The following is a 56,916-nucleotide window of genomic DNA, read 5'->3' as shown; positions in this document are numbered from 1 at the left end:
GCCCAACGCATGGGCGAAGTCGATCGCACGAGCGCCGACGAATAGCGCCGGAATCACCCAATTCCAAAGCGTCATGACCACCCAGCCGAGCACGCCGATAGCGACCACCACAAGCAGCGCCTTACCCGCACATCTGATTCGAAAATTCATCCGTCGACTCCTCTAGATACCCAGTTCGTCATAAATGGCCTGCAGCCGGGCGCGCAGATGCAAGACCGCGTAGCGTTTGCGCGCAAGCAACGTGTTGAGCGTGACGCCGCTTTCCGCCACCATGTCCTTGAAGGACCGGCCCTCCAGTTCGTGCGCGATAAATACCTCACGCTGATTCGCCGGCAACTCGTCGAGCGCATCCTGCAAGGCCTTGAGCAAGAGAGCGCGCGCGTAGAGGGCTTCGGGGCCCGCATCGTGCGCCGGCAGGTCGAGGTCGAGGCGATACTCGCTGTCGGCGTCGTCTCCGCTCGCGGACAGATCTGCCAGCGGCTGCTCTTTCTTCTTGCGAAACCGGTCGACGATGCGATTGCGCGCGGCACGGAACAGCCACGCGCTCGCCTGTTCGATCGGCGCGGGAAGCCGGTAGGCCTGCACGAATTCGTGGAATACATCCTGCAGAATGTCCTCGGCGTCGTCCGGGTCGCGTATCCGGCGCCGGATAAAATTGACGAGCCTCGTGCGCTCACGCACCACGGTCGCGGTGATGTCGGTGTCTCGTTCGGTCATCGTTTGCGAAGTGGGTGGCGGTTCCATGCGCCTGAAGACGTTTCAGGCGCGCGAATATTGTGGCGGGCGCGAAAAATCTTTCCGCGAGCCACTGTGCAACAGGGCTCGCGCCGATCATCCGGACGGCGTATGGTTCTGGTAAGGGTCGGCGTGTGGTCCGGCCCGACGGGAGACGTCCATGAAGATACCTACCGTACGTGCCGGCGCGCACATCGAGGGCGTGCACTGGATCGCCGAGTACGCCGAAGACGTACATGAGATTCGCGTCTTTCGCGAAGGCCAGGAAGTGGATGTGCACAACGCGCCGTCCACCCTGTTCGGCGACGAGGAAAATGCGGGCTCCAAGAGCACCGCGGATCATCGCGCGGTCGAAGCCGCCGTACTGGCTTATCTGAAACGATTTGTGATCGAGCACGACGCGGAGGAGTAGTTCTTCGTTCTCCGCTCACCGCCGCGCGCTGCGGCGGCTCACCGTGGATCGCCGCGCGGCGACGGCGTGCGTTGTGCTCCAGATGCCTGCGACGCCACGCGCCGCAGGCATCGACACCTTACTCGGCGGGCCGCAGCTTCTTGACCTCGGCATCCGACGGCTGAACGCTCGCGCCATCGATATACCGGTACGAGGTCATCACGCCCTTGCCGTCCTTCAAACCCGTCACGCCGACATACGCGCCCATGGTCGACTGATTGTCCTGCGCGCGATAGGTGATCGGCCCGAACGGTGTGTCCACGCCGAGACCCTTGAACGCGGCGGCGAGCTTATCCGGATCGACCGACCCCGCCTTCTTGATGCCCGCGGCAATCGACATCAACGCCGAATACCCCACCACCGAGCCGAGCCGCGGATAGTCGTGATACTTGGCCTGATACGCATCGACGAACTTCTTGTTGGCCGCCGTATCGATCGAATACCACGGGTAGCCCGTCACGATCCAGCCGGTCGGCGCTTCAGCGCCCAGCGGGTCGAGATAGTCCGGCTCGCCCGTGAGCAGCGACACCACGCTGCGATCCTTGAAGAGCCCGCGCGTATTGCCCTCACGCACGAACTTGCCGAGGTCGGCGCCGAACAGCACGTTGAAGATCGCGTCCGGCTTCGCGTCGGCGATCGCCTGCGTCACCGCGCCCGCATCGACGTTGCCGAGCGGCGTGGCCTGTTCGGCGACGAACTGCACGTCGGGCTGCGCCGCCTGCAGCAGCTTCTTGAAGGTCGCTACCGCCGATTGCCCGTACTCGTAGTTCGGATACACGAGTGCCCAGCGCTTCTTCTTCAGCTTGGCCGCTTCGGGCACCAGCATCGCCACCTGCATATACGTGGAAGGCCGCAGGCGGTACGTGTATTTGTTGCCATCGGCCCAGACGATCTTATCGGTCAGCGGCTCGGCGGCGAGGAAGAAAATCTTCTTCTGCTTCGCGAAGTCAGTCAGCGCGAGGCCGGTGTTCGAGAGAAAGCCGCCGAACAGCAGTTGCACCTGCTCGCGCGCGATCAGCTCCTGCGCGACGCGAATCGTGTCGCCCGGATTGCCGTTGTCGTCGCGCGACACCACTTCGAGCTGTTTGCCGAGCACGCCGCCCGCGGCGTTCACCTGGTCGAGCGCGAGATTCCAGCCGTTCTTGTAAGGCCCGAGAAAGGCGGGCTGCGCCTTGTAGCTGTTGATCTCGCCGATCTTGATGGTTTGCTGTGCGCTCGCGCTCAAGGCGGCGAGCGAGAGCACCGTCGGCACCATGAGGCGAGAGATCCATCCTGCGCGCGTGGTCATGCGTTTCTCCGTTATCAAAAGGATTGCGGGAATGCGGTCGTTGTTATCGGGTGTTTCGAACGAGGTTCGCGATTCAGTCGGCTCACGGCGGCGTCGCGCGAATCCTGGCGACCCTCGCCGCGACATCCTGCCAGGCCGGCTTGCCACCGGCGAATTGCTGACGCAGGTACGACACGAGTTCGGCGATCTGGGCGTCGTTGAAACTGTCGCGGTAAGCCGGCATCGTACCGAGTTCGGGCCGCGCAGGCGAGCCGATACCGTCGAGAACTACGCGAATCAGGTTATCGGGCGTCGCGCTGTGCAGATTCGTATTAAGCGCCAGCGACGGATGCGCGCCGAACAGTTGCGGCCCGCTGCCCGTGTGATGACAGGCGGCGCACGCACCGTCGAAAAGCCGCGCGCCGAGGCCCGCAGGCGCGCCGGAAATCGCGCTAGCCTGTTCGTACTGACGCGCCACCGCTGCGGGATCGACGTTCGGTTCCAACGGATTGAGCGACGCGAGATACGTGGCCATCGCGCGAATATCGCTGTCGGGCAGCGCCGCCAGATCGCCGACCACCGGCGCCATCGGCCCGGCCGCGACGCCGTGCAGCGGCGCGTGGCCGCTGCGCAAGTAGCTGAAGAGTTCGCCTTCGCTCCAGGGCACGGGCGCGTTCGAAAGCGTCGACAACGCGGGCGCTTCCCAACCGTCCGCCATGCCGCCGCCCATGAACGCCGCGCCGGTTTTCTCGGCGCCGAACGCGTTGCGCGGCGTGTGGCATGCGCTGCAATGGCCGAGTCCGTTCACCAGATACGCGCCACGATTCCATTGCGCGGTTTGCGTCGTGCTGGGGGTGAACGTTGTGCGGCCGAGAAACAAAGCGTTCCAGGCGGACATCAGCGGACGCACGCTGAACGGATACGCGAGCTTCGTTTCCGGCGGACGTGAGCGCACCGGCGTTTGCGCCATCAAGTAGGCATACAGCGCTTTGAGATCGTCGTCCGACGTGTTCTGGAACGACGTGTACGGAAAGGCCGGATAGAGGCGATGGCCATCGCGGCTGATGCCTTGCCGCATCGCCCGGACGAAGGCTTCGAGCGACCAGTTGCCGATGCCGGTCTGACCGTCCGGCGTGATGTTGGTGCTGTAGACGGTGCCGAACGGCGTATCGAGCGGTTTGCCGCCGGCGTTCGGCACGCCGTTATGCGCGGTATGGCAAACCGCGCAATTGCCGAGCGATGCCAGCAGTTTGCCGCGCGCCACGAGATCCGGCGCGAACGCGCTCGCTAGCGGCGGCGTGATCGGCGCGATAGCGTGCGGCGCGAGCGACAATGCACCGAGCCAACCCGCTGCTCCCGCCGCCAACGCGCCTAAAAACCCAAACCGCCAGCGCTTCTTCCTACGCGCCGCCTTGTCTTCGGCTTGGGCATCGGCGAGCGCGGCACGGATCGTTTCCGGCGTGAACGGCGGCCGCCGAAATCGCACGCCCGTGGCATCGAAAAGCGCATTGGCAATTGCCGCCGCGCCGGGCAGCGACGCGGATTCGCCCGCGCCCATCGGCGGCTCGCCGTGGCGCGGCATCATCACCACGTCGATCACCGGTACTTCGCGGAAGGTCAGGATCGGATACGCGCCCCACTCCTGGCTCGTCACCGCGTTCTCGCCGAACGTCACGCGCTCTTTCAGCGCGCGGCTGGTCGTCTGGATCACGTTGCCGTGGATCTGATGACGCACGCCGTCGGGATTCACCATCGTGCCGGTGTCCTGGCCGACCACCACGCGCGTCACCGCGAGTTCGCCGCTCTTGCGATTCACTTCGACGTCGGCCACCCACGCGGACCATGCCGCGCCGAAGCCGGGGAATTTGCTGTGCACGTAGCGGGCGTAAGCGATGCCGCGCCCGCGTGCGATGTCGCCTTCCTCATCTTTACGCTCGGCGTTGCGCTCGGCGTTGCGTGCTTCCCAGCCGGCCTTTTCCGCGACCGCCTTCACCAGTTCGATCGCTCGCGGATCGGTCAGATGCTTCAGGCGAAACTCGACCGGATCGACGCCCGCTTCCACCGCGAGTTCGTCGATGAAGGATTCGTGGGCGAACGTATTCGGCAACGCGGATACGCCACGCAACCAAGACGCCCGCACGATAGGCGGCGTGTCGTCGCAAACGATGCGCATGCTGCGGTAATCGTACGGCGGCACCGCCGTGCGGTCGCCCATTTCGAACACTTGCGGCTGTGCGGAGATCGTGCCCGTCAGCAGCAGCGCCAGCGTCGGCGCATCGTTGGACGGATAGCGCGTCGCAAAGTCGTACGCGGCCAGTTCGCCTTCGGCATTCAGCGCGCCACGCACGTCCATTAATTGCGCGGCGCCTTTCGGTTCCCACGCGTGCTCGTCTTCGCGCGAGAGTTGCACGCGCACCGGACTGCCGGTGGCACGCGAGAGCAGCGCGGCGTCGGCGGCGACATCGTCCGCGCAATTGCGGCCGTAGCAGCCTGCCGCTTCCATCCGCACGATTTCGATGTGGGCTTCGTCCATGCTCATCAACAGAGCAAGATCGGCGCGCAGCGAATGCGGATTCTGTGTGCCGGACCAGACCTTCAACGCGCCCTCGCGATAATCGGCCACCGCGCATGACGGTCCGATCGACGCATGCATCTGAAACGGCCACACGTAAGTGCGTTCCAGCGTGCGAGCTGAGTCTTGCGCCAGCGCTGCATCGACATCGCCGTCGATCACCAGATCGCGCCGCTTGGCGGGATTCGCGCGCAGGGCCGCTTCCACTTCTTCGCTGGTTTCGAGCGACGGCAAACCTTCGACCGCTTTCCATTGCACGCGAAGCCGCTTCACCGCCTGCAGCGCGACTTCCTCGCGCTCCGCCACGACGCCGACGAAATCGCGAATCACCACTACCTTGACGATGCCGGGCAATTCGCTAATGGAGTCTTCGTCCACCCGCAGCAGACTGTTGCCCATGAAGTCGCCCTGCGCGACTCCAGCGTACGGCGGCCGCACCACGCGGCCATGCAGCATGCCCGGCACACGCACGTCATGCACGAAACTCAATTCGCCGGTGGCTTTCGCGGGAATATCAACGCGCGGCGTGCTCTTGCCGACGATCTTGTACGTGTCCGGCGACTTCAACGGTGCATCCGTGGCGAGCTGCAATTCGATGCATTTTCCGCTAATCAACTCGCCGTAGCCAATGCCTTTCGCAGCCGCGCTGCCCTCACGTTGATAAACGACGCCATCACGCACATCGAGTTGCTCGACGCCAACATTGAAGCGCGCCGCCGCTTCCTTTAGCATAAATTGCCGCGCCTGCGCCGCAGCGTGCCTCAATGGCACCGCCGAAATCTGAATCGTCGCGCTGGCAATCGTCGGCCCCTGATTCGGCACTTCGCGTGTGTGACCGAGCACGATCGACACGCGCGTCAACGGCACATCCAGTTCTTCCGCGACGATCTGCGCGAGCGCCGTGCCGATGCCCGTGCCCAAATCGACGTGACCGTTGAACGCGACCACGCTGCCGTCGTCACGCACGACGAGAAACATGTCCGCCTCAGTCGGCACGAAAGACGACCGCGAGCCCGGCTGACCGATCGCCGGCTTCACCGGCGCTTGCGGCGCACGCGTGACGATCAGCACGCTCTGCGCATCGTAGAGCTGTTGCCGGGACGGCGGTGCCGCACGTCGATCGACGCTGAAATCCGGCCCAGTCATGCGCGCACTCCTTCGTGCACCGCTGCCCGCGCCGCGTCCTGCGCAGCAAGCAATTCAGCCGCGCGCTGCACCGCGCGCACGATCTCGACATGCGTGCCGCAGCGGCACAGATTGCGCGACAGCTCGCGCCGGATCGTCTCGACGCTCGGATGCGGATCGCGATCGAGCAGCGCCTTGGCCGTCATGATCATGCCGTTCAGGCAATAGCCGCATTGCGCGGCCTGTTCTTCGACGAATGCCTGCTGCACCGGATGCAGCGCGGCGCGCGTGCCCAGCCCTTCCAGCGTGGTGATTTCGCGGCCCAATGCGACCTTCGCGGTGGTGACGCACGCGCGCGTCGGCATGCCGTCGAGCAACACCGTGCACGCGCCGCATTCGCCGAGTCCGCAGCCGAACTTCGGACCGTTCAGCGCGAGGTCGTTACGCAGCAGATAGAGCAGCGGCGTGTCGGCCGCGGCGCTGACGAGATGCGTCGCGCCGTTCACGTTCAGCAGAAGAGGCGCGGGGCGGTTCATGATCGTGCTGGAATGGCTACGCGACACGTACTCACAGCACCACCGGCACTTCGGTAGCCGGCGGCGTATTGCGGCTGCGCCGGCAGCGGATCAGACCGTCGATCATCACCATGCCCACGCCCGGAATATCGCCGAGCTGCACGCTTTCGAGCAGCGTATCGGCGGCCGTATGTTGCGCGCGGTCCATGAACACCAGGTCGGCGGGACGGCCCACTTCGATCAGCCCTTGACGCAGATTGCGTTGACGCGCGGTGTTGCCGGTCGCGAAGCAGAAGGCGATTTCCGCGGGCACGTCGGCGAGACTCGAAATCAGCGCGATCATGCGCAAGATGCCGAGCGGCTGCACGCCGGAACCGGCGGGACTATCGGTGCCGAGAATGATCCGATGCGGGCACTTCAGTTCGATCGCATGACGCGCGGTCAGCAAAGCGATCCGTTCGTTGCCGTTGTGGACGATCTCCAGCGCGCGGCTCGATTGCTCGCACAGATCGCAAACATGCCGGTAAGAGAGCGACGTATGCCCGCCGTTGATGTGGCCGATCACGTCAGCATCGGCTGCCAGCACCACGTCGCGATCGATCAGGCCCGAGCCGGGAATCGACGGACCGCCCGTGTGAATCGTGCTCTGAATGCCGTACTTGCGCGCCCACGCGACCATCTGCGCGGCTTCCTCGCCGCCCTTCACGCTGCCGAGGCCGACTTCGCCGAGCAACTTCACGCCCGCTTCCGAAAGCTCCTTGAAGTCCTCTTCGACCATCCCCTTCTCGATCACCGGCGCGCCCGCCATGACCTTCACGCCGCCGCCGACACCAGCGCCGCGCATGCCTTCAAACGAACGTTGCGCGGTAATCGCAAGCGCCTTCACGCCGAGCACGTCTTTCGGGCGGCCGGGCAAATGCACTTCGCCGGCGGAAATCATCGTGGTGACGCCGCCGTTCAGATTCGATTCGATCCAGCCCATCTGATTCTGCCGCGGCGTCCAGTCGCCGAACACGGGATGCACATGCGAGTCGATCAAGCCGGGCGCGACCGTCGTGCCTTTGCAATCGATCGTCGTGCGCGCGCCTTCGAGATCGCAGTCCTTTTCCCGGCCGACCGCGACGATCACGCCGTCGTCGATCACGACCGTGTCCGCGTCGAGAATCGGCTGATCGATGTCGCCCGATAACAGCAGCCCGATGTTCGTTACCGCGACCTTGCCCGACAAGCCTGTCAACGTGTCTGCTGCCATCTGCCTCTCCTTTCGCAACGACTGCCCGGCGCTCACGACGTGCCACAACGTGCACTCGCGCGCCGATGGAAGGAATCACACGCTCAGATAAGCGCGCCTCACTGTTTCGTTCTGTGCGAGTTCGCCGATCGTGCCGCTAAAACGGATCTGCCCTTTTTCGAGCACATACGCGCGGTCGCTGACCAGCTCGGCGAAGTGCAGGTTCTGTTCGGACAACAGAATCGACAGCCCTTCGCGCTTGAGTTCGAGAATCATGTTCGCCATCTGTTCGACGATCACGGGCGCCACGCCTTCGGACGGTTCGTCGAGCAGCACCAGATACGGATTGCCCATCAGCGTGCGCGACACGGTGAGCATCTGCTGTTCGCCGCCGCTCATTTGCCCGCCCGGCCGCTGCGGCATTTCGCCGAGATTGGGAAAGAGGCGGAACAGTTTTTCCGGCGTCCATTGCGGTGCGCCGTCGCGCGGCGGCTGCCGGCCGGTGGCGAGGTTTTCCATCACGGTCAGATCGGCGAACACGCGCCGATCCTCGGGCACGAAGCCCATGCCCATGCGCGCGATCTTGTACGGCGGCAGCGCCGTGATGTTCTGCCCGCGAAACTTCACTTCGCCCTGACGGCGCGGCAGCAGACCCATTACCGCTTTCATCGTGGTGGATTTGCCCGCGCCGTTGCGACCCATCAGCGCGACGACTTCGCCGCGCCCAACTTCGAGGCCGACGTCGAACAGAATATGCGCGCGGCCGTAGAACGCGTTGAGGCCGGAAACTTTCAGCATCGGCTCGCTCGTCATTGCAGCGCTCCTTGTCCCTGATGGCCACCCGCCGCCTCATGCAATGGCGCACGCGGCTGGAAGGTCTTGCCGGTGCCGAAATAGACTTCCTGGACGCGTGGGTCGTTGCGGATCGTGTCGGCGTCGCCCTCGGCGATCAGCTTGCCGCGCGCGAGCACGATCAGGCGATCGGCGTAGGCGAATACGACGTCCATGCTGTGCTCGGTAAACAGCACGCCGATCTTGTGTTCGGTGACGAGGCGTTTGGTCAGCGCCATCAATTCATTGCGCTCCTTCGGCGCCATGCCGGCGGTGGGTTCGTCCATCAGCAGCAGCTTCGGGCGGTTGGCGAGCGCGATCGCGAGTTCGACACGCTTCACGTCGCCATAAGCGAGCACGCCGCACGCACGATTCGCGTCCGCGGCCATGCCCACCTGGTCGAGCAGCGCGAGGGCTTCGTCGGCGTAGCGCGCGCCGGCGGGTTTCCATAGACCGAAGGTTTTGCGTTCGCGCGAGACCAGCGCCATTTGCACGTTCTCGATGACGGTCATTGAATTAAAGGTCGCGGCGATCTGGAACGTGCGGCCCACGCCGAGTCGCCAGATATCGCGTGGACGCATGCCGACCAGTTCTTGACCGTTGAGACGGATCGATCCGGACGAAGGCGGCAACTGTCCGTTGACCATGTTGAAACAGGTCGACTTGCCCGCGCCGTTCGGTCCGAGCAACGCGAGCAATTGGCCGGCTTCGAGATCGAACGAGACATCGTCGACCGCCTTGAGGCCGCCGAACGATTTGGAGAGGCCAGAGACGCGCAGTAAGCTCATAGCCCCTCCTTGATTGCGGCGCGTTGGGAAGGTGAGACGGCGCTCTTGTCCGCGGGATCGGCACTATCGTCGCCGAAACGCTCGCGAATGAAGCCGACGATTCCCTGCGGAAACGCAATCACCAGCAGCAGGATCGCGAAGCCCAGCAGCGCCTGCCAATAGTCGGTCTGGCGCGCGACCGTGTCTTGCAACCACGTGAACACAGCCGCGCCCACGATCGGCCCGGCGAGCGTCTGCAAGCCGCCGAGCAGCACCATCACGAGGCCGTCCACGGAACGACTCACGCTGATTACTTCCGGCGAAATCGTGCCCTTGGAGAAGGCATACAACGATCCGGCAAGCCCGCAGAACAGCGATGCAATCACGAACGCGGCCCATTGCACGCGCTTCACGTCGATGCCGATCGCCTCGGCGCGCAGCACCGAATCGCGCGACGCGCGCATCGCGTAGCCCAGCGGCGAGAACAGCATCTTGCGCAACAGCCACACGCCGATCACGGCGCAGACGAGCGTCACGTAATAAAAGGCCACCGGTGAGGACAGCCAGTTCGACGGCCACAAACCGAGAATACCGTTGCTGCCGCCCGTCACGTCGTCCCACTGGAACACGACCGACCAGACGATCTGCGCGAACGCGAGCGTCAGCATCGCGAGATAGACGCCGGATAGGCGCACGCAGAACCAGCCGAACACCAGCGCGCCGGCCACCGCCAGCAGTGGGCCGAGCAGCAAGGCGGCTTCCATCGGCAGGTTCAGCACCTTGAGGAACAGTGCGGCGCCGTATGCGCCCAAGCCGAAATACGCGGCGTGGCCGAACGAATGCATGCCGCCCGGTCCCATGATGAAGTGCAGGCTCGTCGCGAACAGCACGGCGATGAGGATCTCAACGAGCAACACGGGCATATACGGAAACGCATTCGCCGCCAACGGCGCAAGCACGAGAACGAGCAAAGCGATAGCGGCCAGCCACTTGAGACGCTTGCCCGCAGGACGCAATGGGGTTTCCGGCGCGGCCATGCCGCGCACCGCGGCGCTCGCTCTCCCCAGCAAACCCCACGGCCGCACCACCAGCACCACGGCCATCACGACAAATTCAGCCACCAAGGTAAAGCGGCTCAACGACAGCCCGACGCCGAAGATCGTCACATGGCCAATGCCAATGCACAGCGCCTTGATCTCCGCGATGATCAGCGCGGCGATGAACGCCCCCGGAATCGAGCCCATGCCGCCGACCACCACCACGACGAACGCGTTGCCGATCGTCTCCAGATCCAGCGACAGATTCGCCGACATGCGCGGCCCTTGCAGCGCGCCGCCCAATCCCGCGAGAAACGCACCGACGAAAAACACGCCGGTAAACAGCCACGCCTGATTGATACCGAGCGCGCCGAGCATCTCGCGATCCTGCGTCGCGGCGCGCACGAGCGTGCCCCAACGCGTGCGCGTCAGCCCGTACCAGAGCAACAGCAACACCACCGGCCCGATCACGATCAACGCGATGTCGTAGGTCGGCAACGGATGGCCGAGGAAATCGACCGCGCCGGCCAGATGCGGCGCACGCGGTCCGAACAGGTCTTCCGGACCCCACAGCCACAGCGCCGCATCTCGAAAGATCAGCACCAGCGCAAATGTGGCGAGCAGATGAAACAGCTCGGGCGCCTGATAGATGCGTCGCAGAACCACCATCTCGACCAGCGCGCCCAGCACCGCGACCACCAGCGCCGCCGCCAGCACCGACAGCCAGAAACCGCCCGCGGTATGTCCGAAGCGGCTCGCGATGCTGTACGCGACATAGATGCCGAACATATAGAACGAGCCGTGCGCAAAGTTGACAATGCGCGTCACGCCGAAGATCAGCGACAAACCCGCGGCGACGAGAAACAGCGTCGACGCGTCGGCGAGTCCGTTGACCAGCTGTACCAGCAAATTCGAAAGCATCGCGACCCTTGGCAGTGTGCCGAATAGTGAAGGCGCGGCTTAGGCGCATTCGCCGTTCGGCAGACATTGCAGCGCGTGCGGCACCATGCGCGCACGCGTCAACGGCAGGACAATACAATACGCCCCGAAGAAAGTCCCTTGGGGCGCCGGCGAAAACGCCGAATGCAAACTCCTCAGCGCAAACCGTCTTCGCCCTTGATCTCGCTCACCTGCAAGCCGCCGATGCGCGGCAGCGGCCGCCCCGACGCCGTCACCGCGACGGCCACGACGATTTCGTTGGCACGCGGCGCGTCCGATACGCGCGCCTCGATCGCATCGAAATGGCTGCGCACGAAGGCGGCGTCTTTATGGCCGAGCGGCACGTCGATCGCGGTGCCGAGCGTGCCCATCTTCTTCGCCGACGGCACCAGCGCCGCGCCTTTTTCGACCGCGACCCGCAGCGGCGCGCCGAGCTTGGGATGCAGGATCGCCGCCGCATGTTCCAGTTCGCCCGCCTCGCCGACAATGGCGGCCTTCCCATAGCTTTGCGCCTCGCCCGGCGCGATGCCCAGCGCTTGAACGCACTTGTTGCCGAGCAACGCGCCCAACTCTTCGCCGGCTTCGATCAGCGCGTCGAGTTTGGCTTCGTAACGGCCCGCGTAGGGATTATCGATCACCGCGATCGCGACCGCGCGGCGCGCCGGCGGCTCGACGGCCTGGCCCATTTCAATGCGTGTTTCATCCACTTGCACGACCAGCTTGCGAAGCTTGATTGCCATTTCGCTCTCCGAGTTTCGATGCCCGCTCTGCTTCGTTTCAATGCTTCAGCGCGGCGCGTTATTCAGGCGCCGCTCAGCGCAAACCGTCCTTGCCCACGATCGCCTCTTTAGCGAGGCCGCCGACGCGCGCATGCACGCGCTGCCCCGTGCTCATCACGAGGATGTACACCAGCTCGTCCGCGGCGGGCGCGCCGGGCACGCGCACTTCGATCGCATCGAAATGGCTGCGCACGTAGCTCGCGTTCACGTGTGTGAGCGGCACATCGAGCGCCGTGGACGGTGCGCCGACTTTCTTCGTCGACGGCACGATGGCGTTGGTGGGTACGCCGTTTTTCTCCAGCAACTCGCGCATCGCGTAGCCGCCGGGAACATGCCACAGCGCGCCATGCTCCAATTCGCCGCGCGCGCCGACAATCGCACCCTTGCCGTAGCTCTCGATCGACGCATGCGGCACCGCCATCGCCCCCAGCAGCCGTTGCGCCATATCGAAGCCGATCGGCTTGAGCGCTTCCATGGCGTGCTCGATTTTCGCTTCGTAACGGCCGGCGAACGGGTTCTTCATCACCGCGGCAATCGCGCCGCGCCTGAGCGGCTGCGCGGGCGCGGGGCCGAACTCGTGGAAGATGTCTTCGACGTGCGTCAGCACGCGGCGTATTTCGAACACGGAGCCTCCGTTTTGATTTGCGCGCTCTGCGAGAGCAGACCGCTTGTGTCATGAATGCCGGCAACGCGCACCCGTCCTTGCAGAAAAAGCGCGGCGCCTTCGATCAAGCCCTGGTCGAGCAAACGCTGAGCGGCTTCGACGCCACGCGCCAGCGCGAAATCGATCAGCGGCTGCGGCAACGTCGGCACGTCCACCGTGACGAGCATGTCGCCCAGGTCGCTCTCGTCTTTCAACGACGAAGCCGGACGCCGCAAAATGCCCTCGTGATCCAGATCGACGGCGTTGGCGATGACGGTTGCAGCGGCGTCGGCCGCGGCGGCGTTGCGCGCGAGCACGGTGACGCTGTCGGCGATACCGAGGCTGAAGCTGCGGCCACGCCAGCCGCTCGTCGCGATGCCGCGAACGGCAAGGCTGGCGTCGAGCGTCAGATTGGCGTCGAGTGCGTGATCGTGCGACAGCCGCACAGCCGAGAACGACGCCAGGTCCGCGAACACGCCGACGCGGTATTGCTGCCCTTCGGTCAGATACAGCGCGATGTCGCCGCCGTTGTTGATGAAGGCACGTGAGACGCCTTCACGTGCAAATGCGGTGATCAGTTCATCGGCCACGCTGCCCGCGACCGCGGCCATCGGCGTGATGTAGCACGCGCGGTGAGGCTGGCAGGCCGACCACATACGGCGGGCAACCGGGCCTTGCAGTGCGTTGTCGTGCAGCGCGGCTTGCGATGAAACAGGTTGCTTGAGCTGCTTCAGTTCACCCACGAGTTCCGAAAGCACATCGACAAAGCGCGCCCAGCACGCCTCATACGCGGCTTGCACCGCCTGGGGCGTGCCGTCCGCGCTGAGGATCAGATCGATCGGCCCATGCTGCCAGTGCCAGCGGGTCGCGTCGAGTCGGGTGCGGGTGGGGTTCATCGCTCTGGTCGCATTCGTTTTTGCGTCACGTGTCCTGGAGGCGTCCGCCCGGTCAGCCGAGCATCGGCGGCATGGCGGGCGGCCACGGGTTGTCGGGATTGCGCGCCAGCGTACGGCGCGCGCGCGGCGCGCCTTCCGTATGTTCCGGCCCGTTCGCGAGCACGCTCTCCAACGAACGCACCGCGTCGAGATGACCGCCGAGATCGCGATACGCGTCGTACGTCATGGTGAATTCGATCGGCGCGACGATCGCCGGCGTCGGCACCGTGCCGAACGAACGGTCCGGCATGCGCGCGACATCGACCATCACCGTGATCCCGCCACCCGGCCACACATAAGCCGGCGCGCCGCCGCAGGTCACGTTGACCAGTTTCTGTTTGATCGCGCGCGTGAGCAGCACGGGGTTCTCCGTGGCGCCCGCTCGCAGACTGCCGCCCGCGCCGCCGAGAAACAGCACGGTGGCGAGCGACGGCTCGCAGTTCTCGCCGATCCGCTCGACCGTGCGGCGCACTGTGTCCGGCATCGCCGCGATACGCGGCACGAGGTTCTGATCCAGTTCGTACCACTGCGCGTGTTCGCCGGTGGTCGACACCATCAATAAGCGCATGCCGGGTTTGGCCACGGCGGGGTCGAAGCCCTCGACAATCGCGAGCGGGTCCTGAATGTCGGTGCCGCCCCAGCCGGTGCCCGGATTCGCCACCTGGAAATAGCGGCCCGGCGTCGACTTGCGTCCGCGAATCTTCACACCTGAGCGCGTCATGCCGAGACATCGCCCGGCTTGATGTTCGGTGAGCACGCCGGTGATGTGATCGTCGACGACCACCACTTCGTCGGCGTGACCGAACCATTGCTTCGCGAAGATGCCGATGGTCGCCGAGCCGCAGCCCACCCGCATGCGCTGCTCCTCGACACCGTCGACGATCGGCGCCGCGCCTGCGCGAATCACGAGACTCGCGCCGCCGTCGATGCTCAACTCCACCGCTTCCTTGTTGCCGAGCGCGAGCATCATGTCGCAGGTCACGCGGCCTTCCTTCTTGCTGCCGCCGGTGAGATGATGCACGCCGCCGAGGCTCAGCATCTGCGAGCCGTATTCCGCGGTCGTCACATGGCCGACAATTTCGCCGTGGCAGCGCACGTTGGATTGCTCCGGCCCGAGGAAGCGGTCGGTGTCGATCTTCACCTTGAAACTGCAGTAGCTGAAAATGCCTTCGGTGACGACGGTGATCATGTCGACATCGTCGAGTTTCGAGGCGACGATAAAAGGTGCGGGCTTGTAGTCGGGATAGGTGGAGGAAGCGCCGACGCCGGTCACGAACAACGCCTGCTCGGCAGCGGAGTCGTGCACTTCAGAAGATGCACCAAATTCGATCGCGGCGTTCGCCTCGGACGTTGAAGATGAAGACGCGCGCGACAAAAACACCACCGGGTCGACGCGAATCAGCCGCCCATCCGCGTTCGCATAACGATCGCACGCGCCGGTGCGCCCTTCGGAAATCTGACACAGCACCGGGCACGCATTGCATTCGATCTTGTTCGACGCCATCCGCTCGCTGCGCGGCGCGGCCTTCTCGAGCACGGTCGGACCCGGCGTCGAGGCGGTTTCGCCGTCGACGCTGTCCGCACCGAAATCGACCTTCGTATGTTCTGTCATGGTGGGGTTCCCATACGACGACATTACAATCGGTCCCGCTCCGGCTGACGAATAGTGCCTGTTTGCAGGCACTTTCGCGTGATCCGCCGTTTTCCATGTTGCGGTCACTCACCGTTCGTGTAGTATCCGCTACACCAAACTCGTTAGAAATCTACTCGATCAATTTAGTCTGCGCAACGTATTTACCGGCGTGCGCGCGATTGGTGCAATGCCACATCGCCGCTTTATCGATAGCTTAGTCGCGCTTCAATCTACGCCGAAGTGAATCATCGCGCAGCGCATGCCGCAGCAGTCTTGCGGGCTGTATGATGAAGGCGCGCTCCCGCCTGGCCGGGCGCGGCGCATGCCGTTCCACTTGACGCTAACAAGAGATCCGAGACCGCCATGAGTCCCACCGCCGCCCGCAAGCCGGGCGCTACCGGCATCCGTGCGAAACAGGCGCAGGACACGCGCGCCAAGATTCTGAAAGCGGCCATCAAGGTCTTTGCCAAGCAGGGCTATGCGAGCGGACGCGTGGAAAGTATTTCGAAGGCCGCGCGCTCGCACGACCGCATGATCTACTACTACTTCGGCAGCAAGGAACAGTTGTTCGTCGAAGTTCTCGAAACGATCTATACGCAATTCAACGAGGCGGAAAGCAAACTCGATCTCGATCTGGACGACCCGGTGCACGGACTCGAACAGATGGTCGAATTCGTCTGGCAGTATTACCTCGATCATCCCGAGTTCGTCACGCTGCTCTCCAGCGAGAATCTGCACCAGGGCAAGCACGCAAAAAAATCGCTGAAGCTGAAGGAGATTTCCGGCTACGCGATTTCGGTGGTGCAAAAGCTACTGGACGCGGGGCAGGCACAACACGTTTTTCGTGCGGATGTGAAAGCGCGCGACGTCTATCTGATGATCGCGTCGCTCGGCTACTTCTATAACGCCAATCAGTACACGTTGGGCGCGTTTCTCGGCGAGCCTTTGATGGACAAGGCGTCGCTCGACCATTGGCGGGAGGTTATCAAGGACACGGTGCTGCGCGCGGTGCGGTCGAGCTTGCCGGTGCAGCCGGATGCGACGGCGCTCACGATCGCGTTGAACGAGGCAAGCCAGAATAGCGAGGCATGACCGCTCCGCCGCAAACCGGCGTTACACCTGAAAGTGATCTCTCAATACGCTTACGATTCGTCCGGACGCGTGGCCGTCACCGTAAGGCGATACGCCTCGCGCCATACGCTTATATTCGGCCGGGTCGTCGAGCAGCCGTTGCGTGTTCGAGACGATGTCGGCGTATTCGGTACCCACGAGCTTGACCACCTCGTGCGCGACCGCCTCCGGGCGCTCTGTCTCGCGCCGCAGCACCAGCACCGGTTTGCCGAGCGCGGGCGCCTCTTCCTGCACGCCACCGGAGTCGGTCAGGATCAGATAGGCGCGCTTCATCGCCGCAACGAACGGTAGGTAATCCAGCGGTTCGCACAGCGTGATCCGGGGATGATTGTCGAGATGGGCGTATGCAGTCTCACGCACGTTCGGATTGGGGTGAACAGGATAGAGGACATGAACGTCGGGATTGTTATCGGCGATCGTTTTGATTGCTCGAAGGATGTTCTGAAACGCCAAGCCGAAATTCTCGCGACGGTGCGATGTCACCAGAATCAGCCGGCTATCGCCCTTGAAAGGCGTTGCACCATCGCACTGCGCGGCCACGTCCAGCAAAGCGTCGATGACCGTGTTGCCGGTGACGAACACGCTCGCTGCATCGATGCCTTCTGTGAGGAGATTCTGTTTCGCGGTCTCCGTCGGTGCGAAATGCCAGCGCGCTAGCCGGCTCGCGACCACACGATTCATTTCTTCCGGAAACGGGTTCGACAGATCGCCCGTTCTCAATCCCGCTTCGACATGCCCGACCGGCACGCGCCGGTAAAACGATGCGAGCGCCGCCGTCAGCACGGTAGTCGTGTCGCCCTGCGCAAGCAGCACGTCGGGCTGTTCGGCGGCAAGCACATCGTCGAGCCTGACCATGAGCCGAGAGGTCAGCATGGGTAGCGACTGATTGGGTTGCATGATATCGAGGTCGATATCGGCTTGAATCTCGAACAGACGCAACACCTGGTCGAGCATGCCGCGATGCTGCGCCGTTGCCAGCACGCGGCAGTCCGCCCATTCTTCGCGCTGCAGCTGCTTGACGAGCGGCGCCATTTTCACCGCTTCAGGACGCGTTCCGATGGTGACGATGATCTTACGTTTTTTCACAGCGTTTTCCGGTATTGGACTTGATAAAGGGTAGGCGGCTATAGCCGGTGGCGGCTCTTTGCATGGTCACGCTCTACCGACCAACCGGCAGATCGCGCTTCTGAGCCGCCAAGTCTTCGAGCGCAGCATCGTGTTCAATTGCCTTTCGACCGCGTCCGCATGCGCTCGGGCTTCGGTCAGCAAAGCCGCACAATGTTCGCCTTCGATCTTGTATCTTTCGATGCACGCATGAAGCGAAGCAATCTCCGCAGACAGGGCGCGGCGTTCCTGGCTCGCTTCGGCCATTGTCTGGTCGCGTTCGGTAATTGCTCGTGTTAGTTCGCGGACTGTCTGCTCCCGCTTGCTGAGTGCCTGCTTCAATTCGACGAGTGCTTGATCCCGTTCGGCGAGCGTCTCTTGCAAGTGCTTCAGCTCTGCTTTCTCCGCATCGAGTTCCGCGCATACTTGCTGCAGCGTCTTCTCTGTCGATTCGAGACGCGCAGTCGTGGCAGCACGCTCACTATGAGTTTGAGCAAGCTGCGCCGCGAACTGCTCCTTCTCTGAGGCGTGCTGTTGAGCAATGCTTTGAACGCGCTCTAGCGCGAACGCCTCGTAGGTATCGTCCCCCGCAAAAAAGTTGCGCAGATCGGGCCGAGTGTCTCCGAGCGCCGAGAGCCGTGCGTAGACGACCAATATCTGCTTCCCGTTCCAATAGTTGATATTGACTTTTGCCGCGTCGACGACGCGGCACGCCACCGCAGCGAAACCGGGCACCGGACAGACGGGAATGTTGTCCAGGTCGAACGTGAAGAAATGCTCGGGAATCCGGTCATATTCCTGAAACGGCAGAAGCAGAACCAGAAAGCGCTTCGTATGGTCGGCCAAGCGTGCGACGACATCAAACGGCTGGTCGAAATGTTCAAGCGTATTCGACGAGAAAATGACGTCGTAGTCGTCCAGGTCGTCGAGAGACTGAGCTTTGAAACGCCTGTGCGGAAAAGAGGCCTGGGCCTTCCCGATCGCCACTTCCGAAATATCGACGCCGGTGATGGAGTTCACACCAAGCCATTTGCTTAGTTCGTCTACGCCCTGCCCCTCCGCACAACCCCAATCGCAAATCTTCCATTGCTCGCGCAACACCAGGTCCTTGAACCAGTCAGGCATCAGCTGGGCCGCAAGCGTCGCGAAAAATCGCGTTTGCCCATGTCCGCCGGCAGAGACCCAGTCCGTCGAGAAACGATGGTCCCAGTATTGCTTTGAGTTGATGTCTGTCATACAAGGCCTGTTGGTCTGCGCATTCCATCGAATTCGCGGGCGTTTGCGATGGGTGCAAAAGCGGCTAGTCGACAGTCAGCGTGCTTTCGATGACTTCGCGCCAGCGGTTTTCCCATTCCTTCTTCGCGAACGCGGCCGAGGACTCGAGTCCGTGCGCGGCGAGTCTGGCGAGCTTTATTCGATCGTCAGCCAGTTCTTCGATGGCGGTCGCAAGCTCGATATAGTCCGCCCGGATCAGCTTGCCGTTGTAACCGTCGACGATCAGATTCGGCAATCCGCCGACGTTGGTCGCTATGACCGCGTTATTGGTCGCCAGAGCCTCGATGCAGGACAGTGACGTTCCTTCCGAATACATGGTCGGCACCAGCACGATATGGCTGTCGACATAGGCTTTGTACATGTCCTCCATGTCGTATTCGATCCACGTCACCCTGTGCGGATGACGCGCCATGAATGCTTTTACCGCTTCCGCGTCGCGATCGATCGCCTGGCCGCACAGGACCAGACGAATATCCGAGCGCCGCGAAAACAGCAGATCGAACGCGTTGATAGTCAGATAGAGCCCCCGCGCCTCATAAAGCCGGCGCGGCAGGAGAACGCACAACTCTTCCGCTTCGAAGTTCTTCGGATGGCTCCTGAAAGACTCCAGATCGACATAGTTCGGGACGTACGTCAGCGTGTTGGCGAGCGCCCAATCATAAGTTCGCACCCAGTTGATAAAGTTCGTATCGACACAGACACACTGGTCGCTGTTGCGCAGCGCGCGGAACAGCGTTTCATAACGTGCCCGGTCAAATGTTGCGAGGTTATTGGATGCTCCGTCCCAATGGATGCCGTGGTTGATCGAGATGACCCGCCTGTTTTTACCGAGCGACGCGGCAAGCTCAGTCGGCGACGCGATGATGAGATCGACATCCGCGCAAAATTCGGCGTATTTGCTCGACATCATGTCGAAATCGAAGTTGTCCGCAGCCTTGATCCCGACGACCTTGACGCCTCGAAAATCGCGCTCGAACGGCTCCCGGGCGTTCTGCAACAGACGAACCTCGCACCCCATGCCATGAAGCACGACCGCGAGGTCGTAGACGTAGCGTTCCGCCCCGCCTTTATAGACGGTTTCGCCGTTCCAGTCGTAGAAGTTGACGTTGATGATGTCCACTTTCACCGTGCGCCGCGCGGAAGGGGCCGTCAGCCTCGTCACGTTCCTGGCGTTGACCTGTCTGAGCAACGGCGCGTGAAGCACAGGCCAGGCGTGCGCGCTCGCAACCTCTGCCGACGCCTCCGTGTACGCGGTCGACCACTGGCCGCCGGCCACTGCATCGACGAACTCGATTCCCGAGGCGACGATAATGGCGTGTTCGTATTCCCTGATGGTGCGGGTCGGCGTGCCGATCACCGGCTTGCCCGCGGCCAGATACTCGAACAGCTTCAGCGGCGAAACGGGGTCGGTTTTCTCGCTGACAACGAACGGCACGATGCCGACATCGATCCAGGCGAGATAGTGCTTCAGTTCGGCATACGGTTTCGGGCCGAGGTGAATGAAATTGTCGAACGTCTTCAGACGCGCCATGCGCTCCTGAACCTCGACGCTGTATTGCGGTTCAAAAGCGACGACCGGACCGACGAACAGCAGCACCACGTCGTTGAGCCGCACGATTTCGTCGAGCAAATCGAAATCGAGCAGCTCGGAAATCGCGCCGTGGTAGCCGACAACCCTCCGGTTCGCCACCATCTCGTACAGCTTCGCCGGCACGTCGCATCGCTCCCGCTCGCCGTGAATGAAGTCTTCGGGATACACGCCGTTTTCCAGCACCAGCACATTCGTTACCTTCGCGCGGTTCGCCTCGAGCAGCCGATTCGACGAGAACAGGCAGACGTTCGCTATCTGCAGCAAGACCTCATGGTCGCAACGCATGACGTCGGAATAGTTCGCGAAGATGGTCAGGTCATCCAGAACATCGTAGATCGTCAATGCGGCACGGCAGATCTCGGCGACGTACTTGAAGCCCGGCCAGTGAAGATAGAGCGTGACCGGCTCGTCCTGGAAATAGCCGAGGAAATCCTCGACCATGTTGGACACGTACAGGTTTTTCGACCTGGGCTGGATCACGGGATAAAGGCCGCCGAACTCCAGCATCACGCAAAGATAGCCCGCCTTTGCGAACTCGGCCATGATGTGGTCGGGACGCTGCTTGAGCGAAAGATCGTAGGCAACCGGACACAGCACCACACCCCGGCGGTCGGGATGCGCCGTGAGCAGGCGGCTGATCTGGTGCCTTCTTTGCTTTGAGGGGTCCTTGGCGTAGTTGCCAAAGTATGCGGCCTGGGCGCGCGTATGGGTCTCGTAGTCTTCGCCGGCTACGGGCAAGACGTCATGCATGGGAACGCCGGCAACAGCCGGCGTCTGCGTCTTGCCGCGCGCCGCCAACGCGTAAACCGCGCTCGCAATCCGTCGCATTGGCGCGGTCAGCTTCCACGAACTGCTTTCGAAGACTTCGCTAAGAGCGCCCTGCACCCGCTCGCGCTCGCGAACCTCGAGCACAAGCTCGCTCGATACGCCGTTCAACGAGCGCTTGAGACTATGGATTTCCGACAGCGCGTCCGACAGCCGCTTCGTCAGTGTGTACCGGTCTCTGCGCGCGAGACGCTGCTCCTCTGCAATCTGCTCGAGTTGCGTGATGAGAGCATCCGCGTCGGAGATCGAAGTACTCGGCTTCGCGACCGATGCGAGGGTTTGTCTCCGCGTTACGTTTGGCATTGCTTCCTGTCCGTCCATGGCCAACCTCTCGAGTCGCCGTTAATCCAATTGCTCTTTCTGATGCCGTCAGCGCCTGAGTAGAGGCGTCTCGTCCGTGCGTAATTTTTCTGTGATGTCCGGCAGGAATAGCCCGTATCTATCGCTTTCAACGTAGGAAGAGAAATAGCTGGCGCCCTCGATGTACTCGTAGTACTGCGGCACTGCGGCGGACCGGTCTTCGAGGGCCGCCACGAGCAGATACCGGCCTGTGTTGAGCTGGTTTCTCAGGCGAAACTCAATTTCGAACGCACTGCCGTCGAACTCGAAGTCAATGCCTTTCTCGTCGTGCGTGGTTCGAACGATCAGGTCCGTGCCTTTTGTATCCTTGATGGAGAAAGCCACGCTCAGCGCGCGGCGATCGATGCCTTCAGGAATCTGGACCGCCAGGCGGACAATCATCGGCTCAAATGCGGAAAACACGCTCTGGCGCCGACCGGCCGAATCCAGGACCTGGGCCGACACGATCGACCCAATATGCGTCCCCCAATGGTTGATCGGTTCATCACTGGCAGTTGAGGCAAGCCGCCCCGCGCTTTCCGCGGTCCGATCGATCTGCTTCGCTTCTTCATCACGACCGCTCGCGCTGTCTGCCGACCGACTGGACACTGCGATCACTTCGCTTTCGCCGAGCCCTTCGGACATGAACTGCGTGTATTGCGCGGTAACGGCGAACGCGTTGCCTTCCATCCGAACCCGTCCGCCATCGAGCCAGACGGCGCGCTCGCACAAGGTTCGCACCGAGCCGACGTCATGCGACACGAAAAGAATCGTGACGCCTGATTCCTTGAGTTCCTTGATCTTGTTGAAGCATTTGGCCTGGAAGCGCGCGTCGCCCACGGCAAGAGCTTCGTCGATGATCAAGACCGCAGGCTCGACGTGAATGGCCACGGCAAACGCGAGGCGCACATACATGCCGCTCGAATAAGTCTTGACCGGCTGATCGATGAAATCGCCGATTTCCGCGAACTGCTCGATGCTGGCGAATTTCCGTTCGATCTGCTCAGCGGTCATTCCCAGCATGGCGGCGTTCAGATAAACGTTCTCCCGCCCGGAGAACTCCAGATTGAAACCGGCTCCCAATTCAAGCAGTGCCGCCACGCGACCGTTGATCGCGATATCACCCTGCGTGGGGCGAAGTGTTCCGCAAATTATCTGCAAAAGCGTGGACTTGCCGGAGCCGTTGCGCCCGATGATGCCGACCGTTTCGCCGCGGGTGACCGAGAGCGAGACATCCCGAAGCGCCCAGAATTCCCGCGAATAGCCGGTGCGTTTAGGGAAGACGATATGCTTGAGACGGTCGAGCGGCGTTTCGTAGATGTCGAAACGCTTCGAGGCGCCTGTGACCTGAATCGTGGTTTCAGGCTTGCCGGCTTGATTTATTTCCATGAGCACCGGCATTTACAGAACGTCCGCGAATCCTTCGCGTGTCTTCTGGAACCAGGCCAGACAGCTCCACGCGAAACCGATGCTGCATGACAGATAGATCGCTATCCCCACGAAGTCAGGCAACTCGCCGGCGATCATGACCGCGCGTGCCTGTTCGATGATGAACGTCAGCGGATTGGCCAGAATGAGCGCCCTGAAAGCGGGCGTCAAAGTATCAAGCGCGTAGAAAACCGGCGACAGGAACATCAACAGGGATGAAAGCAGCGTGGTGACATACGTCAGGTCACGCACGTAGACGCCGGTGGCGGCGAACAGCCAACCCAAACCCACGCCGACAAACGCGAGCGGAATGAAGAGCGCGGGCAAAAAGACGATCGTCCATTGAAGCTTTCCGTATACGCATAACGCGAAGACAACCCAAACGGTAAAACTCGTCAGGAAGTGAAATGCCGCCGAGGCGACCGTAATCCACGGCAGGATCTCGAGAGGAAAGACGACCTTCGTCACATAGTTTGCGTTGGTCGTGATAATGGTCGGCGCTCTATTCAGGCACTCCGCGAAGAAATTGAAATGAATCAGGCCCACGGACAGGATCACCGCGAACTGAAAGCTATTGTCGGTTCCTGGCCAGCGCGATTTCAACAGTGTGCCGAAAACAACCGTGTACATGGCGAGCATGATCAACGGCTGAACGATGGACCAGGCCAGTCCCACTACCGACCCGCGATATCGGCTCAATATGTCCCGCCTGGTTAGCGCGACGATAAGCTGGCGTTGCTGCCAGGGCAGTAAAAAGAGGTCACGAAAATGAGCACGGGGATGAGATTCCTCGCGACCGTCGTGTTTATAGGTAAAGCTCATATTGGCAGATCGCCTTGAACAGCGCCGGCTGGTTTAACGGTCAACGAAGAGGCAAACCATGCGGCGTCAAATGAACCTGCCGGGATTGCGCCAGTCGCAGACTGCTCCGTTGCTCTTAAAAATCCTACGGACCAACCGGACTCACGCGAACGAATTTCACTATCTTGAGGTGGTTAAATTCACATCTAAAACGTGCAGAAGATTAATAGCCGAGAGCTCACCGGCATTCGTATTGTCAACGAATTGGGTCGACTTAAATCTTAGAAAATGACCATGCGCAAACAAGAACGTCAGAAATGTTTGCAGGAAAGTTCAATTTCAGTGTGGGAATTTTCTGCAAAAATCGACAGAAGTGGAATGCGACCGAATCCCGCAGTGCGCGGCGTCCAGGTCGAACGCCGCCGGATATCAGGTATCCGTATCACAGCCCATTGCAGGCTGGATGAAATCAGACATCGTCAATGTTTAGAAGCAGCGTGCATTCGCACGCCGCCTGGCACGTCATCTCGATGGCATTGCCTACGGCTGAGCTGCCGCTGCGTCGTCTTCGCGGAACAATTTGTCGGCAAGGTGGAACGCCGAATTGGCCGCCGGCACGCCGCAATAGATCGCGGTTTGCATTAGCACTTCCTTGATCTGCTCGCGCGTCACGCCGTTGTTCTTCGCGGCGCGCAGATGCAGTGCGAGTTCCTCGCTGCGATTGAGCGCGACCATCATCGCGATGGTCAGCAGGCTGCGCGTGTGGCGCGGCAAGCCGTCGCGCGTCCAGATTTCGCCCCACGCATAGCGGGTGATGAAATTCTGAAACTCTTCCGTCAACTCATTGCGGTTCGCAAGCGACCGGTCGACGTGCGCACTGCCCAGCACCGCGCGGCGCACACCGAGGCCGGCTTCATAGCGATCTTCGTCGTTCATTTCTGCTCCGTCAGGAAATCGATCACAGTCTTCGTGAAAGCGTCGGCCTTCTCGATGTTGGAAATGTGCGAGGCGTCCAGTTCCACATAGCGTGCGCCGGGAATCGACTGCGCCAGTTCGCGGCCTTGCGCCGGCGTCGCGGCCAGATCGTGCGTGCCGCTGATCACCAGCGCCGGCACCTTGATGCCGGGCGCTTCGGGGCGCAGGTCGGCCGCGTCGATGGCGTCGCAATTCGACGCGTAGCCTTCCTTGTCGGTATGCACGAACACGTCGCGAATCAGCGCCAATACCACCGGCTCGCGTTCGATATAGTCGGCCGTGAACCAGCGCGGCAGCACGGCATCGGCGAGCGCGAGCATGCCCTCGGTGCGCGCTCTCGCGGCGCGCGGGATCCATACTTCAGGCGAACCGATGCGCGCCGCCGTATTGCACAGCACGACGCGCTCGAACCGGTTGCCATGACGCGCCGCCAACGCAACGCCGGTCAGGCCGCCCATCGAAATTCCGCAGAAATGCGCGCGAGCGATCTTCAGCGTATCCATCAGGCCGAGCACGTCGCCGCTCAGCTGTTCGATCGTGTAGGGGCCCTTCGGCGCTTCCGAGTGGCCATGGCCGCGCGTGTCGTAGCGCAGCACGCGAAAGTGTTTCGACAGCGCCGCGACTTGCGGCGCCCACATGGACAGATCCGTGCCGAGCGAATTCGACAACACGATCCACGGCGCGTTGCCGTGACGGTTGCCGTCGATTCGATAGTGAAGCTCGGTGCCGTTGACTGCGGCGTAAGGCATGCCGGTTACTCCCTGGAATGGTCGCGCTGCGAGCGCGTGGTGTGAAGTGCCAGCGCGGCGTCCACATAAGCGTGCGCCTGGCCGACGTATTGAGCCGGATCGAGCAGTTGCTTCAGACGCTCGAGCGGAAGATGGGCGGTGACGGCCGGGTCCGCGGCGAGCACATCGAACAGCGTCTGGCCGTCGCGGATCGCGGCCTTCGAGGCGCGCTCCACCAGATGATGCGCATCGAGCCGGCCGATGCTGTCGCCGAGCGCGAGCATCACAGCTTCACCGAGAATCAGGCCGTGCGTGACGTCGAGATTCGCCGCGAGGCGCGGCACGTTGACGTTCAGTCCGGCGGCGATCTGTTCGATGTTGGCGAGCGCGCCGCCCGCGAGACGCGCGAGATCCGGCAGCGCGTCCCACTCGGCTTGCCAGCCGCCGAGCGCGCGTTCGTGCTCCTGCACCATGCCGGCGAATACCGTGGCGACCAGCCCCGGCGCGCGCACGGCGGCCGTCAGCACGGCCGCGCAGCCGACCGGATTGCGCTTGTGCGGCATGGTCGACGAGCCGCCTTTGCCGGCCGCGGCCGGTTCAGCGAGTTCGTCGATTTCGGTTTGCATCTGCAGCGAGATGTCGCGCGCGATTTTGCCGAGCGTGCCGATCAGCATGCCGAACAGCGCCGCCGTTTCAGCAATGCGATCGCGCTGCGTGTGCCACGGCAGCGTCGGCACGGTAAGGCCGAGTTCTTTTGCGAGCGATTGCGTGACTTGCGGCGCGGCATCGCGCAGGCTCGCCAGCGTGCCCGCCGCGCCGCCGAATTGCAGCACCAGCACGCGAGCGCGCAACGCATCGAGCCGCTCGCGATGGCGCAGCAGCGCGTCGAGCCATTGCGCGAATTTCAGACCGAGCGTGATGGGCAGCGCCTGCTGCAACCAGGTGCGGCCGATCATCGGCGTGGCGCGATGCGTGGCCGCGAGTTTCGCCACGGCGTCGCAGGTTGATTGCAGGCTGCTGTCGAGCAGATCGAAGGTGTCGCGCAGTTGCAGCACCGTCGCGGTGTCGATGATGTCCTGGCTCGTGGCGCCCCAGTGCACGTATTTCGATGCTTCGGCGTCGGCGGCCTTGACGCGCGCGGTGAGTTGCTTGACGAGCGGAATCGCGAGATTGCCACCGAGCGCGGCGTCGCGTGCGAGTGCGTCGGCGTCGAGTTGGTCGGCCTGGCAAGCGGCTTCGATCGCGGGCACCGCCGTTTGAGGAATCACTTGATGCGCGGCCGAAGCGCGCGCAAGCGCCGCTTCCACGTCGAGCATCCGTTGCAGCGTGGCGCGCGGCGCCCAGATGTCGTTCATCGGCTGCGTGCCGCAAAGAAGTCCGGTGAGACGGGCGCTGGAGTCGAGCATGGTGACGTGGATGATCGAGGGTATCGGTGTGAGTTTACGCCGCGCGGCGCCAGCATGCAGGCCAGCGTCGTCGCGGCGCGTGGCGGGGCGTTAAGCCGCGTTCGCCGCCTGCGTGCCGTCGATCAGCGGCACACCGGTCAGCTTGTGCAATGCATCGAAATCGATGTCCGAGAAAATCTCGCGCACCACGAGGCCCTGGTCGGTCACATCGATCATCGCCAGATCCGTATAGATGCGGTCGACGCAACCCACGCCCGTCACCGGGTAAGAGCATTCAGCGGCGATCTTGCTTTCGCCCTGCTTGGTGAGGTGTTCCATCATCACATACACCTGCTTCGCGCCGATCGCCAGATCCATCGCGCCGCCGACTGCCGGAATCGCGTCGGGCGCACCGGTGTGCCAGTTTGCCAGATCGCCCCTGGCCGACACCTGGAAGGCGCCGAGCACGCAGAAGTCCAGATGGCCGCCGCGCATCATCGCGAACGAATCCGCGTGGTGGAAGTACGCGCCGCCTGTGAGCAACGTGACGTGCTGCTTGCCGGCGTTGATCAGTTCGTCGTCTTCCTCGCCTTTGGCGGGCGCCGGGCCCATGCCGAGCAGGCCGTTTTCGCTATGCAGGAAGATTTCCTTGTCGGCCGCCAGGTGGTTGGCCACCAGCGTCGGCACGCCGATGCCGAGGTTCACATACGCGCCTTCGGGGATATCCAGCGCAACGCGCTTGGCCATTTCATCGCGGGTCAGTTTTTTCATGTCGGTCTCCGAATCAGGCGGCAGCGTCGTGAGGATTGGGCATCGGGGCGTGGGCCGCTTGCGGCACTTCGATCACGCGCTGCACGAAAATGCCGGGCGTCACGATGTTTTCCGGATCGAGCTCGCCGAGCGGCACGACTTGCGACACCTGCACGATCGCGGTTTTCGCCGCACTGGCCATGATCGGTCCAAAATTCCGAGCCGTCTTGCGATACGTGAGATTGCCCCAGCGATCGCCCTTGTACGCCTTGATCAGCGCGAAGTCCGCATGCAGCGGCGCTTCCAGCACGTAGTGCCGGCCGTCGATCAAACGCGTTTCCTTGCCTTCGGCGAGCTTGGTGCCATAGCCGGTCGGCGTGAAGAAGCCGCCAATGCCCGCACCCGCCGCGCGAATGCGCTCCGCCAGATTGCCCTGCGGCACCAGTTCGAGTTCGAGTTCTCCCGCGCGATACAACGCGTCGAACACATACGAATCGCTTTGGCGTGGAAACGAGCAGATGATCTTGCGCACGCGCTTGGCTTTGAGCAGCGCGGCGAGGCCGATGTCGCCGTTACCGGCATTGTTGTTGACGATGGTGAGTTCACGCGCGCCCTGTTCGATCAGCGCGTCGATCAGCTCCGACGGCATGCCGGCCGTGCCGAAGCCGCCGATCATGACGGTCGCGCCGTCGTTGACATCGGCGACCGCCGATTGAAGTGACTCGAAAATCTTGTTGATCATGTCGAATTTCCTTTGAGGGCGCTGCGTGCCGTCAGACTTGCTGCCATGCGGGCAGGGCTTGAGCGGGACGGTCTCCGGCCAATGCTGGCGGCGGCTCGCCAAGTGCGATGCGGGCTGGCGCCGTTGGTTTGCTCGCTCCAAATTTGTTCGTTATATGAACATGGATTCGTTTAGCGAACGCTGAGGCGATTATGGTAGTCCTTCGTCCACGTTGTCAAGGCAGGGAATTCCCCTTAATCATAGATTCTCGCTGCATGGGATGCCGGTTTGTTGTTGCCGTTGGCTGGTCAAAGCGGAGAATCACACTATCCAGACGTGAGATTGTTGGGCTAACCTCTATCTACATATCAAATACGCCATCCAAGCCGCAGGTCGTCGAGCATGTCTGAAACAAATCTGGATCTGAACCTGATCCCCTTCCTCGTCGCGATGGAAGACACGCGCAATGTCAGTCGCGCGGCCGAGCAGCTCGGCGTCAGCCAGCCACGCGTGAGCACTGCGCTGGGCAAGTTGCGCGAGTACTTCGACGATCCGCTGTTCGTGCGCACGTCCAAAGGCATGGAGCCGACGCCGCGCGCGCTCGCCATCCTGCCCGCCGCGCGCGACGCGCTCCTGCGCATCGAGAAAGGCATGCTCGACGTGCAGGAATTCGATCCGGCCACCAGCACCCATACGTTCTCGATCGCGCTCTCCGACGTCGGCGAGATCGTGTTTCTGCCGCGGCTTCTGCAACTGTTCGCCGAACGCGCGCCATTTGCGAATCTGCGCTCGGTGACGGTCTCGCCGTCGCAGGTGGAACGCGGGCTCGAATCGGGCGACGTCGATCTGGCCATCGGCTATTTCCCTGATCTGGCGGGCAATAACTTCTTCCAGCAACGGCTCTTCAGCCATCGCTTCATCTGCCTGATGCGCACGGGCCATCCATTGTCGAAGGCGCCACTCACGCTGGCTCAGTATGTCGCATCGGGTCATGCGGTCGTGCGTTCTGAGGGACGCAGCCAGGAAGTGCTCGAGCAATACCTGGAAAAGAAACGCATCAAACGACGCGCCGTGCTCGAAACGCCTCACTTCATGAGCCTGCCGTTCATCCTCGCGCGCACCGATCTGCTGGCGACCGTGCCGCATGCGATCGGCTTCGCGTACGTGTCGGAGCATGCGTCGATCACGCTGGTCGAGCCGCCGCTGCCGTTGCCGCATTTCGATCTGCGCCAGCATTGGCATCGCAAGTTTCATAACGATCCGCGCGGCAGTTGGCTGCGTAGCGTGGTCGCCGAACTGTTCAACGACGCGATGGACGAATGGCCCAAATGAGCGGCGCCCTGACAGCACAAAGGGACATCAGCACGACACGTTGCAAAACATGGAACAATGACCGCACTTATTGAACCCGCGCGCTCCGTACAGCGTCGACGCGCGATCCCGTAGGAGCGACGGATGACCAGTAGCAAGGCGAAGAAAACCAAACCCATAACCGCAACGGAGCGCCCGAGCCGCGAGGAAGCTGAAGCAGCGGTTCGCGTGCTGCTGCGTTGGGCCGGCGACGATCCGGCGCGTGAAGGCCTGATCGATACACCGGCGCGCGTGGTGCGTTCATACGAGGAGTTTTACGCGGGCTACCAGGTCGACCCGCGCGAGATCCTCGCTCGCACCTTCTCCGAAGTGGACGGCTACGACGAAATGATCGTGCTGAAAGACATCCGCTTCGAAAGCTACTGCGAACATCACATGGTGCCGATCATCGGACGCGCGCATGTTGCGTATCTGCCGGAGCATCGCGTGGTCGGCATCTCCAAGCTGGCGCGTCTGGTCGATGCGTTCGCCAAACGCTTGCAGATCCAGGAAAAGATGACGGTGCAGATCGCCGACACCTTGAACGAAGTGTTGCAACCGGCAGGCGTCGGCGTGATTCTCGAAGCCGCGCATCAATGCATGTCGACGCGCGGCGTGCACAAGGCCGGCGTGACGATGGTCACCTCGCGCATGCTCGGCACGTTCCGCACGGATCCGTCGACACGTCGCGAGTTTCTGTCGATCGTCGGCAATCCGGGCGTGGTGGCGGTCGCCAATACCTAAGTACCTGGGTACCCAGGTTGAGCGCAAGCGGGGCATGCCTGCCTCATGCCGCGCTCCGCCTCATGCGCAGCTGGCCGAAAGTGGCCAGCAACACAGCGCCCAGCACGCACGCGACACCGGCCAGTTGCGCCGGGCTGACCGACTCGCCCAACACGATCGCGGCCAACGCCACCGCGCTCACCGGCACGAGCGCGGTCATCAAGCCCGCTTCCGCGCCGCTAATTCGAGCGGCGCCCGCATACCAGAGCACAAAGCCGATCACGGTCGGCACCAGCGCGTAATACAGCACACCGCCGAATGCGCTCGGATCGACCGGCAAGGCCCACGGCTTTTCGAAACACGCCGGCACGAGCGCCACCGCGAAACCGATGCCGCACATCAGCGCCGACAGCGGCAACGGCGCCACTGCCGTGCGCAGCTTGCGGTTGAGCAGAATGAACAACGCCTCGCAGACGATCGCGAGAAACACCAGCGCGTTGCCCGCCAGCGAACTCGCCGCATGCGGCGCGCTGAATTCACCGGGATGCACGGTGCACACGAGCACGCCCGCCGTCGCCAGCAGGATCGCGCCGATCAACGCGGGCGCGGGGCGCTCGCCGAGCGCCAGCATGGCGACGCCGGCCGATACGGCGGGCAAGGTGCCGGCAATCACGCCGGCATCGGCAGCCGAGGCGAGTTTCATCCCGCTGATCAGCAGCACGGTGTAGCCGACACTCCCCGCGCCCGCCTGGGCGATCACGAGCAGCGTATCGCGCCGGTCCAGACGCGGCCAGCGTACGCCTCGCCAGCGCATCGCCAGCACGAAAAGAGGAAAGGCAATCGCGAAGCGCAACGCGGTCGCGCTGAACGGCGGCAGTCCGGCCGCGATCGATTTGCTGACGACCACCGTGCTGCCGACGCCGATCATCGCCAGCGCGCAATAAAGATATCCGGCATACCGCGAGTTCATGGTGCTGTCCTGTTGGTTGATCGAGCACGCAGAGTAAAGGCGCGACGAGCGGCGGTCTTGAACGAAATTGCAAAGCCGGGGCAAGTCAACAAGCGAGTCAATGAACCAGGTCAGGCAACTGACGATGACGCCGTCAATGCTGGCCCGGCGCCGAATCCATCGAGTATCCTGAGCGAACGGAACACCGCTCGCATCAGCGCCAGCCAGCAACCGCTCGGGTACACGCTTTGCAACCGCCCGAAGAAAAGCCCTCGAAGCACGCCGGCTCAACCGCAAAAACAGGAGCTCCTCAATTGGTAGAATTTCCGTCTTCGGCGGTGTCGACCTGGGGTGGCGCGGTCGTATTCCTCAACGTACTGTTGACGCGCCTCGGCGTGCCGATCCCCGCGGTGCCCGTGCTGCTGTTCGCGGGCTCCGCGATTGCCGCCGGCACGCTGTCGTTCTGGCCGGTCCTCGGCGCGGCCGTGCTCGCCGCGCTGATGGGCGACGGCGCATGGTTCACGGCGGGCCGCCTCTATGGCCGCAAGCTGATCGCCGCTCTAAGCCGGATCTCCCCCGTGGTCGATTCCAAAGTGGACAAGGCGCGCGCGCTGTTCGAGCGCTTCGGCGTGCCGCTCGTGTCGATCTCGAAGTTCGTCCCCGGACTCGCGCTCATTACCCCGCCGCTGATGGGCACGACCGCCGTCGACGCCCGCATCTACGCAGCCTGGGATTTTGCCGGCGCCCTCGCGTGGGCGGCCTTCTGGCTGCTCGGCGGCGCCGCGGCGGAACGGCAACTGCATATGCTGCTCGAATTCGTCAAGGCCCGTGGCGGCACTGTCATCGACATTTTGCTGGCCACCGCGCTTCTCTATCTGGCCTTCCGTCTGCAGCAACGACGCCGCGAACGCCGCCGTTTCCGGGAAGCCGCGGCGGCACAGGCGGCCGCCGGCGGCTGGCGCCGCCTCGCGCCGCCGCCCAAGGTGCTCGATGCCCGTCCGCAAGGGCCCTCGCTCGAAGCGCCGTCGCGCATTCCCGGCGCGCTCGCGCTCGATCCGCACTCGCTGGAGCAGATCGACGGAGCGCTGCGGGCGCACGACACGGTGATCTACTGCATTTGCCCGGACAGCGCGACCGCGGTCGAAATCACGCAGCGCATGCGTCACAACGGCTACACGCGGATTCGCGCACTACGGGGCGGCCTCGATGCCTGGCAGCGGCGGGGCTTTCCCGTCGAACCCCTCGCATTAACCGACGATCCGAGCACCGGCAACCGCGCGGCGGCATCGCGCGGCGAAGCGCGCGGGGCGATCACGTTGCGGGGCTTCGCGCCGCGCAGCACGCAAGGCACTTGAGCCGCGCCAGCCGCGGTTCGGCCTGGGCAACGCTTACGTCGGCGAATGCTGGGTCATTGGGCGCTCGGCCCGCGTGGCCGAACTGACGCGATTGCGACCGGCCGCCTTGGCGGCGTAAAGCTGCCGGTCGGCGGCGGCCAGCAGATCCAGCGCGTTGGCGCCCGCGGCGGGCATACAGGTCGCGCAACCAACGCTTACGGTCACCTCGACGATCGCGCCGTCGCTGCGGATCCCGTCCTGGCTCTGCACCTTGCGGCGAATCTTCTCCGCCACAGCGAGCGCGCCCTCGGCCGGCGTGTCCGGCAAGATCACGGCGAACTCCTCGCCGCCGTAACGCGCCACCACGTCGACCGCGCGCCGCACTGTCGCCGCGATGCATTCGGCGACCGCGCTCAAAGCCTCGTCGCCGCTCGCGTGGCCATACGTGTCGTTGAATTGCTTGAAGTGATCGATGTCGATGAACAGCGCCGAAAGCGGTTGCCCCGTGCGCCGCGCGCGCCGCCATTCTTCGTCGAGCCGGGTGTCCAGCACGCGGCGGTTGCTGAGGCCGGTGAGCGGGTCGGTTGCGGCGAGACGAACCAGCGCCGCCTGCGCGCGCAGCTTGTCGCGCAACGCGAACGACAGCAGCCACGAGACCAGCACGAAAGCCACGCCGAATGTCAGTGTCAACGCGCCGACAATGCGGCTGCGGCGCCACCACGGCGCCAGCACTTCGTCCACGGCGGGCGCGACCACTGCGATCAACGGCGTGCCGGGCACGCGCGCGTAGGTGTACATGCGCCGCACGCCATCCACGGCCGAAACCGCCGCATACGTGCCCGCGTCATGCGCGGCCATCACCAGGAACGTCGGCGACTTCGCGATGCTCGAGCCGATATCGCGCGGCGAAGCCGGCTTGCGCGCGAGCAAGGTGCCGTCGTCCATCACGACGAATACCGAACCCAGCCGGCCGGTGTCGATCCGGTCCAGCAGGTGCTGAAAATATTCGATGCGAATGGCCAGCAGCGCGACACCGGCAAAGGTGCCGTCGGGTTGATCGATGCGCCGTGTCAGGCCGATGGATAGTTTGCCGTCACGCAGCCGCGAGCGGAACGGATGCGAGAAATACAGGCCCACGGCAGGGCTGCGTTGATGGGCCAGAAAATAGTCGCGGTCGGCAAGGCGAACCGCGGCATTCACGTCGCCTCTCTGCGAGGCGATCACCCGCCCGTCCCGGCCGATCACATAGGCGCCGCCCAGGTAGGCCGCGGTGGTCGCGCGGTCGAACAGCATCGAGCGTTGCACGCCGGCGGGCAGCGTCCAGGCGGACTGGTTGCGCGCCCCGTCCACCATGGCCTGCAATGACAGATCGTAGAGTTCGACGTTGCGTGCGAGATCGCTGGAAATGAGCGCAACGAGGTTTTGCGAAGTCTCGCGCGCGTGGTCGAGCGCATCGGCGTGGCCGGTGCTGAGCGTCAGCAGTGTCAAGCCTGCCATGGACACGGCCACCAGCGTGCCGGCGAGCCCCGCAAAAAACGGGTGATTGCCTATGTATCGCGATACGCCGGCGCCATAAGCGCGCAACCTTTTGCGCCAGCGCCGACGCAGCGAAAGCGTTTGATGTGCCACGTGCGCATCACCTCCTTCGCAGACGGCCCGCACGTACCATGCCTGCGCGGGCGCGCGGCCAATGCTGTTATCCGGATGTTATTCGTGACGTTGCGTTCGCGGCTGCGCCACGAAGATGCGCACCGTATCACAGTTTGCGCAGCAGTCCGGCCGCCGAACGCATCCGGCGTTTGCGCTCCTTGCCGAGCCAGTGAAGCGCCGCTTCGGGGTCGCCGGCGCCCGCAAGCAAGGCCGCATTGTCGCGCAGCAACATCTCACTTGCGACCACATCGTTCAGCGTACCGAAACGTTTCTGGATCTGCTTCAAACGTTTGAGGGTGCGTTTGCGGCCGCCCTTCAGAATGGGTTCGAAAAACTCCAGCAGATAGCGCAGTTTCTTGCCCGCCTTCCTAACATTGTGAAAGGCGACGTAGTTGGAGCGCTTCGCGCGGCGCGCGCGTTTCATCCGCTTCTTCAACGAACGCTCTGAAGCGGCCACGCGTTGCTCGGCGAATTTCCGCAGCGGCATGCGTTCATGTGCGGTATTCAGTTCTTTGGACGCACTGGATAAAGCTTCGCGCAGCAGATGCTTGACGTCGGCGTTCGAGAGCGTTTCGCGGCTTGTCGTCAGCGCGGCGCCACGAGCGTCTTGCAGTTTGGGCGCTATTTCGCCGGTGCCGCTGCGTGCGCCGTTATCGTCGCGTATCAGCAATTCGATCAGGATGTCCCAGTCGCGCGTTTTGCCGGCAGCCGTGGCCAGATACTTATATAGCGCACGTTGCCGGGTGTTCTCGCCTTTTTCGAGCAACGGCTCGAAGGCCCACCACAACGAACGCAAACGCCGCAGCGAGACGCGCAATTTGTGCAGCGCTTCCGGCGACGGGTCTTCACGTACCGCGTTGGCGTATTCGATCGCGTGATCGACGAGGGGCGCCGCATACGACGAGAAGGCCTCTTGCGCGGAGCGCGCTTTGACCGCCGGCTCACTGCCGGCGGATCGTTTTTCGTCCTTCGGATTATCGCGCTTCATTGAAGCCCCTTGAGAACACCCTATGGACAGCCTAGCAAAAAAAGCGCCCACCAAAAATCGACGCGCGATCATTGTGTCGCTTTGGCGGCCCGCACGCATGATCTAACGCAAGCTTCGCCCGCCTCGTGACGGCTCGCGTTCAGCAGTCTTTTTCGGACATCTGAGCATCCGTATCCGACAACCCGTAAGCCGTACTCCGAAGCAACGCGCCGCCAGCAGCCACGCGCCTCCTCGCGCGCCACGACGGCGCGCCGCCGCGTCACGCCACTGTCATCATTACGACACACACGCCCCGCAGGATCGGAAACTCGCGACAAACTTTTGGGGCTCACGTCATGCCGGAACTTTCGTATCCACAGCCAGGCACTGCTGCCGGAAAGGGGCGCAACATCAGCCTCATCATCTTCCTCGCAGTGATTCTGGTGGGCGCGGTGTATTGCGCTGTGCACTTATTGGACGACTTGCAACCCGTTCGCGAAAGCTCGGTTCTGCCTTACCTGCTACTCGGCATTGCACTGTTGATCGCGCTGGGCTTTGAGTTCGTCAACGGCTTTCACGACACGGCCAATGCAGTCGCGACCGTGATCTACACGCATTCGCTCGCACCGAACTTTGCCGTGGTGTGGTCGGGCAGCTGGAATTTTCTCGGCGTGTTGACGTCGAGCGGCGCGGTCGCTTTCGGCGTACTGCAACTGCTGCCGGTCGAACTGATCTTGCAGGTGGGCAGCAGCGCCGGTTTCGCGATGGTCTTCGCCTTGCTGATCGCCGCGATCATCTGGAATCTCGGCACATGGTGGTTCGGACTGCCGTCGTCGAGCTCGCACACGCTGATCGGGTCGATTATCGGCGTCGGCCTGATGAACCAGTTGATGCACGGCACCGACGGCACGAGCGGCGTGGACTGGAATCAGGCGCTCGGCGTGGGCAAATCGTTGCTGCTTTCGCCGCTGGTCGGTTTTCTCGCAGCGGGTTTGTTGCTGCTGATCCTGAAAGCCGTGGTGCGCATTCCCGCGCTGTATGCCGAACCGAAGGGCAAGGAGCCGCCGCCGTTCTGGATCCGCTGCCTGCTGATCCTGACCTGCACGGGCGTCTCGTTCGCGCACGGTTCGAACGACGGCCAGAAGGGCATGGGCCTCATCATGCTGATCCTGATCGGCACGGTGCCGACCGCCTACGCGCTGAACAAGGCGGTCACGCCGACGGAAACGCAAACCTTCCTCGCCGTCGCGCATGAAACTTCCGCAACGCTCGCCAAATACACCCAGGGCGCCACGCCCTCGGCCAATCCGCGTGCGGATGTCGAAGCGTACGTGCGCACACATCAGTTGACGCCCGCTACCGTGCCGGCCTTGCAGCAACTGACCGACATCATCGCCGGCCAGGTCGGCTCGTCGGGCTCGATGGCCGCGGTGCCGCAAGGCATCGTCGATAACGTGCGCAACAACATGTACGTGGCCTCCGAAGCGATTCGCCTGATGGCCAAAAACAAGCAACCGGCATTCTCGCCGGAGGACGCCAAAACGATCGGCAACTTCAAGGCGCAAACCGATCACGCCACCAAATTCATTCCGACGTGGGTCAAGGTCGCGGTGGCGATCGCGCTCGGTCTCGGCACGATGGTGGGATGGAAGCGCATCGTCGTGACGGTCGGCGAGAAGATCGGCAAGCAGCATCTGACATACGGACAGGGTGCATCGGCTGAATTGGTGGCGATGCTCACGATCGGCGCCGCCGACATGTACGGCCTCCCGGTCTCGACGACGCACGTGCTTTCTTCGGGCGTGGCGGGCACGATGGCCGCCAACGGTTCCGGCCTGCAATGGGGCACGGTGCGCAGCCTGATCCTCGCCTGGGTGCTGACGTTGCCGGTTTCGATCGCGCTGGCAGCCGGCTTGTATTGGGTGTTCCGGGCGGTGTTTTAATCCTGCGCGGCGGCCGGTTCCTGAACCGGTCGCCGCCCCGCAAGAGGCATGAAAAAGCGCGGCTCGTGGCCGCGCTTTTTCTTTTCATCGACCGGTACGCTGGTCGATCAATACAGTTCAGGCACGATCATCGACGGCGGCACCGGCTGGCGGCTGTATTCGTCGTGATAGACACGCGCGGGCAATTCGATAGTCGAATGCTCGATCTCGTGATACGGCACCTGGCTCAGCAAATGGTGGATGCAGTTCAGGCGCGCGCGCTTCTTGTCGACCGCCTGCACGACCCACCACGGCGCTTCAGGAATATGCGAGCGCTGCAACATCACTTCCTTGGCCTGCGTATAGGCCTCCCAGCGACGCCGGCTTTCCAGGTCCATGGGACTCAGCTTCCACTGCTTCAGCGGGTCGTGAATGCGGTTCTGAAAGCGGATCTCCTGCTCTTCGTCGGTAATCGAGAACCAGTATTTGAGAATCTGCACGCCGCTGCGCGCCAGCATCTTTTCGAATTCGGGCACGGAGCGGAAGAACTCTTCGTACTCTTCGTCGCTGCAAAAATTCATCACGCGCTCGACGCCCGCGCGGTTGTACCAGCTGCGATCGAACAGCACCATTTCGCCGCCGGCCGGCAGATGCGACACGTAGCGCTGGAAATACCATTGCGTGCGTTCGCGGTTGTTCGGCGCCGGCAGCGCCGCCACGCGGCACACCCGCGGATTGAGCCGTTGCGTGATGCGTTTGATCGCGCCGCCCTTGCCGGCCGCATCGCGCCCCTCGAAAATCACCACCAGCCGATGGCCGGTCTGCACGATCCAATCCTGCAGTTTGACGAGTTCGCCCTGCAACCGGAACAGCTCGCGGAAGTACATCTTGCGCGCCTCGCGATGCTCGGGCGTGAAGCCCTCCGCGCCGTCGATGATGCGGTCGTCGACCTCCATTTCGAGTTCTTCGTCGTAGGCGTCGATCAGGTCCTCTTCGAAACGGCGCTGCCGCTCTGCCATCAATTCAGCCTCGGGTCTCGGATCCTGCTCTTTCATTGCGGCTCTCCTGGCAACGGAAATGGTTAGGCGCGCGGCGGCAAACGCGACGCGGACGCGTTCGATTATCGAAGCGTCAGGTGTCAGCCGTGTTACCACTGCGGCTCTGCGCCCTGTCGACGCCCATGATAGCGAGTTTCGCCCGGCCGCCCGGCGCTAGCGCAGCGGTTTCGCGAAGCTGAGTTCGTGGCCGTCCGGATCGGTGATGTGGAAATAGCGCTCGCCCCACGGCGCATCGGACGGTTCGAGCGACGGTTTTAGCCCCGCCGCCAGCGCTTTGCGATAAAGCGCGTCGACGTCGGAGACATAGATGATCACGCGGCCCCACCAGGCGACCGGCGCGCGCGTATCGACGATCAGGTTCAGATACGAACCGCCGAACGCAAACGATGTAAAAGCCTCCTGCGGACCGCCGAATTTCATCGGAAACCCGAGCGCTTCATAAAACAGCACGGCGCGTGGCATGTCGCGAGTGGCAAGCGTGATGGCGCTGATCGATTCGATTTGCGGCTCCGTCGGCCCACTCGACGAGGCTGATGTGGCGGGTGAGTTCATGGCGGCTCTCTCCTTGGCATGGCGGACGTGTTATGTGCTCAGCACGGTGCGTGCCGTGGCTGTGGCGCCCGCTCTGGCTTGCTAGCTGGCTTCGGAAAGTGTCTCACAGCGCGCGCCGCCGCGGCACGCCTCGCGGCCACTTGAAAACCTTCGCGACGCCCCGCATCTCGCATTCCGTTTATCCGGAGCATCGCCATGGGAAGCCGCCCACGCTTCGTCGATGACCTGTCGCGCGCCGCATCAGACGCCCCCGGGCCCGAGACACTCAATCCTTTTTCCGACGACGCCCTGCTCGACGCCTATTCCCGCACCGTGATCGGCGCTCTGGAACGCGTTCAGCAAGCCGTCGCCTTCATTGCCGTCGAACGGCGCCTGCCCGGCGAGCCGTCTGGCCGCGGCCGCGGTTCGCGCGGCGGCACCGGCTCGGGCTTTCTGTTCACGCCCGACGGTTATCTGCTCACCAATAGTCACGTCGTGCACGGCGCCACCCACATTACCGTGACGCTCGCCGACGGCGCGAAATTCGACGCCGATCTGGTCGGCGACGATCCCGGCAGCGATCTGGCCGTTCTGCGGATCGGCTCGCCGGAGCCGCTGCCGCATGTCGAACTCGGCGAGTCGTCGAAGCTGCGCGTCGGGCAGATCGCGATTGCGGTCGGCAATCCGCTCGGCCTCGCGCAAACGGTCACGACCGGTGTAGTGTCGGCGCTCGGCCGCTCGCTGCGTTCGAATTCGGGCCGCATGATCTACGACGTGATCCAGACCGACGCCGCGCTCAATCCCGGCAATTCGGGTGGTCCGCTAATCAATTCGGCGGGCCAGGTGATCGGCGTGAATACCGCGATCATTCCCGGCGCGCAGGCCATCTGCTTTGCCACCGCAATCGACACCGCCAAGTGGGTCATCATGCAGATCTTCGCGCATGGCCGCGTGCGGCGCGCTTATATCGGCGTGGCGGGCACCACCAGGCCACTGTCACGCCGTGTGCAGCGCTATTTCGGCTTGAACTCGGAAAGCGGCGTGCATGTCATGGAGATCGTCAAAGGCAGCCCGGCCGCGCTCGGCGGTCTGCGCACCGACGATACGATTATCGCGATCGATACGCAGGCCGTGCAGGACGTGGACAGTTTGCAGCGCACGCTCGACGCATCGCGGATCGACAGACCGGTCAATGTGACGGTGTTGCGCGGCGCGCAGCGGCTCGAATTGACGTTGACGCCGGTCGAACAGGCTAGCTGAAACGACAGCGGCATGCATGTTTCGGGAGCACAAAAAAGCCTCGCGTTCGAACGAACGCGAGGCTTTCTATTAGAAAGCGGCGCATCTCATCTCCAGATGCACTGCCCGATGACCGGCGATAAAACGCTTACTGGATCACGCGCGTGACGCCCCGGCCGCGCGGATCGGCCGCGGCTTCCGGCGTATCGCCGTTGATCTTGATCGCCTGGATATCGCCGCTGAAATCCTGCCCCTTCAGCGTGTAGCCCTTGGCTTCGATCTGCTTGGCGAGTTCACCGTCGATCGGCTTGTACGGCTCCCAGAAAATCGTGTTCGGCGGCAACAGCTGATGATGGAAACGCATCGCGGCGACAGCTTGCTGCAGAGGCATGTTGTAGTCGTACACGTTGTTGATCACCTGGAAGATCGACGTGAAGATGCGTGAGCCACCCGGCGTGCCGATCACAAGCGATACTTTGCCGTCCTTCGTCAGGATCGTCGGGCTCATCGAGGAGAGCGGCCGCTTCTTCGGCTCGATCGCGTTCGCGTCGCTGCCCACCACGCCGAACATATTCGCGACGCCCGGCTTCGCGGAGAAGTCGTCCATCTCGTCGTTCAGCACGATGCCCGTGCGATCCGCCACCACGCCGGAACCGAAATAGCCGTTGATGGTGTACGTATTCGACACAGCGTTACCCCACTTGTCGATCACGGAGAAGTGCGTGGTCTCCGCTTTCTCCGGCATCGACGTTCCGAGGCCGGCCTGAATGCTCTTCGTGTCCGAAGGCGCATTCGGATTCACTTCGGCAGCACGCTTGGCGATGTACGAATCGTCGGTCAATTGCGCGACCGGCACCTTGTAGAAGTCAGGATCGCCGAGGTATTGCGCGCGGTCGGCGAACACGCGCTTTTCGATTTCCGCGATCAGATGCACGTATTGCGCGGAATTGAGCGTGACATCCTTGAAGTCGGGCGCAATGTCGGCCTTCATTTTCAGCAACTGCACGAGACCGATACCGCCCGAGCTCGGAGGCGGCGCCGTGTAGACGCGATAGCCGTTCCAGTCGGCCTGGATCGGCTCACGCCACACTGCTTTGTACTGTTGCAGATCGGCCTTGGTGATCAGGCCGTGACCACGCATGGATGCCGCGATCAGATCGGCCGTCTTGCCCTGATAGAAGTCTTTGGCGCCCTGATCCGAAATGCGCTGCAACACGGCGGCCAGATCCGGTTGCTTGAAGTTGACGCCCTGCTTCAGATTGCCGAAGTAGGTATCGAAGTTGGTCTTGCCGGCGAAGTCTTTCGCGGCGTCGTCGCGGCGTTCCTGCAACTGTTGGCTGACCTCGAAACCATCGCGCGCGTAGTGGATGGCCGGTGCGAGCACCTGCTTCCACTTGAGCTTGCCGAAGCGGCGCTGCGCCTGCCACATGCCGTCGACGGTGCCCGGCACGCCCACTGCGCGGTAACCGAACAGGCTCATGCCTTTGATGACCTCGCCCTTGTCGTCGAGATACATGTTCCTGGTTGCGGCCAGCGGAGCGCGCTCGCGGTAGTCGAGGAAGTACGGCTTGCCGTCGACATAGAGCGTCATGAAACCGCCGCCGCCGATGTTGCCCGCTTCCGGATAGGTCACGGCAAGCGTGAAGGCAATTGCTACGGCTGCGTCGACGGCATTGCCGCCTTCCTTGAAGATCTGCTCGGCGGCGTCGGCGCTGAACTTGTCCGCGACCGCGATCGCGGAGGCGGTGAGGACAGCCGGTTGAGCTTTCGCGGGCGGCTTTGCAAGCGCCTGCGTGGCTTCGAGAAAGCCGGTGGAAACAGAGACGAGTGCGACCAGCGCGAATCCGCTGGCCGACGATTTAACGTTGCGGAACAACTTCATTGCCTATCCCCCAAGACGACTTTCATCCGACGATTACAGTTCTCCTGGGTTTATAACATGTGAACCGATCGCTTGCGAAGCCGCTATATATCGTAGGGTCCATGGTGCGGCACACAAAAAGACCGGTGCGGCGACACGCAAAAGCACCTGTCAAAAAACCCGAGACAGAAGCGACCAGCAACCCTTATGCCGCGCCGCTCGATTGCCACCATGCGTCGCCGCTTACGCGCGGCCGCGACTGCCGCGCGCAATCTCGTCGCCGGCGTCATGCGGCAGGCGGGCAGTGATCGGAATCGACATGAACGAGAACAGACCGACCACGAGAAAAGCCGGCCAGAAATCGGAGAACACGATGGCCGAATGACCCTGCACGTTATGCGAAATCTGCAGCACGAGACCCGCGATCGTCACGCCGAGGCCCAACGAAATCTGCTGGATTACGCTTGCGACGCTCGTCGCGCGACCCACGTCGCGGCTTGGAATATCGGCGTATGCCAAGGTGTTCAACGACGTGAACTGCAGCGACGGAAAGAAGCCGCCGAACAGCACCACACACCAGATCAGCCAATGCGGCGTGCCGGGAAAGAACAGACCGTAGACCGCGATGGCGAGGCCCGCGCAGCCCGCGTTGAACATCAGCACGGTGCGAAAGCCAAAGCGCTCCAGAATGCGCGACGCAGCCGCCTTCATGAAGATCGAGCCGAACGCGGACGCACAGGTAATCGACCCCGACTTGAAGGCCGTCATGCCGAGGCCTTCCTGCAAGGCAAGCGGCAACAGAAACGGCACGGCCCCGAGACCGATGCGAAACAGCGAGCCACCCACCACGCTCGCGTGAAAACTCGGAATGCGCAGCAACCGCAGATCGAGCACAGGCAATTCGACGCGGCTTGCGTACAGCACATACAGCGTCAGCAACACCACGCCGATCACGCACATGCCGACCGACACCGTGTTCGACACCAGCTCGCCGCCCACTAGCGAAAGCCCCAACATGAACAATGACGCCCCGCTCGCGGACAAAAAGAAACCAGTCCAGTCGAGCCGGCCCGGATGCGCTTCGCGCACGTTGGCGATGTGTTTGTTCGCGAGCCAGATGCCCAGCAGGCCAATTGGAATGTTGATGAAAAAGATCAGACGCCAATGCAGATACGTAGTGATGAAACCACCTAGCGGCGGCCCGACCACCGGTCCGAGCAGAGCCGGCACCGTCAGATAGTTGACCGCGCGAATGAAGTCGGACTTCGGCACCGACCGGAAAATGATGATGCGGCCCACCGGCACCATCATCGCGCCGCCAATGCCCTGCACGAAGCGCGCGACCACGAAGGTGCCGAGCGATGTGGAGGCCGCGCACATCAGCGAACCTGCCATGAACACGCCGATGGCCGTGCGAAACACCGTGCGCGAACCGAAGCGGTCAGCGACCCAGCCGCAAATTGGAATGAAGACGCCGAGGCCGATGACATACGCCGTCACGGCAAGCTTGAGGGTGATGGGATCCTGGCCGAGATCCCGCGCCAGAACCGGCAGCGACGTCACGATGACCGTGCCGTCCACGTTTTCCATGAACATCGCACACGCGACGATCAGCGGAACAATGAAAGTGCCTAAAGCGAGAGGCATTGGCATGGCGACGGGTTGCAAGGCCGTCGGTGTAAAGCGTCGATTATGGCATCGCATCGGCAACAGATGTTGTTGCGCGAAGTCTTTTCGTACGTGATGATTGAGCGTGCAACCAAGCCGCGGTCACGGCGAGTGCGCGAGCCATAAACGCAAAAAGGTTGAGCCGGTATTCAGCCGGCTCAACCCTTCGATACGTCAGCGAACAGGCAGACGGATGACTTAGCGCGATGCGCTGACCAGCGGCTGCAACTGCGGCAGGATCTCGGTGCTTGCGCGAGCCACGTCGTTCGGGAAGTCGATCTCGATCCACGGTGCGCCGGTCACGTCGGCGGTATCGAACACCTGGCTGCGTTCCAGCAGCAGATCACGCACCGCTTCTTCGTGCGGCAGGTTGGCGCGGCCGCTGTCCACATAGCCGGCCACGATCTGCGCAAAGCGTTGCGCGGTTTCCTGGCGGAAGCGGAAGAACCCGACCGATTCGCCGATGGTGTCGTACTCGAGATTGACGGCGAGCTGCTTGCGCAACTCGACCGGCACGCCGTCTTTCAGGCACAGCTTGACGGGTTCGTCGCCGGCTTCGAAATCGCGGTCGATCAACAGGCGGTTGACCGTCTCGCCCGCCACCAAAGCAGTCAGAATGCGCTCGTCGTAAAGCACGTCGGCGTCCATCAACAGCACGTCGCCGCCGCGCGTCAGCGCCTCGGCCACCGTGTGCACCGTCAGCACGCTGCCCAGGTCGTAACGCGTGTTCAACACCGTTTCCACCTGATGCGGCCAGTTGATGCGCTCCAGTTCCGCCTGCACCGATTCCGGCTGAAAGCCGAGCGCCAGCACGACTTCAGTCACGCCCGCGGTTTCGAGCATTTGCAGATGCCGTTCAAGCAGGCTCATGCCGTCGAATTGCAACAGACACTTCGGGAACTGAGCTTCCGGCGGTTGCTGGAGACGCAGGCCGAGGCCCGCAGCGAGAATGATGGCACGCATGCGCGGTCCTTTAAAAAAATGCGGAGTTTAATCGACAACCGGCACGCGCCCGAGAGCGCGGCGCCGTTGCCAGCTTCGTTCGCTGAAGTGCAAAACCAGCAGACCCGGCAAGCCTAGCAGGATTTCGCGGGCGCGTTTGGCGAGCGACAACGCCAAGGCCGCGTCCGGCGGCAAACCGACCAGCGGCGCGAGCAGCAGATAGCCGCCTTCCTGCACGCCGAGCGAACCGGGAATCATGAACGCTGCGCCACGAATGGCCTGGCCCAGGCTTTCGAGCAACAACGCGTCGACCCAGTCGACCGGATGTCCGAGAAAGCGCAGCGCGAGCCACACTTCCACCGTGCCGACTATCCAGCCTAACAGGCTCATCGCGAAGCTCGCCGCCACGCGGCCGCGTTCGCGGTACATCGCCTGCACGGCGGCGTCGACGGCTTCGGCGCGCGTCATCAGCGAAGACCAGTCGCGCTTGCCGAACACCTTGGAGACCACGCCGAGCAGGCGGCCGAACAGACCGCGCCGTTGCGCGTAGTAGAAACCGACGATCATCGCGCCCAGCACGCCGGTCGCGATCAGCGTGGCGGTTTGCAGATCGTGCAGCGCGCCGTGCGCGGCGTAAGCGCCGAACAGCAGCAGGCCGCCCAGCGCGAAGATGATTTGCGCGAGCGCCTGCGCGGTCGTGCTGACCGTGATCGCAGCGGCGGCATCGCGCATGCGCATGCCCCGCTGGGACAGTTGCCGCACCATGACGACCGGGCCGCCGATCTGGCCGGCCGGCAACAGGCTATTCACCGACTCGCCAATCCAGCGCGCGAACAGCGCGTCGCGCCACGTCAGATCGTGATGGATGCCGTCACGCCGAGGATGGAACAACACCGAGATCGCGCCGGCATCGAGAAGCACTGGCACGAGGTGGAACGCCGCGACGAGCGCGAGTCCCCAGCCAGCGGTAAGCAGCGTCGAGGCGACCGAGCCGAAACCCTGCCACGCGAGCAGGCCGACAAACAGCGCCGTCCCGATCGACAGCAGAATCAGGGCCGCGCGGCTCATGCGTGGTCCTTCCCGCGCTGGGTCATCTGGCGAAAGACCTGGCGAAAGCCGAAGTACGCAATCGCGTCCTTCATGTTCGAGATGAAGCGACGCCACGGCCGCATGTTCGGGTCAGTGACGTATTCGAAAGTGAGCGACACGCGCATTTCGTTCGCGCCGGCGGGCGTGATGCGATGGCGCAGCTTGTCGCCGTCGAAAAACACCAGGCCGCCCGGCGGAATCTGCACCGAGCCCGGTTGATCCGCGACATCCGGATTACGCGTATGGAGCTCGTAGTCGAGCCGGCACGACGATTCGTCGATCACGCCGAGCAGCAGCGTATAACGGCGGCCGTCATAGTACGAAGTGTCGTAGTGCCAGCCGATGTGGTCGCCCGGCCGCGTGTAGTAGTAGAGCGCGTACGCATGCGGATCGTCGGCGGGCGAAAGCTGCAGTTTGTCGCCGCTCAGTTGCTCGAGCCAGCCGATCAGTTCTTTCGAGCGGTACAGCTCGGCGATGAACGGTGCGAGGCGATCGATCGTATGACGGCTCACGCTGCCGCCCTGCTTGTGGCCCGGCAGATAGTTGCGGTTCACCTCGTCGAGCAGCGAACGCGCGCTATGAACGAGCTGCGCCGTGACTTCGGGCGCGAGAAAGTCTTCCAGATAAAGAAACGCGCCCTGCTCCGCGAAATCCTTGCGCAGACGTGGGTTGTCGAACCCGCGCGTGCGGCTTGCGACCGCGCGGTCGGCATTCGGTGCGAGCAATGCAGCCGGCGAGCGTTCTACCGGAACGCGCGCCCTCGAGTCGTTTTCGGCCTGCGTACTCATTCGCTGGCCCACATTTGACGGGTTTCGGACGTGCCGGCGGCAACAGACGCCGGGCTAGCGGCACGGCGTGCAACGCGCCAGTAGTCGACCACCACCCAAACAGCGAAGAGCGGCGCGCCGATCGACGCAACCACGACGAACGGCAGGACGACGCTCGTCAGCGTGACGATTGGCAGCAGATACAAGACGTCTTCCGTTTCGAAACCGCCGACTGATGCCTGCTTCGTACCCGCCTTGCCGGCCATTTCCTCGATGCGCATGCGCAGGAAGAAAATCAGCGCGATCGCCACGCCGGCCACGGCGCCGAGCACACCCGGCGCGATTTTCAACCCGGCGATGTGCGTAGCGCCCGCTCCCACTCCCATGCCGACGAACAACATGACGGTCACGAGGGCGTCGCACGCGAGGTCGTAAAAATGACCGACCCTGCTCGACTTTCCGCCGATGCGCGCGAGCTCACCGTCCGTGTGGTCGACGAAGTTCGACAACACGATCAGGAAGGCGCCGGCATTGGCCCAGACGAATTCGCCGTGAGCGAGGCAGAGCGCGCCTGCCAGCCCGATCAAGAGGCGCAGCGTGGTCAGATGGTTCGGGGTGACCCACGTGTTCACGAGCGGAGTCACGAGTCGGCGGGCGAGCCGCGCGTCCCATGTTCTGGGCGGCGGAACGTTAATTGGAGTCTGGGGTCGCGAATTCATAACCCGGAAATATATACGGGATCGCAAAAGATTGCTTTCTTCCCGCGCGTTTCTTTGGGCGCTGTCGGTTGCCGATCTGTGCTGGCCGCGAAGCAGGATTTGCCGAATCGCGATAAAGTACAAACCAGTTGCGCCTGTCAAGGGCATGACTTCGATGCGCAACATCTTTTCGGGTCTCGAGTTCACGCCACCACCCGTTGCGAACAAACTACATCGATTCAGGTGGCCGTCCACGCTTATGAAACGCTTTCTTTCGTCTGTACTCCTTCCTCTGGTGGCCGCCGCGTCGCCACTCGCCGGTTACGCCGCCGCGCTCGACGCGCCGCTCGCCTGCAATGAAAGCGGCCATCAGTTCATCGCCGATCTCGCTGAACAACAGATGATCGACCCGAAGCCCACGCGTGTGGAGAGCAACTCGATCAACGCCTTTTCGCCAACGTCCGGCGCGGATCTGACGGCATACGGCTTTCGGGTGTTCGCGGTGGTCGGCTACGAAAAAGACGACCCCATGTTCCGTGTCGGCGACGGCGAGCCGGTCGCGCGTTCGGCCTACGGCGTCGTGGTGTTCGGCAGCGAGGCCAAAGTGCGGAAAGCGATTGCCGGCACCGGCAGCACGGCGATCGTGCACCGCGTGGCGCCGCTGATTACGGCGATTTTTTGCAAGCGGAGTTGAGGAGGCGGGTGACCGCCGGGCTGTGTGTGAATGGCCACCCGCCCCCGCCTTGGGCTACAACCTGATCCCCGCCGGCTCCGCCGTCAGATACCCCACAGTCGCCCCGAAGCGGTCTTTATAGTTCGCCCGCACGAGCGGATCGAGCGTCGATTTGATCTTGTCGTGCAACGGACTTTCCCAATCGCCGACGTGCTGAAAGTTGCTCATCACGTAAGTCCAGCCGTTGATTTCATCGACCGCGTGCAGGCCCGTCGATTCGGCGCCGGCCGGGCACGAGAGCACGCGCGCGAGCGTCTTCGTGTCGACGTTGTACGCCCACAGGAAGTTGTTTACGTGCATGCCGCTGTCCTCGCCGATAAAGAGCGTGCGCAGCTTCTCCGAGAACTTGAGGTTGTCCGGGTTGGCAATGCGCTCGGGGTTCGCCGTGTTGCCGAGCGCGTCGGCCGCTGACAGATCCTCGCCGACCAGCGCCGCGGGCGCGGCCATGTCCACCGGCACCCATTCGCTGTCGATCGCTGTGCCGCTGCGGTCGCGCTGGCCGCCCTTCATGTTGAGCGCGTAGACCGCGCCGGCGCTGATCGTCTTGTCGACGGCTACGTCGGTGGATGCGGCATTGCCGCGCACCATCGACTTCTCGATACGCGACATCGCCGAATACAGCACCTTGTCCTTGATGTTGACCGTCGTGCCTTCGAGTTTCGTGAAGCCCATGCTGCCGCCGGCCAGCGCCGCATAGCGGTGCGTCTCGAGGAACGTTGCCGCCTGCGTCATGCCGGGCTTGACGCGCACCCAGTTGAACGTGCCGTTGTAGTTGATCTTCGTGTAGGCCGGATCGAGCGGGTCTTTGGTCGCGACGTCCATGATGTCGCTGGCGCGCAACTGATTGGCGAGCGCCTCGATTTCGTCGCTGCTCGCGTGACCCAGCCTGATCCACGACAGCGTCGCCGCGCCCGCGCCGCGCGCGGACACCTGCGTCCACTTCGCGACGTACAGCGTGCCCGCCGACAGATCGGCTTCGCGATCCGCGATGAACATGAACAAGCCGCCGTTGGTCGCGTCGTCGCCCATCAGGACGGTGCGCTTGTCCGGCATCACCTGAATCAGTTCGTGCGAGATGCGGCCGAGGCAGTAGTGCTTTTTGATCGTGCCGGTGCCGTCCGGATTCACGGTGACTTCCGGCAGATGCCCGTAGTGATACGGGTTCGCGGTGGTTTCATCGCCATACAAGCTGCGGCTGAAGCCCTTGAACTGGCTGTTGCTGGCGATCGTCGTCGCATCCGGTTCGTACTCTTCACTCGACAGATGCGTGTTCCACGGCGACAGGCTCGCGCCGCAGGTGATCCACAAACCATGGGCCTTCGATGTATCGACGTTCGAGTAGCCCGCCAGCGTGAGCTTGCCGGTGGCCGGGTCCTGGTCGAGCGTGAGCACGGCGATCGGCGACGGCAGTTGGCCGTACATCGAGACCAGACTCTGATCGCGCGTGGTGTATTCGAACTGCACGACGGCGAACACCGCGTTGCCTTTGAGGCCCTTCACCGTCGGATTGTCGAGGCGGATCAGCGAACTGCCGTCCGGGCAATCCGAGTAGAACTGGCGCTCCTTGCCCGCCACCGATTTATCGACGATCGGCTGATTGTTGATGTCGAAGTAGCCGCCGGCAAGAATCGTCCCGCCCTTCACGTTCGGCACGCTGTCGCCGGTGACGAAGAACGGCTGATACGCCAGCTTGAACGCGCGACTGGTGCCGTCGCTCAGTTGCACCGTCAAGCTCGAGCCGACCGTGGTCTTCGCCATGGCCGCCGGGTCGGCCAGCGTCGGCGCGGCCATGCTCGCGAACGCCGCGGAGACAAAGTTGGCGACCGGTTTGACCGGCGTCGCCAGCTCGTCGCTGCCGCCGCAAGCGGTCAGCATCGAGGCCGTGGCGAGTCCGCCGAGCGGCAGCATCGGTGCACCCACGATGAGTTTCAGGGCCTTGCGGCGAGAAAGGTCGAACGGCTCTGCCATGTTGTCGTGATCCAGTGTTTGGGTAGCGTGGGTGAATGCACAGCCGGCACGCACTCAGACCCAAAACACATGGTTCACGCTCGCGCCGCTATGACGCGAGGATTCTATGAAGTGAATATGAAAGTATTTTGACAGGTTTTAGTAATTAAAGCCCAAGCCTTTGAGAGACAACGCCGGCCAGCCCCGAGCCTGTCGCGGGCCGCAACGGCACGGCTTCTAACCCGGACGACGAAACTCGTTCTCGACCCACGCCGCCGCACTTGCCTTGCTGAGCTTGAAGTTAGGCGCGACCTGCACTTGCGCGAGCTGCTCGCCGAATGTATCGAGTGCGGTCAGCAATGCATACGGCTCGTCTTCGTCGGGAACGATGTCGAGCGTGATGTCGAGTTCGCCGTTGCCGTCCGCGCTCGCCACCCGCACTTCCTTATGCAGTTGCGCGCGCAGTTGCTGCTCATGGCGCCGCAGCACTTCAGACGCCGTCTTCACCAGCGTGTTGAACGCCGACGTGTCCAGCGGCTTCGGATCCTTCTTGTTGCGGCCCATTGTCCACGGACCGACGAGCGCGGGTTCCGCTTCGCCGTCCTTGATCATTGCGACGGCCCAGCCTTCGTCGTCTTCATTCTTGATGACGCGCGCGGTCCAGCCGTCGTCGCGCCACAGACGTGCTTCATGCACGGTTTCGCCCAGTTCGGACGCGCCTTCCGTCGTGAGATCTTCAGCGGTGCCGGACGATGGAAGGGGTATATCGGTCATTGCAGGTTCACTCACGTTCGCGGGGGCGGAAACACATCTCAAGCGCGCAATTCTACCCGCCCCGCACCCGGCGGATGCGGCCCTCTGACGAACGGACAAGCCGCGGCAAGCGCATCGACAATCGAAATAATCTATTTCCTCATTTGCGGGAACTTATAAACCGGTGATAAAAAACACATAAAAATACGCGGCCCGAAGGCCGCGCATAAAGATGAAAAAGACACCCTTGGTCAAGGGGCAACGCGAATTGTAAAACCGTAATCCGTTGAGATAGATCCAATGAATTGAAAGAGTGCATTGCGGGAAACAGAATAAATCGATGAAATATCTCGAAATAGACGCCAACCCATACTGCTAATGGTTTGCGGCGAGTCGTCGCGGGCGAGCAACAATACGATCTTGACACGGCATCCATCAATTCTTAGGCAAACAGATTTTTTCTTTATTTATCCGCACTTACACAACTCCCCATACGCCATTACGAATTTGAAAATTCATTGTTGTGCCATTTGCGATTAACGATACGAATAGCAGGAATACACTGCGCAGCGGATCGTCAGCCCGCCAGCGCAATTGGCGGTGATTACTGGAATGCGATTCCCCATGCACTGTCTCGGAGTTATCTAACCATGAAAAAAACCCTCATCGCAGCAGGCCTCTTGAGCGCGGTTGCCATCAGCGCCCATGCACAGAGCAGCGTGACCTTGTACGGCACGCTGGACGCCGGTCTCGTCTACTCGAACAACCAGGGCGGCCATAGCAACTGGCAACAAGGCAGCGGCTCGGTGTCGAACACCTACTTCGGCCTGCGCGGCAGTGAAGACCTCGGCGGCGGCCTGCATGCGATCTTCACGTTGGAGAATGGCTTCAACCTGAATAACGGGCAGGACACGGAAAGCAACACGATGTTCAACCGTCAGGCCTTCGTCGGTCTGAAGAGCGATCAGTACGGTGCGCTGACGCTCGGCCGTCAGTACGATTCCGTGGTCGACTACCTGGCGCCGCTGTCCGAAGCAGGCGCGGGCTACGGCAACAATCTCGCGGCGCACCCGCTCGATAACGACAACCTCGACAACTCGTTCTCGATCAAGAACGCCGTCAAATACACGAGCGCGAATTACGCGGGCCTGAAGTTCGGCGGTCTGTACGGCTTCAGCAACTCGGCCGGCGATTTCTCCAACAACCGCGCGTGGAGCGTCGGCGCTTCGTACGACAACGGTCCGTTGAGCGTTGCCGCCGCTTACCTGCAACTGAACCAGTCGGGCAGTTCGAACCTGAGCGGCGCGGTGTCGCAAGGCGACGGCACCGCGGCGGTCGCGGCCAATCTGCAACGCACGTACGGCGCGGGCATCAACTACACGTACGGCCCGGCAACCGTCGGCTTCGTCTATACGCACACGCAACTCGACGGCATCACCGGCGTAGACGTCGGCGGCACGACGCTGCCTGGCGTCGCCGGCACCAACCTGCACCTGGACAACTACGAAGTGAACGGCCGCTATGCGCTCACGCCGGCGCTCAGCCTCGCGGCGTCGTACACGTTCACCGACGGCAAGATGTCCGGCTCGAACGGCTCGGGCGATCCGAAGTGGCACACGGTATCGTTGCAAGGCGACTACTCGCTGAGCAAGCGCACCGACGTGTACGTGGAAGGCGTCTATCAGCATGCTTCGGGCGAACTCGGCAACTTCGGTTCGAACGTCGCGGCGATCAACACGCTCGCGCCGTCGTCGACCGGCAATCAGGTTGCTGCGGCAGTCGGCTTGCGTCATCGCTTCTAAGTATTTTCAGTTAATACGTGCGGAGCGAATGGTTCGATTCGCTTCGCGGGCAACCCGCGCGTGACACGATCACGTCGCGGGTTTTCGTGGCCTTTACGTTTGGACACAATGCCGACGGCCGCGGATAGTGACGACGCATACACCCGGTGGGTATACTAAGCCCGGCTGCCTTCCTTGCCGCAACGTCGCAACGTCGCGTTGTCGTTGCGGTTGAACGGCGGCTTCGTCGCGAAGCATGACGTTGTGCTCTATCGCGTCGCGCTTCGCCCGCGCCCCAAGTTCCCGCGTACGACCGGGGACGCCGACGATCGGACCATGAAAAGACTTCTCCTGCTTGCTCCCGCTGTTGCCGCGCTCGCCGCCCTCGCCGGCTGCGGCTCTTCCAGCGGCCCAGCCCGCGACGCGTCCCTGCCGATGATGTACGTGTCCTCGCAACGCGCCCCCGCCTATATCGCCGATTGCCTCGAAAGCCGTTTGTCACGTGTGCGTACGTCACACGTCGGCAGTGCGACGGAGATCGCCGTCGGTTCCGATTCGAACAACTCGTATTTCGTGACGCTGACGCCGTCGAACGCCGGCTCGGTCATCAAGGTAATGCATCCCGCGAACGCGCCGGACGATCCGCCGGAACCGGAAATGCGCTTCGATATTGCACGCTGCGCGACCTGAGCTTCGGTCACACGCTTGCGATCTGAAGGCTATGCCGACGCGCGAATTTTTTAACTCGCGTGCCGGCTATTTTTTTATCCGCGCATCTGCGAACATAGCCGCCCCTTGTTCATGAAGCGGCGCTCCGCCGCGAGTTTTGATGGCATCCAGCAAAGCACATCACGCTACCGGTTTTGCGGCCGGCGTCATCGCGGCGGCGATCGTCGCGCGCATCGGCGGCGGCGGTTCATTTCATGTCGGCGTGTTGTTGAGTTTCATCACTGGTGTGATTGGGAGCACGGCGCCGGACTGGCTGGAAGTCGCGTGGTGGTCGCGCGCGCGGCGTCTGTGGATCACGCATCGCACGCTGACGCATTGGGGTGTGGGATGGCTCGCGCTGCTCGCGGTGTCGTATCACTGGCTCGGGCATTCGGTCTATGCCGCGCCGGCGTTCGGATTCGCCTGCGGCGGCCTGATGCATCTGCTCGCCGATTGGCCGAATCCATTAGGCGTGCCATGGATCGCCGGCCGGCACTCGTTGAATCTCTGGAATAGCGGGCACTGCGATCTGATCGTGGTGGCGGCTTCGTGGGCGGCGGCGTGGTTTATCGGGCAGCACGTCTGGTTGCATGGCGTGCATGGCGCGGCTTTGCTCCAGCATCTGCGGATCGGCTGAACCTCAGCGCAGCGCGGCGGCGTAGTTCGCGGGCGTCACGCCGAGCAGGCGCACGAACGCGCGTGTCATGTGACTCTGATCGGCAAAGCCCGCTGCGGCAGCCGCATCGGCAAGCGTCGCGCCCCGCGCGATCCATTGTCTCGCGAGCACCATGCGACGCTGCATTCTGTATGCGTGCGGCGGCAGACCCATTTCATGCGCGAAGCCGCGCAACAACTGGAAACGGCTCATGCCGGAGTCGGCGGCGAGATCGGCCAGTGTGAGCGGAGAGGAAGGGTCGTCGTCGATGCGTGCCTTCGCTCGCGCAATCGGACCCAATGCATCGGTCGACCATGAGCGTATTGGCCGCGTCGCATGAACGCGCACGACGTGCCCGAGCAATTCGAGCAACGCCTCCTCGCGCGCCAGATCGTCCGGCATGACAGGCGCTTCCACCGCGACGGCGAACAGCCGCTCGAACAAACGCTTCAGCAAAGGATCGTGCGCCACCGGCTGCGTGAGTTCGATCTCGTGAGCCGCCGCGCCGGTCAGCTCACTCGCGGCGGTGACGAGCATCGACGGCTCGAAATACAACATGCGCCACGCGCGCCCGCGCTCGTCGAGCGGACTGCCGTCGTGGACTTCGCCGGGATTGACCATGATCGCGTCGTTGGCCCGCGCTTCCACGAGCCCACGTCCGCTCGCCGACCGATGCCCGCCGCTGACAATCACGCCGACGCCGAAGCGGTCGTGCGAATGACGCGGAAACGCATGCGCCGTTTCAGCCACCGTCGCTTCGACGCCGCCAATCGCGCAGCGAGGCATGTGGACGCGGCCGCGCGGCGTGGTCATCGCTCAGCAGCTAAGGGGACGTTCGCGCATTGAAAGAACACGCGACGGTTCACAAGCTGGGCAATGCATGGCTGCTGCCGGTTGTCGGTACGCTCGCCTTCGCATGAAAACACACGAGCACACGCGAACGGAGCCGCCTCTCACTGCTGCCTCTCACTGCCGCCCCTCATCGCTACGCTCGCCTTCGCGGATCTTGCCCTGCGACACGCTGCTGCCCGGCGGCACGCTGTGCGTGAGCCACACATTGCCGCCAATCACCGAGCCGCGCCCGATCGTCACGCGCCCGAGAATCGTCGCGCCGGCATAGATCACGACATCGTCCTCGACGATCGGATGGCGCGCGTTGCCCTTGACCAACGTGCCGTCGAGATCCGCGGCGAAACTCTTCGCGCCGAGCGTCACGGCCTGATACACGCGCACGCGTTCGCCGATGATCGCCGTCTCGCCGATCACGACACCCGTGCCATGGTCGATAAAGAAGCTCGGCCCGATCGTCGCGCCCGGGTGAATGTCGATGCCGGTTGCCGAGTGCGCGATCTCGTTGATGAAACGCGCCAGCAACGGCACACCCAGGCGATGCAACGCATGCGCGAGGCGATGATGCGTCATCGCCCACACGCCCGGATAACAAAGCAGAATTTCGGTGATGTGCTGCGCGGCCGGATCGCCGGTAAAAGCCGCCTGAATGTCGCTGACCAGCAACGCGCGAATGCCCGGCAATTGCGTGCCGAATTCACGCGCGACATCGAACGCGCGCGCCTGCAGATCGACGTCCGGTGTTTCGCCGAACTCGGGCAAAAAGCGCAGGGCGCGGCGAATCTGTTCCGCGAGCAGCCGTAGCGTGCTTTCAAGCGTATGGCCGACGTAATAGTCGACGGTCTCGTCAGTCAGATCGGGCGCGCCGTAGTGCGTGGGAAACAGCGCCGCGCGCAGGCCGGCGACGATGTTGATCACCGCTTCGCGCGACGGCAGTTCGCGAATGCCGAGCGGATGCCGCGTGCGATGCAATTGTTCACGCGACGCGCGCAAGTCGGCGACGATCTGTTCGAGGCCCCAGTTCTGGGTAGGCACGTTAGGCATAAAAGGACAGCGCCGTGCGGGAGCACGGTTCGAAGTGATTATGCCGAGAGATTACCGCGTTTTGCCGCGGCTCGCGCAGCCCCGCTCGACGGCGGAGCCTGCACGGTACGACTGCCGCCGGAGGCGTTTAGATGGTCACGCTACTCGCGTCGATCCAGCGCACCGCCCAATCGCGCGCATGGGCAATGGCGGCCGCTTCCTCGCGAAAGCGCAAGTCGGTGGGGAAAAAACGGTTGGCGACCAGTTCGCCGTCGCTCGAGCGGGAGATGACTACATAAGGTTGCCAAGTGCCATCGACCGCGCGCGCGGGCGCGCAATTTAACAAATAGCCGCGATGTGTGAATGCAGCATCGAAGTGCATGTGTCACCCGCCCTGACGGCCCCGTAAAATGTTTTGAGTGGCGCGCAGACGGTGCTACCGGCCATCAAGAAATAGCCGGACCGAATGTCTTCCAATTTAACCGCGCTTCGCTCGTCGGAGTAAGATCATACTCTGTAGAAAATACGCGTCCATTAAAAAAATCGAAAAGAATCGCGGACGCAATCGCCAGCCGAATACCTTACTCGCCACTGCGCATGCAACTGCGGACAAAGCGCAGTAAGAACAGGTGAATCAGGGTTTGTGCGAGGCGGAACGGGTTTTGCTGCATGTCACACCATGTCCTCTTCAAAGGAGAATGCATGATGAACAGCGATATCAACAAGCCAGCAGACGCGACACAACCGGCGGCCACGAGCGGCGCGAATACCGCGGAACTGCACAACGACCGCACTCACGACAGCACCGTCGACACCGACGGCAAAAACCTCGAAGCCGCGCGCATAGCGGGCCACAGCCCGATCTCGCCCGACGAAATCACCACCAGCAATGCGACCCTCACGAACAGCGTGCCCGAGTCGCTCGACGGCATGGCCGGCTTCGACAGCCGGGTTGGCGGCAATCATCTGCTGCTCGCGCTCGAACCAGGCTACACGGTGATCGACAAAGGTATGGTCGCGCCGCAGGGCGCATATTCGGCGGATCATCAGTACGACGATCCCCGTCCGGTCGGCAACCGTCAGGACCGTGGCCGCATTCATTACGCCCTTAATCATTTGCGCCCTACCAGGCTGATCGAATTACATCGGGTGAAATAAACATTCGCGCAATGTTCGCATTTGCGTCCGTGTTTGAATTCTGGCGCG

Annotated in this window: 51 protein-coding genes (1 of these 51 cut by a window edge); 12 read left to right on the top strand and 39 right to left on the bottom strand. The window is 62.8% G+C overall.

The features are described 5' to 3' along the window. Both PQR54_RS09915 and PQR54_RS09910 read right to left on the bottom strand, forming a co-directional pair. Positions 1 to 150: the 5' portion of a hypothetical protein gene (locus PQR54_RS09915; protein ID WP_408245209.1), read on the bottom strand. The gene continues 159 nt to the left of window position 1, outside the view; 150 of the gene's 309 nt are visible here — the first part of the coding sequence; it begins with the start codon at positions 148 to 150; its stop codon lies beyond the left edge, outside the window. Between the two features lie 12 nt (positions 151 to 162). After that, positions 163 to 744 carry an RNA polymerase sigma factor gene (locus PQR54_RS09910; protein WP_408245208.1) on the bottom strand — a complete coding sequence of 194 codons (582 nt, stop codon included), beginning with the start codon at positions 742 to 744 and terminating at the stop codon, positions 163 to 165. Positions 745 to 895: 151 nt separating this feature from the next. On the opposite strand from PQR54_RS09910, the gene PQR54_RS09905 reads away from it, so the two are divergent. Then, on the top strand, positions 896 to 1,147 hold the full coding sequence (locus PQR54_RS09905; protein WP_007178046.1) for a hypothetical protein: 252 nt from the start codon (positions 896 to 898) through the stop codon (positions 1,145 to 1,147). Between the two features lie 118 nt (positions 1,148 to 1,265). Here PQR54_RS09905 and PQR54_RS09900 read toward each other — a convergent pair whose 3' ends face one another. The 11 genes from PQR54_RS09900 to PQR54_RS09850 all read right to left on the bottom strand — a co-directional run bounded on the left by PQR54_RS09900 (position 1,266) and on the right by PQR54_RS09850 (position 15,439). Continuing rightward, positions 1,266 to 2,474, bottom strand: a complete 1,209-nt coding sequence (locus tag PQR54_RS09900) for an ABC transporter substrate-binding protein (RefSeq protein ID WP_408245207.1) — start codon at positions 2,472 to 2,474, stop codon at positions 1,266 to 1,268. Between the two features lie 82 nt (positions 2,475 to 2,556). Further along, positions 2,557 to 6,171, bottom strand: a complete 3,615-nt coding sequence (locus tag PQR54_RS09895; RefSeq protein ID WP_408245206.1) for a molybdopterin cofactor-binding domain-containing protein — start codon at positions 6,169 to 6,171, stop codon at positions 2,557 to 2,559. Beyond that, a complete protein-coding gene (locus PQR54_RS09890) occupies positions 6,168 to 6,686 on the bottom strand; it encodes a (2Fe-2S)-binding protein (RefSeq protein WP_408245205.1) in 519 nt (172 codons plus the stop codon). Before PQR54_RS09890 ends, PQR54_RS09895 begins: the two co-directional genes overlap by 4 nt. A gap of 31 nt (positions 6,687 to 6,717) precedes the next feature. Continuing rightward, positions 6,718 to 7,917: an amidohydrolase family protein gene (locus PQR54_RS09885; RefSeq protein WP_408245204.1), complete on the bottom strand. Its 1,200-nt coding sequence runs from the start codon at positions 7,915 to 7,917 to the stop codon at positions 6,718 to 6,720. A gap of 75 nt (positions 7,918 to 7,992) precedes the next feature. Continuing rightward, entirely contained in the window at positions 7,993 to 8,709 is a 717-nt protein-coding gene (locus PQR54_RS09880) for an ABC transporter ATP-binding protein (RefSeq protein ID WP_408245203.1), read from the bottom strand. Beyond that, a complete protein-coding gene (locus PQR54_RS09875; RefSeq protein ID WP_408245202.1) occupies positions 8,706 to 9,515 on the bottom strand; it encodes an ABC transporter ATP-binding protein in 810 nt (269 codons plus the stop codon). The genes PQR54_RS09880 and PQR54_RS09875 overlap by 4 nt, the downstream gene beginning before the upstream one ends. Further along, positions 9,512 to 11,452: an ABC transporter permease gene (locus PQR54_RS09870; RefSeq protein ID WP_408245201.1), complete on the bottom strand. Its 1,941-nt coding sequence runs from the start codon at positions 11,450 to 11,452 to the stop codon at positions 9,512 to 9,514. The genes PQR54_RS09875 and PQR54_RS09870 overlap by 4 nt, the downstream gene beginning before the upstream one ends. Positions 11,453 to 11,625: 173 nt before the next feature. After that, on the bottom strand, positions 11,626 to 12,210 hold the full coding sequence (locus tag PQR54_RS09865) for an amino acid synthesis family protein (RefSeq protein ID WP_106276889.1): 585 nt from the start codon (positions 12,208 to 12,210) through the stop codon (positions 11,626 to 11,628). 73 nt (positions 12,211 to 12,283) lie between these two features. Continuing rightward, entirely contained in the window at positions 12,284 to 12,874 is a 591-nt protein-coding gene (locus tag PQR54_RS09860) for an amino acid synthesis family protein (protein WP_408245200.1), read from the bottom strand. Continuing rightward, entirely contained in the window at positions 12,850 to 13,788 is a 939-nt protein-coding gene (locus PQR54_RS09855; protein WP_408245199.1) for a UPF0280 family protein, read from the bottom strand. Before PQR54_RS09855 ends, PQR54_RS09860 begins: the two co-directional genes overlap by 25 nt. 52 nt (positions 13,789 to 13,840) lie before the next feature. Beyond that, on the bottom strand, positions 13,841 to 15,439 hold the full coding sequence (locus PQR54_RS09850; RefSeq protein WP_408245198.1) for a 6-hydroxynicotinate reductase: 1,599 nt from the start codon (positions 15,437 to 15,439) through the stop codon (positions 13,841 to 13,843). A 384-nt stretch (positions 15,440 to 15,823) separates the two neighbouring features. Here PQR54_RS09850 and PQR54_RS09845 point away from each other — a divergent pair, with 384 nt between their 5' ends. Beyond that, entirely contained in the window at positions 15,824 to 16,552 is a 729-nt protein-coding gene (locus tag PQR54_RS09845) for a TetR family transcriptional regulator (protein ID WP_408245197.1), read from the top strand. A gap of 21 nt (positions 16,553 to 16,573) precedes the next feature. Here PQR54_RS09845 and wecB read toward each other — a convergent pair whose 3' ends face one another. From wecB to PQR54_RS09795, 10 genes are all read right to left on the bottom strand, one after another. Next, positions 16,574 to 17,677, bottom strand: a complete 1,104-nt coding sequence (wecB, locus tag PQR54_RS09840; protein ID WP_408245196.1) for a non-hydrolyzing UDP-N-acetylglucosamine 2-epimerase — start codon at positions 17,675 to 17,677, stop codon at positions 16,574 to 16,576. A 66-nt stretch (positions 17,678 to 17,743) separates the two neighbouring features. Beyond that, entirely contained in the window at positions 17,744 to 18,931 is a 1,188-nt protein-coding gene (locus tag PQR54_RS09835) for a class I SAM-dependent methyltransferase (protein ID WP_408245195.1), read from the bottom strand. A 64-nt stretch (positions 18,932 to 18,995) separates the two neighbouring features. Next, positions 18,996 to 21,689: a glycosyltransferase gene (locus PQR54_RS09830; protein ID WP_408245194.1), complete on the bottom strand. Its 2,694-nt coding sequence runs from the start codon at positions 21,687 to 21,689 to the stop codon at positions 18,996 to 18,998. Positions 21,690 to 21,755: 66 nt separating this feature from the next. Next, positions 21,756 to 23,126 (bottom strand): ABC transporter ATP-binding protein, encoded by a 1,371-nt coding sequence (locus PQR54_RS09825; RefSeq protein WP_408245193.1) that lies wholly within the window; start codon positions 23,124 to 23,126, stop codon positions 21,756 to 21,758. Further along, complete coding sequence (locus tag PQR54_RS09820) at positions 23,127 to 23,975, bottom strand: ABC transporter permease (protein ID WP_408245192.1); 849 nt, start codon at positions 23,973 to 23,975, stop codon at positions 23,127 to 23,129. A gap of 519 nt (positions 23,976 to 24,494) precedes the next feature. Further along, positions 24,495 to 24,890: a 4-carboxymuconolactone decarboxylase gene (gene pcaC / locus PQR54_RS09815; RefSeq protein ID WP_116145954.1), complete on the bottom strand. Its 396-nt coding sequence runs from the start codon at positions 24,888 to 24,890 to the stop codon at positions 24,495 to 24,497. Then, complete coding sequence (gene pcaD, locus PQR54_RS09810; protein WP_408245191.1) at positions 24,887 to 25,678, bottom strand: 3-oxoadipate enol-lactonase; 792 nt, start codon at positions 25,676 to 25,678, stop codon at positions 24,887 to 24,889. The genes pcaC and pcaD overlap by 4 nt, the downstream gene beginning before the upstream one ends. A 5-nt stretch (positions 25,679 to 25,683) precedes the next feature. After that, entirely contained in the window at positions 25,684 to 27,063 is a 1,380-nt protein-coding gene (locus PQR54_RS09805; RefSeq protein ID WP_408245190.1) for a 3-carboxy-cis,cis-muconate cycloisomerase, read from the bottom strand. Positions 27,064 to 27,153: 90 nt separating this feature from the next. Further along, complete coding sequence (locus PQR54_RS09800) at positions 27,154 to 27,813, bottom strand: 3-oxoacid CoA-transferase subunit B (protein WP_408245189.1); 660 nt, start codon at positions 27,811 to 27,813, stop codon at positions 27,154 to 27,156. Between the two features lie 13 nt (positions 27,814 to 27,826). Further along, the gene (locus PQR54_RS09795) at positions 27,827 to 28,534 is read right to left on the bottom strand and encodes a 3-oxoacid CoA-transferase subunit A (protein ID WP_106300592.1); all 708 of its coding nucleotides are present in this window, start codon (positions 28,532 to 28,534) and stop codon (positions 27,827 to 27,829) included. Between the two features lie 381 nt (positions 28,535 to 28,915). Between PQR54_RS09795 and PQR54_RS09790 the strand changes: the two genes are divergently transcribed. After that, on the top strand, positions 28,916 to 29,845 hold the full coding sequence (locus PQR54_RS09790; RefSeq protein ID WP_408245188.1) for a LysR family transcriptional regulator: 930 nt from the start codon (positions 28,916 to 28,918) through the stop codon (positions 29,843 to 29,845). A 123-nt stretch (positions 29,846 to 29,968) separates the two neighbouring features. Further along, positions 29,969 to 30,607 (top strand): GTP cyclohydrolase I FolE, encoded by a 639-nt coding sequence (gene folE, locus PQR54_RS09785; protein WP_408245187.1) that lies wholly within the window; start codon positions 29,969 to 29,971, stop codon positions 30,605 to 30,607. Between the two features lie 43 nt (positions 30,608 to 30,650). Here the strand turns inward: folE and PQR54_RS09780 are convergent, their stop codons facing one another. Continuing rightward, positions 30,651 to 31,556, bottom strand: a complete 906-nt coding sequence (locus tag PQR54_RS09780) for a DMT family transporter (protein WP_408245186.1) — start codon at positions 31,554 to 31,556, stop codon at positions 30,651 to 30,653. Between the two features lie 293 nt (positions 31,557 to 31,849). Here PQR54_RS09780 and PQR54_RS09775 point away from each other — a divergent pair, with 293 nt between their 5' ends. Continuing rightward, the gene (locus PQR54_RS09775; RefSeq protein ID WP_408245185.1) at positions 31,850 to 32,890 is read left to right on the top strand and encodes a VTT domain-containing protein; all 1,041 of its coding nucleotides are present in this window, start codon (positions 31,850 to 31,852) and stop codon (positions 32,888 to 32,890) included. Between the two features lie 33 nt (positions 32,891 to 32,923). On the opposite strand, the gene PQR54_RS09770 is transcribed toward PQR54_RS09775, so the two are convergent. Together PQR54_RS09770 and PQR54_RS09765 are read right to left on the bottom strand one after the other, a co-directional pair. After that, entirely contained in the window at positions 32,924 to 34,498 is a 1,575-nt protein-coding gene (locus PQR54_RS09770) for a sensor domain-containing diguanylate cyclase (protein ID WP_408245184.1), read from the bottom strand. A gap of 127 nt (positions 34,499 to 34,625) precedes the next feature. After that, positions 34,626 to 35,507 carry a CHAD domain-containing protein gene (locus PQR54_RS09765; RefSeq protein ID WP_408245183.1) on the bottom strand — a complete coding sequence of 294 codons (882 nt, stop codon included), beginning with the start codon at positions 35,505 to 35,507 and terminating at the stop codon, positions 34,626 to 34,628. Positions 35,508 to 35,842: 335 nt separating this feature from the next. Here PQR54_RS09765 and PQR54_RS09760 point away from each other — a divergent pair, with 335 nt between their 5' ends. Then, a complete protein-coding gene (locus PQR54_RS09760; protein ID WP_408245182.1) occupies positions 35,843 to 37,429 on the top strand; it encodes an inorganic phosphate transporter in 1,587 nt (528 codons plus the stop codon). A 107-nt stretch (positions 37,430 to 37,536) separates the two neighbouring features. Here PQR54_RS09760 and ppk2 read toward each other — a convergent pair whose 3' ends face one another. Both ppk2 and PQR54_RS09750 read right to left on the bottom strand, forming a co-directional pair. Beyond that, on the bottom strand, positions 37,537 to 38,463 hold the full coding sequence (ppk2, locus tag PQR54_RS09755) for a polyphosphate kinase 2 (protein WP_408245181.1): 927 nt from the start codon (positions 38,461 to 38,463) through the stop codon (positions 37,537 to 37,539). Between the two features lie 156 nt (positions 38,464 to 38,619). Further along, a complete protein-coding gene (locus PQR54_RS09750; protein ID WP_408245180.1) occupies positions 38,620 to 39,018 on the bottom strand; it encodes a VOC family protein in 399 nt (132 codons plus the stop codon). Between the two features lie 195 nt (positions 39,019 to 39,213). On the opposite strand from PQR54_RS09750, the gene PQR54_RS09745 reads away from it, so the two are divergent. Further along, positions 39,214 to 40,257 (top strand): S1C family serine protease, encoded by a 1,044-nt coding sequence (locus tag PQR54_RS09745; protein WP_408245179.1) that lies wholly within the window; start codon positions 39,214 to 39,216, stop codon positions 40,255 to 40,257. A gap of 127 nt (positions 40,258 to 40,384) precedes the next feature. Here PQR54_RS09745 and ggt read toward each other — a convergent pair whose 3' ends face one another. From ggt to PQR54_RS09715, 6 genes are all read right to left on the bottom strand, one after another. Beyond that, complete coding sequence (gene ggt, locus PQR54_RS09740) at positions 40,385 to 42,118, bottom strand: gamma-glutamyltransferase (protein ID WP_408245178.1); 1,734 nt, start codon at positions 42,116 to 42,118, stop codon at positions 40,385 to 40,387. Between the two features lie 222 nt (positions 42,119 to 42,340). After that, complete coding sequence (locus tag PQR54_RS09735; RefSeq protein ID WP_408246039.1) at positions 42,341 to 43,744, bottom strand: MFS transporter; 1,404 nt, start codon at positions 43,742 to 43,744, stop codon at positions 42,341 to 42,343. A 219-nt stretch (positions 43,745 to 43,963) separates the two neighbouring features. Further along, the gene (locus PQR54_RS09730) at positions 43,964 to 44,728 is read right to left on the bottom strand and encodes a phosphocholine cytidylyltransferase family protein (RefSeq protein ID WP_408245177.1); all 765 of its coding nucleotides are present in this window, start codon (positions 44,726 to 44,728) and stop codon (positions 43,964 to 43,966) included. A gap of 27 nt (positions 44,729 to 44,755) precedes the next feature. Further along, positions 44,756 to 45,775 carry a lysylphosphatidylglycerol synthase domain-containing protein gene (locus PQR54_RS09725; protein WP_012426191.1) on the bottom strand — a complete coding sequence of 340 codons (1,020 nt, stop codon included), beginning with the start codon at positions 45,773 to 45,775 and terminating at the stop codon, positions 44,756 to 44,758. Beyond that, a complete protein-coding gene (locus tag PQR54_RS09720; RefSeq protein WP_408245176.1) occupies positions 45,772 to 46,584 on the bottom strand; it encodes a HalD/BesD family halogenase in 813 nt (270 codons plus the stop codon). Before PQR54_RS09720 ends, PQR54_RS09725 begins: the two co-directional genes overlap by 4 nt. Then, positions 46,581 to 47,282, bottom strand: coding sequence for a CDP-alcohol phosphatidyltransferase family protein (locus PQR54_RS09715; protein WP_408245175.1), 702 nt, complete (start codon positions 47,280 to 47,282; stop codon positions 46,581 to 46,583). The genes PQR54_RS09720 and PQR54_RS09715 overlap by 4 nt, the downstream gene beginning before the upstream one ends. Positions 47,283 to 47,520: 238 nt before the next feature. Here PQR54_RS09715 and PQR54_RS09710 point away from each other — a divergent pair, with 238 nt between their 5' ends. Continuing rightward, on the top strand, positions 47,521 to 47,955 hold the full coding sequence (locus tag PQR54_RS09710) for a hypothetical protein (RefSeq protein ID WP_408245174.1): 435 nt from the start codon (positions 47,521 to 47,523) through the stop codon (positions 47,953 to 47,955). 54 nt (positions 47,956 to 48,009) lie between these two features. On the opposite strand, the gene PQR54_RS09705 is transcribed toward PQR54_RS09710, so the two are convergent. Then, on the bottom strand, positions 48,010 to 49,962 hold the full coding sequence (locus PQR54_RS09705; RefSeq protein WP_408245173.1) for a PhoX family protein: 1,953 nt from the start codon (positions 49,960 to 49,962) through the stop codon (positions 48,010 to 48,012). Positions 49,963 to 50,178: 216 nt separating this feature from the next. Further along, positions 50,179 to 50,715, bottom strand: coding sequence for a hypothetical protein (locus tag PQR54_RS09700; protein WP_408245172.1), 537 nt, complete (start codon positions 50,713 to 50,715; stop codon positions 50,179 to 50,181). A gap of 629 nt (positions 50,716 to 51,344) precedes the next feature. Between PQR54_RS09700 and PQR54_RS09695 the strand changes: the two genes are divergently transcribed. The 3 genes from PQR54_RS09695 (at position 51,345) to PQR54_RS09685 (ending at position 53,820) form a co-directional block, all read left to right on the top strand. Continuing rightward, a complete protein-coding gene (locus tag PQR54_RS09695; protein ID WP_408245171.1) occupies positions 51,345 to 52,496 on the top strand; it encodes a porin in 1,152 nt (383 codons plus the stop codon). 198 nt (positions 52,497 to 52,694) lie between these two features. After that, a complete protein-coding gene (locus tag PQR54_RS09690; protein WP_408246037.1) occupies positions 52,695 to 53,165 on the top strand; it encodes a hypothetical protein in 471 nt (156 codons plus the stop codon). A gap of 139 nt (positions 53,166 to 53,304) precedes the next feature. Further along, entirely contained in the window at positions 53,305 to 53,820 is a 516-nt protein-coding gene (locus PQR54_RS09685; protein WP_408245170.1) for a metal-dependent hydrolase, read from the top strand. Positions 53,821 to 53,823: 3 nt separating this feature from the next. On the opposite strand, the gene PQR54_RS09680 is transcribed toward PQR54_RS09685, so the two are convergent. From PQR54_RS09680 to PQR54_RS09670, 3 genes are all read right to left on the bottom strand, one after another. Continuing rightward, a complete protein-coding gene (locus PQR54_RS09680; RefSeq protein ID WP_408245169.1) occupies positions 53,824 to 54,651 on the bottom strand; it encodes an AraC family transcriptional regulator in 828 nt (275 codons plus the stop codon). Between the two features lie 153 nt (positions 54,652 to 54,804). Beyond that, the gene (gene epsC, locus PQR54_RS09675; RefSeq protein WP_408245168.1) at positions 54,805 to 55,731 is read right to left on the bottom strand and encodes a serine O-acetyltransferase EpsC; all 927 of its coding nucleotides are present in this window, start codon (positions 55,729 to 55,731) and stop codon (positions 54,805 to 54,807) included. Positions 55,732 to 55,858: 127 nt separating this feature from the next. Beyond that, positions 55,859 to 56,092, bottom strand: a complete 234-nt coding sequence (locus PQR54_RS09670) for a hypothetical protein (RefSeq protein WP_012426179.1) — start codon at positions 56,090 to 56,092, stop codon at positions 55,859 to 55,861. Positions 56,093 to 56,415: 323 nt separating this feature from the next. Between PQR54_RS09670 and PQR54_RS09665 the strand changes: the two genes are divergently transcribed. Then, positions 56,416 to 56,868, top strand: coding sequence for a DUF3005 domain-containing protein (locus PQR54_RS09665; protein ID WP_408246035.1), 453 nt, complete (start codon positions 56,416 to 56,418; stop codon positions 56,866 to 56,868). Positions 56,869 to 56,916: the final 48 nt, after the last annotated feature.

Source organism: Paraburkholderia phytofirmans (assembly GCF_046028095.1).
Lineage (GTDB): Bacteria > Pseudomonadota > Gammaproteobacteria > Burkholderiales > Burkholderiaceae > Paraburkholderia > Paraburkholderia phytofirmans_A.
The sequence above is the reverse complement of the archived record's forward strand: the minus strand, read 5'-3'. Positions and strand labels throughout refer to the sequence as shown.

Bases quoted from the DNA above. Each gene is read 5' to 3' on its own strand.
- PQR54_RS09910 (WP_408245208.1), bottom strand. From the start codon at position 744: ATGGAACCGCCACCCACTTCGCAAACGATGACCGAACGAGACACCGAC.
- PQR54_RS09905 (WP_007178046.1), top strand. From the start codon at position 896: ATGAAGATACCTACCGTACGTGCCGGCGCGCACATCGAGGGCGTGCAC.
- PQR54_RS09900 (WP_408245207.1), bottom strand. From the start codon at position 2,474: ATGACCACGCGCGCAGGATGGATCTCTCGCCTCATGGTGCCGACGGTG.
- PQR54_RS09895 (WP_408245206.1), bottom strand. From the start codon at position 6,171: ATGACTGGGCCGGATTTCAGCGTCGATCGACGTGCGGCACCGCCGTCC.
- PQR54_RS09890 (WP_408245205.1), bottom strand. From the start codon at position 6,686: ATGAACCGCCCCGCGCCTCTTCTGCTGAACGTGAACGGCGCGACGCAT.
- PQR54_RS09885 (WP_408245204.1), bottom strand. From the start codon at position 7,917: ATGGCAGCAGACACGTTGACAGGCTTGTCGGGCAAGGTCGCGGTAACG.
- PQR54_RS09880 (WP_408245203.1), bottom strand. From the start codon at position 8,709: ATGACGAGCGAGCCGATGCTGAAAGTTTCCGGCCTCAACGCGTTCTAC.
- PQR54_RS09875 (WP_408245202.1), bottom strand. From the start codon at position 9,515: ATGAGCTTACTGCGCGTCTCTGGCCTCTCCAAATCGTTCGGCGGCCTC.
- PQR54_RS09870 (WP_408245201.1), bottom strand. From the start codon at position 11,452: ATGCTTTCGAATTTGCTGGTACAGCTGGTCAACGGACTCGCCGACGCG.
- PQR54_RS09865 (WP_106276889.1), bottom strand. From the start codon at position 12,210: ATGGCAATCAAGCTTCGCAAGCTGGTCGTGCAAGTGGATGAAACACGC.
- PQR54_RS09855 (WP_408245199.1), bottom strand. From the start codon at position 13,788: ATGAACCCCACCCGCACCCGACTCGACGCGACCCGCTGGCACTGGCAG.
- PQR54_RS09850 (WP_408245198.1), bottom strand. From the start codon at position 15,439: ATGACAGAACATACGAAGGTCGATTTCGGTGCGGACAGCGTCGACGGC.
- PQR54_RS09845 (WP_408245197.1), top strand. From the start codon at position 15,824: ATGAGTCCCACCGCCGCCCGCAAGCCGGGCGCTACCGGCATCCGTGCG.
- PQR54_RS09835 (WP_408245195.1), bottom strand. From the start codon at position 18,931: ATGACAGACATCAACTCAAAGCAATACTGGGACCATCGTTTCTCGACG.
- PQR54_RS09830 (WP_408245194.1), bottom strand. From the start codon at position 21,689: ATGCCAAACGTAACGCGGAGACAAACCCTCGCATCGGTCGCGAAGCCG.
- PQR54_RS09825 (WP_408245193.1), bottom strand. From the start codon at position 23,126: ATGCCGGTGCTCATGGAAATAAATCAAGCCGGCAAGCCTGAAACCACG.
- PQR54_RS09820 (WP_408245192.1), bottom strand. From the start codon at position 23,975: ATGAGCTTTACCTATAAACACGACGGTCGCGAGGAATCTCATCCCCGT.
- pcaC (WP_116145954.1), bottom strand. From the start codon at position 24,890: ATGAACGACGAAGATCGCTATGAAGCCGGCCTCGGTGTGCGCCGCGCG.
- pcaD (WP_408245191.1), bottom strand. From the start codon at position 25,678: ATGCCTTACGCCGCAGTCAACGGCACCGAGCTTCACTATCGAATCGAC.
- PQR54_RS09805 (WP_408245190.1), bottom strand. From the start codon at position 27,063: ATGCTCGACTCCAGCGCCCGTCTCACCGGACTTCTTTGCGGCACGCAG.
- PQR54_RS09800 (WP_408245189.1), bottom strand. From the start codon at position 27,813: ATGAAAAAACTGACCCGCGATGAAATGGCCAAGCGCGTTGCGCTGGAT.
- PQR54_RS09795 (WP_106300592.1), bottom strand. From the start codon at position 28,534: ATGATCAACAAGATTTTCGAGTCACTTCAATCGGCGGTCGCCGATGTC.
- PQR54_RS09790 (WP_408245188.1), top strand. From the start codon at position 28,916: ATGTCTGAAACAAATCTGGATCTGAACCTGATCCCCTTCCTCGTCGCG.
- folE (WP_408245187.1), top strand. From the start codon at position 29,969: ATGACCAGTAGCAAGGCGAAGAAAACCAAACCCATAACCGCAACGGAG.
- PQR54_RS09780 (WP_408245186.1), bottom strand. From the start codon at position 31,556: ATGAACTCGCGGTATGCCGGATATCTTTATTGCGCGCTGGCGATGATC.
- PQR54_RS09765 (WP_408245183.1), bottom strand. From the start codon at position 35,507: ATGAAGCGCGATAATCCGAAGGACGAAAAACGATCCGCCGGCAGTGAG.
- PQR54_RS09760 (WP_408245182.1), top strand. From the start codon at position 35,843: ATGCCGGAACTTTCGTATCCACAGCCAGGCACTGCTGCCGGAAAGGGG.
- ppk2 (WP_408245181.1), bottom strand. From the start codon at position 38,463: ATGAAAGAGCAGGATCCGAGACCCGAGGCTGAATTGATGGCAGAGCGG.
- PQR54_RS09750 (WP_408245180.1), bottom strand. From the start codon at position 39,018: ATGAACTCACCCGCCACATCAGCCTCGTCGAGTGGGCCGACGGAGCCG.
- PQR54_RS09745 (WP_408245179.1), top strand. From the start codon at position 39,214: ATGGGAAGCCGCCCACGCTTCGTCGATGACCTGTCGCGCGCCGCATCA.
- ggt (WP_408245178.1), bottom strand. From the start codon at position 42,118: ATGAAGTTGTTCCGCAACGTTAAATCGTCGGCCAGCGGATTCGCGCTG.
- PQR54_RS09735 (WP_408246039.1), bottom strand. From the start codon at position 43,744: ATGCCTCTCGCTTTAGGCACTTTCATTGTTCCGCTGATCGTCGCGTGT.
- PQR54_RS09730 (WP_408245177.1), bottom strand. From the start codon at position 44,728: ATGCGTGCCATCATTCTCGCTGCGGGCCTCGGCCTGCGTCTCCAGCAA.
- PQR54_RS09725 (WP_012426191.1), bottom strand. From the start codon at position 45,775: ATGAGCCGCGCGGCCCTGATTCTGCTGTCGATCGGGACGGCGCTGTTT.
- PQR54_RS09720 (WP_408245176.1), bottom strand. From the start codon at position 46,584: ATGAGTACGCAGGCCGAAAACGACTCGAGGGCGCGCGTTCCGGTAGAA.
- PQR54_RS09715 (WP_408245175.1), bottom strand. From the start codon at position 47,282: ATGAATTCGCGACCCCAGACTCCAATTAACGTTCCGCCGCCCAGAACA.
- PQR54_RS09710 (WP_408245174.1), top strand. From the start codon at position 47,521: ATGAAACGCTTTCTTTCGTCTGTACTCCTTCCTCTGGTGGCCGCCGCG.
- PQR54_RS09705 (WP_408245173.1), bottom strand. From the start codon at position 49,962: ATGGCAGAGCCGTTCGACCTTTCTCGCCGCAAGGCCCTGAAACTCATC.
- PQR54_RS09700 (WP_408245172.1), bottom strand. From the start codon at position 50,715: ATGACCGATATACCCCTTCCATCGTCCGGCACCGCTGAAGATCTCACG.
- PQR54_RS09695 (WP_408245171.1), top strand. From the start codon at position 51,345: ATGAAAAAAACCCTCATCGCAGCAGGCCTCTTGAGCGCGGTTGCCATC.
- PQR54_RS09685 (WP_408245170.1), top strand. From the start codon at position 53,305: ATGGCATCCAGCAAAGCACATCACGCTACCGGTTTTGCGGCCGGCGTC.
- PQR54_RS09680 (WP_408245169.1), bottom strand. From the start codon at position 54,651: ATGACCACGCCGCGCGGCCGCGTCCACATGCCTCGCTGCGCGATTGGC.
- epsC (WP_408245168.1), bottom strand. From the start codon at position 55,731: ATGCCTAACGTGCCTACCCAGAACTGGGGCCTCGAACAGATCGTCGCC.
- PQR54_RS09670 (WP_012426179.1), bottom strand. From the start codon at position 56,092: ATGCACTTCGATGCTGCATTCACACATCGCGGCTATTTGTTAAATTGC.
- PQR54_RS09665 (WP_408246035.1), top strand. From the start codon at position 56,416: ATGAACAGCGATATCAACAAGCCAGCAGACGCGACACAACCGGCGGCC.